This window comes from Streptomyces sp. CBMA123 (assembly GCF_014596465.1).
GTDB lineage: Bacteria > Actinomycetota > Actinomycetes > Streptomycetales > Streptomycetaceae > Kitasatospora.
The window spans coordinates 1-43,864 of sequence record NZ_MECK01000545.1 but is presented as its reverse complement, the minus strand read 5'-3'; the positions used below and the strand labels follow the sequence as shown (position 1 = coordinate 43,864).

General features: G+C 73.1%; 40 protein-coding genes and 2 pseudogenes. 23 read left to right on the top strand and 19 right to left on the bottom strand.

What is annotated here, in order from left to right:
• Positions 1 to 347 precede the first annotated feature (347 nt).
• Positions 348 to 611, top strand: a complete 264-nt coding sequence (locus BG452_RS36400) for a hypothetical protein (RefSeq protein WP_188308614.1) — start codon at positions 348 to 350, stop codon at positions 609 to 611.
• Positions 612 to 656: 45 nt separating this feature from the next.
• Positions 657 to 2,471, top strand: a complete 1,815-nt coding sequence (locus tag BG452_RS36395) for a DUF1003 domain-containing protein (protein WP_188308613.1) — start codon at positions 657 to 659, stop codon at positions 2,469 to 2,471.
• 73 nt (positions 2,472 to 2,544) lie between these two features.
• Here BG452_RS36395 and BG452_RS36390 read toward each other — a convergent pair whose 3' ends face one another.
• The 5 genes from BG452_RS36390 to BG452_RS36370 all read right to left on the bottom strand — a co-directional run bounded on the left by BG452_RS36390 (position 2,545) and on the right by BG452_RS36370 (position 8,304).
• Positions 2,545 to 3,885 carry a hypothetical protein gene (locus tag BG452_RS36390; RefSeq protein WP_188308612.1) on the bottom strand — a complete coding sequence of 447 codons (1,341 nt, stop codon included), beginning with the start codon at positions 3,883 to 3,885 and terminating at the stop codon, positions 2,545 to 2,547.
• Between the two features lie 176 nt (positions 3,886 to 4,061).
• Positions 4,062 to 4,955, bottom strand: coding sequence for a carbohydrate ABC transporter permease (locus BG452_RS36385; protein ID WP_317621395.1), 894 nt, complete (start codon positions 4,953 to 4,955; stop codon positions 4,062 to 4,064).
• A complete protein-coding gene (locus BG452_RS36380; protein WP_223243242.1) occupies positions 4,942 to 6,012 on the bottom strand; it encodes a carbohydrate ABC transporter permease in 1,071 nt (356 codons plus the stop codon). The genes BG452_RS36385 and BG452_RS36380 overlap by 14 nt, the downstream gene beginning before the upstream one ends.
• Positions 6,002 to 7,255: an extracellular solute-binding protein gene (locus BG452_RS36375; protein ID WP_188308611.1), complete on the bottom strand. Its 1,254-nt coding sequence runs from the start codon at positions 7,253 to 7,255 to the stop codon at positions 6,002 to 6,004. Before BG452_RS36375 ends, BG452_RS36380 begins: the two co-directional genes overlap by 11 nt.
• A 56-nt stretch (positions 7,256 to 7,311) precedes the next feature.
• Positions 7,312 to 8,304: a LacI family DNA-binding transcriptional regulator gene (locus tag BG452_RS36370; protein ID WP_317621394.1), complete on the bottom strand. Its 993-nt coding sequence runs from the start codon at positions 8,302 to 8,304 to the stop codon at positions 7,312 to 7,314.
• Between the two features lie 166 nt (positions 8,305 to 8,470).
• On the opposite strand from BG452_RS36370, the gene BG452_RS36365 reads away from it, so the two are divergent.
• From BG452_RS36365 to BG452_RS36350, 4 genes and pseudogenes are all read left to right on the top strand, one after another.
• Positions 8,471 to 10,564: a glycogen debranching N-terminal domain-containing protein gene (locus BG452_RS36365; protein ID WP_317621393.1), complete on the top strand. Its 2,094-nt coding sequence runs from the start codon at positions 8,471 to 8,473 to the stop codon at positions 10,562 to 10,564.
• Between the two features lie 211 nt (positions 10,565 to 10,775).
• On the top strand, positions 10,776 to 11,585 hold the full coding sequence (locus BG452_RS36360) for a hypothetical protein (protein WP_188308609.1): 810 nt from the start codon (positions 10,776 to 10,778) through the stop codon (positions 11,583 to 11,585).
• A gap of 182 nt (positions 11,586 to 11,767) precedes the next feature.
• Positions 11,768 to 12,478 (top strand): hypothetical protein, encoded by a 711-nt coding sequence (locus BG452_RS36355; RefSeq protein WP_188308608.1) that lies wholly within the window; start codon positions 11,768 to 11,770, stop codon positions 12,476 to 12,478.
• Positions 12,479 to 12,530: 52 nt separating this feature from the next.
• Positions 12,531 to 12,725: pseudogene (locus BG452_RS36350) on the top strand (hypothetical protein); the annotation flags it as partial.
• A 144-nt stretch (positions 12,726 to 12,869) separates the two neighbouring features.
• Here BG452_RS36350 and BG452_RS36345 read toward each other — a convergent pair.
• Positions 12,870 to 14,144 carry an MFS transporter gene (locus BG452_RS36345; protein WP_188308607.1) on the bottom strand — a complete coding sequence of 425 codons (1,275 nt, stop codon included), beginning with the start codon at positions 14,142 to 14,144 and terminating at the stop codon, positions 12,870 to 12,872.
• Between the two features lie 72 nt (positions 14,145 to 14,216).
• Between BG452_RS36345 and BG452_RS36340 the strand changes: the two genes are divergently transcribed.
• A complete protein-coding gene (locus BG452_RS36340; protein WP_188308606.1) occupies positions 14,217 to 15,098 on the top strand; it encodes a winged helix-turn-helix transcriptional regulator in 882 nt (293 codons plus the stop codon).
• A 79-nt stretch (positions 15,099 to 15,177) separates the two neighbouring features.
• Here the strand turns inward: BG452_RS36340 and BG452_RS36335 are convergent, their stop codons facing one another.
• Both BG452_RS36335 and BG452_RS36330 read right to left on the bottom strand, forming a co-directional pair.
• Positions 15,178 to 15,762: a hypothetical protein gene (locus tag BG452_RS36335; protein WP_188308605.1), complete on the bottom strand. Its 585-nt coding sequence runs from the start codon at positions 15,760 to 15,762 to the stop codon at positions 15,178 to 15,180.
• A 100-nt stretch (positions 15,763 to 15,862) separates the two neighbouring features.
• Entirely contained in the window at positions 15,863 to 16,588 is a 726-nt protein-coding gene (locus BG452_RS36330) for a hypothetical protein (RefSeq protein WP_188308604.1), read from the bottom strand.
• A 142-nt stretch (positions 16,589 to 16,730) separates the two neighbouring features.
• On the opposite strand from BG452_RS36330, the gene BG452_RS36325 reads away from it, so the two are divergent.
• Positions 16,731 to 17,168, top strand: a complete 438-nt coding sequence (locus tag BG452_RS36325; protein WP_188308603.1) for a DUF3592 domain-containing protein — start codon at positions 16,731 to 16,733, stop codon at positions 17,166 to 17,168.
• A gap of 42 nt (positions 17,169 to 17,210) precedes the next feature.
• On the opposite strand, the gene BG452_RS36320 is transcribed toward BG452_RS36325, so the two are convergent.
• Complete coding sequence (locus BG452_RS36320; RefSeq protein WP_188308602.1) at positions 17,211 to 18,758, bottom strand: Na+/H+ antiporter; 1,548 nt, start codon at positions 18,756 to 18,758, stop codon at positions 17,211 to 17,213.
• Positions 18,759 to 19,323: 565 nt separating this feature from the next.
• On the opposite strand from BG452_RS36320, the gene BG452_RS36315 reads away from it, so the two are divergent.
• Positions 19,324 to 20,148: a thioesterase family protein gene (locus tag BG452_RS36315; RefSeq protein ID WP_188308601.1), complete on the top strand. Its 825-nt coding sequence runs from the start codon at positions 19,324 to 19,326 to the stop codon at positions 20,146 to 20,148.
• A gap of 70 nt (positions 20,149 to 20,218) precedes the next feature.
• Here the strand turns inward: BG452_RS36315 and BG452_RS36310 are convergent, their stop codons facing one another.
• Complete coding sequence (locus tag BG452_RS36310; protein ID WP_188308600.1) at positions 20,219 to 21,544, bottom strand: radical SAM protein; 1,326 nt, start codon at positions 21,542 to 21,544, stop codon at positions 20,219 to 20,221.
• A gap of 742 nt (positions 21,545 to 22,286) precedes the next feature.
• Here BG452_RS36310 and BG452_RS36305 point away from each other — a divergent pair.
• On the top strand, positions 22,287 to 23,618 hold the full coding sequence (locus BG452_RS36305; RefSeq protein ID WP_223243240.1) for a family 2 encapsulin nanocompartment cargo protein terpene cyclase: 1,332 nt from the start codon (positions 22,287 to 22,289) through the stop codon (positions 23,616 to 23,618).
• Positions 23,619 to 23,683: 65 nt separating this feature from the next.
• A complete protein-coding gene (locus tag BG452_RS36300) occupies positions 23,684 to 24,562 on the top strand; it encodes a geranyl diphosphate 2-C-methyltransferase (RefSeq protein WP_188308599.1) in 879 nt (292 codons plus the stop codon).
• 93 nt (positions 24,563 to 24,655) lie between these two features.
• Here the strand turns inward: BG452_RS36300 and BG452_RS36295 are convergent, their stop codons facing one another.
• Positions 24,656 to 25,309, bottom strand: a complete 654-nt coding sequence (locus BG452_RS36295; RefSeq protein ID WP_188308598.1) for a dihydrofolate reductase family protein — start codon at positions 25,307 to 25,309, stop codon at positions 24,656 to 24,658.
• Positions 25,310 to 25,588: 279 nt separating this feature from the next.
• Between BG452_RS36295 and BG452_RS36290 the strand changes: the two genes are divergently transcribed.
• Positions 25,589 to 26,659, top strand: coding sequence for a phosphatidylinositol-specific phospholipase C domain-containing protein (locus tag BG452_RS36290; protein WP_188308597.1), 1,071 nt, complete (start codon positions 25,589 to 25,591; stop codon positions 26,657 to 26,659).
• 77 nt (positions 26,660 to 26,736) lie between these two features.
• On the opposite strand, the gene BG452_RS36285 is transcribed toward BG452_RS36290, so the two are convergent.
• Positions 26,737 to 27,960 carry a glycosyltransferase gene (locus tag BG452_RS36285; RefSeq protein ID WP_188308596.1) on the bottom strand — a complete coding sequence of 408 codons (1,224 nt, stop codon included), beginning with the start codon at positions 27,958 to 27,960 and terminating at the stop codon, positions 26,737 to 26,739.
• A gap of 253 nt (positions 27,961 to 28,213) precedes the next feature.
• Here BG452_RS36285 and BG452_RS36280 point away from each other — a divergent pair, with 253 nt between their 5' ends.
• From BG452_RS36280 to BG452_RS36255, 6 genes are all read left to right on the top strand, one after another.
• On the top strand, positions 28,214 to 28,606 hold the full coding sequence (locus tag BG452_RS36280) for a ribonuclease (protein ID WP_188308595.1): 393 nt from the start codon (positions 28,214 to 28,216) through the stop codon (positions 28,604 to 28,606).
• Positions 28,607 to 28,728: 122 nt separating this feature from the next.
• Positions 28,729 to 29,088, top strand: a complete 360-nt coding sequence (locus BG452_RS36275) for a 5-carboxymethyl-2-hydroxymuconate Delta-isomerase (protein ID WP_188308594.1) — start codon at positions 28,729 to 28,731, stop codon at positions 29,086 to 29,088.
• Between the two features lie 97 nt (positions 29,089 to 29,185).
• The gene (locus BG452_RS36270) at positions 29,186 to 29,782 is read left to right on the top strand and encodes a hypothetical protein (RefSeq protein ID WP_188308593.1); all 597 of its coding nucleotides are present in this window, start codon (positions 29,186 to 29,188) and stop codon (positions 29,780 to 29,782) included.
• A 62-nt stretch (positions 29,783 to 29,844) separates the two neighbouring features.
• Positions 29,845 to 30,366: a hypothetical protein gene (locus BG452_RS36265; protein ID WP_188308592.1), complete on the top strand. Its 522-nt coding sequence runs from the start codon at positions 29,845 to 29,847 to the stop codon at positions 30,364 to 30,366.
• Complete coding sequence (locus BG452_RS36260; protein WP_188308591.1) at positions 30,366 to 31,598, top strand: MAB_1171c family putative transporter; 1,233 nt, start codon at positions 30,366 to 30,368, stop codon at positions 31,596 to 31,598. The genes BG452_RS36265 and BG452_RS36260 overlap by 1 nt, the downstream gene beginning before the upstream one ends.
• Before the next feature lie 462 nt (positions 31,599 to 32,060).
• Positions 32,061 to 33,662: a multicopper oxidase family protein gene (locus BG452_RS36255; protein ID WP_223243239.1), complete on the top strand. Its 1,602-nt coding sequence runs from the start codon at positions 32,061 to 32,063 to the stop codon at positions 33,660 to 33,662.
• A gap of 42 nt (positions 33,663 to 33,704) precedes the next feature.
• Here the strand turns inward: BG452_RS36255 and BG452_RS36250 are convergent, their stop codons facing one another.
• Genes BG452_RS36250 through BG452_RS36240 form a run of 3 tightly spaced genes read right to left on the bottom strand, consistent with a single transcriptional unit; the run spans position 33,705 to position 35,705 of the window.
• Positions 33,705 to 34,577 carry a haloalkane dehalogenase gene (locus BG452_RS36250; protein WP_188308590.1) on the bottom strand — a complete coding sequence of 291 codons (873 nt, stop codon included), beginning with the start codon at positions 34,575 to 34,577 and terminating at the stop codon, positions 33,705 to 33,707.
• Positions 34,578 to 34,611: 34 nt separating this feature from the next.
• Positions 34,612 to 35,016: a pyridoxamine 5'-phosphate oxidase family protein gene (locus BG452_RS36245; protein ID WP_188308589.1), complete on the bottom strand. Its 405-nt coding sequence runs from the start codon at positions 35,014 to 35,016 to the stop codon at positions 34,612 to 34,614.
• A complete protein-coding gene (locus BG452_RS36240) occupies positions 35,013 to 35,705 on the bottom strand; it encodes an NAD(P)-dependent oxidoreductase (protein WP_188308588.1) in 693 nt (230 codons plus the stop codon). The genes BG452_RS36245 and BG452_RS36240 overlap by 4 nt, the downstream gene beginning before the upstream one ends.
• A gap of 77 nt (positions 35,706 to 35,782) precedes the next feature.
• Here BG452_RS36240 and BG452_RS36235 point away from each other — a divergent pair, with 77 nt between their 5' ends.
• A complete protein-coding gene (locus BG452_RS36235; RefSeq protein ID WP_188308587.1) occupies positions 35,783 to 36,409 on the top strand; it encodes a TetR/AcrR family transcriptional regulator in 627 nt (208 codons plus the stop codon).
• 108 nt (positions 36,410 to 36,517) lie between these two features.
• Positions 36,518 to 37,147, top strand: coding sequence for a hypothetical protein (locus tag BG452_RS36230; protein ID WP_188308586.1), 630 nt, complete (start codon positions 36,518 to 36,520; stop codon positions 37,145 to 37,147).
• A gap of 159 nt (positions 37,148 to 37,306) precedes the next feature.
• Here the strand turns inward: BG452_RS36230 and BG452_RS36225 are convergent, their stop codons facing one another.
• Positions 37,307 to 37,579 (bottom strand): hypothetical protein, encoded by a 273-nt coding sequence (locus BG452_RS36225; RefSeq protein WP_188308585.1) that lies wholly within the window; start codon positions 37,577 to 37,579, stop codon positions 37,307 to 37,309.
• A gap of 220 nt (positions 37,580 to 37,799) precedes the next feature.
• On the opposite strand from BG452_RS36225, the gene BG452_RS36220 reads away from it, so the two are divergent.
• The 3 genes and pseudogenes from BG452_RS36220 (at position 37,800) to BG452_RS36210 (ending at position 39,610) form a co-directional block, all read left to right on the top strand.
• Entirely contained in the window at positions 37,800 to 38,507 is a 708-nt protein-coding gene (locus BG452_RS36220) for a hypothetical protein (protein WP_188308584.1), read from the top strand.
• A gap of 160 nt (positions 38,508 to 38,667) precedes the next feature.
• Positions 38,668 to 38,925 (top strand): annotated as a pseudogene (locus tag BG452_RS48250) (hypothetical protein); the annotation flags it as partial.
• Between the two features lie 226 nt (positions 38,926 to 39,151).
• Positions 39,152 to 39,610 carry a DUF4279 domain-containing protein gene (locus BG452_RS36210; RefSeq protein ID WP_188308582.1) on the top strand — a complete coding sequence of 153 codons (459 nt, stop codon included), beginning with the start codon at positions 39,152 to 39,154 and terminating at the stop codon, positions 39,608 to 39,610.
• 711 nt (positions 39,611 to 40,321) lie between these two features.
• On the opposite strand, the gene BG452_RS36205 is transcribed toward BG452_RS36210, so the two are convergent.
• From BG452_RS36205 to BG452_RS36195, 3 genes are all read right to left on the bottom strand, one after another.
• On the bottom strand, positions 40,322 to 41,590 hold the full coding sequence (locus BG452_RS36205; protein WP_188308581.1) for an APC family permease: 1,269 nt from the start codon (positions 41,588 to 41,590) through the stop codon (positions 40,322 to 40,324).
• 286 nt (positions 41,591 to 41,876) lie between these two features.
• Positions 41,877 to 42,410, bottom strand: a complete 534-nt coding sequence (locus BG452_RS36200) for a flavodoxin family protein (RefSeq protein ID WP_188308580.1) — start codon at positions 42,408 to 42,410, stop codon at positions 41,877 to 41,879.
• 90 nt (positions 42,411 to 42,500) lie between these two features.
• A complete protein-coding gene (locus BG452_RS36195) occupies positions 42,501 to 43,379 on the bottom strand; it encodes a universal stress protein (protein ID WP_188308579.1) in 879 nt (292 codons plus the stop codon).
• Between the last annotated feature and the right edge of the window lie 485 nt (positions 43,380 to 43,864).

The following is a 43,864-nucleotide window of genomic DNA, read 5'->3' as shown; positions in this document are numbered from 1 at the left end:
ACCCGGAGTGCGCCGCCGCCCACGCCTGACCCGGGGACCTGTCCGCCGCCGCCCGAGCACCGGTACCCGGGCGGCGGCCCGGCGCGGCGGTGGACGGCTCCGCGCCCGTCCCCAGCCCGCCGCCGCCCGTCACCCGCCACGGCCCGGGATCCCACGCCGAGTCCGCCGCCGTCGGCTGCGGTCCGGTGGACCACCCCCGCACCGTCCGCGCGAGCAGTGTGTTCTCCCGCCTCACCGACGCCCCCCGGACCGGCCGGTCGGCCCCAGCGCCTCCGAGCGACCGCGCGGCCACTGAGCGTTCCACCGCTCGCATCCGTACAGACCGGTGAGAGAGGAGGTGGGGCACGGTGATCGTCTCCGAGACGCCGGAGTTCCACATCGGCGACCAGGTGTGGGTCTACCGCGAGTCCTCCTACGGCACGGTCGAGAGCGCCGTCGTCGTGGACGCCCCCGCCGACCACAGCCTGCGGCTGGAGTTCGCCGACGGCCACCGCAACCACCTGCGCCACGGCCGGGTCGAACTCCACGCGCCCGCCGCCCGAACCGCGTTGACGCGGCGTCAAGATCGGAGTCCAACGGCCGACCGGCCCGTGCGACCGCTGTCATCATGAACACGGCTCCGGCGACGGCGCCGGACTCGATGGTGAGGAGCGGGCGTGACGGAAGCCGGTACGGGGATCGACCAGCTACGGCAGCAGCCGGTGGCGATGGCGGACGAACAGGTCGGCCTGAACGGCGCGTTCGCGGCCGCGCTGACCCGGGCGGTGGGTTCGATGCCCGCCCTGTACGTCACCCTGGTGCTGGTCGGCGGCTGGATGGCGCTGGCGACCTGGGGGCCGCTGCACGCGATCGACCCGTACCCCTTCGGTTTCCTGCTGTTCCTCGACAACGTGGTCCAACTGGTGCTCTGCCTGGCGATCCTGGTCGGCCAGCGGGTGCTGGGCCAGGCCGCCGACCGCCGGGCGGTGCAGACCTACGAGAACGCCGAGGCGATCTTCGCCGGCGTCGCCGACCTCCAGGCGCACCTGGACCGGCACGACCGGGCGCTCGGCCGCGGGGTGAGCCTGCTGGAGACCAGCGCGCACCCGTGGATCCAGCGGCACCGGGTGCAGCAGCCGCCGCAGGCACTGGACCAGGTCACCGGGACCAACGGGCGGATCGCCGCCTGGCTGACCGGGCGGCTGGGCAGCATGTGGGCCTTCTACCTGGCGGCCGTGACCCAGGTGGTCTGGATCGGCCTGTCCCGGTGGGGGCTGCAGACCTTCGACCCGTACCCGTTCGCCTTCATGAGCTTCCTGTCGACGCTGGCCCAGCTGATCTTCATGATCGTCATCATGGTCGGCCAGGACGTGCTGGGAAAGGCCGGTGACCGCCGCGCCGAGCAGACCCTGCTGGACGCCGAGGCCGTGCTGCACGAATGCGGCCGGATGAAGGCCCGGCTGGAGGCGCAGGGCCGGGTGATCGAGAGCCTGGCCGACTACACCAACGCCCAGGTCACCCGGCACCTGGCCCGGGCCATCCACCAGAGCCGGGTGGCGGCGGCGGTCGAGGACGGCGAGGCGGCGGGCAGCCGGCCCGCCCTGCTGCCCTGGGAGGAACTGCCCGAGGAACTGCGGACGGCCAACCGGCGCCAGGCCCACCAGCTCGGGGAGCGCCTCGCCGCGGTCGGCTGCCTGATGGTGCCCACCTCCGAGCAGGCCGCCCCCGACGCCGTCGGCGGCTTCGAGGACTTCACCGAGGAGGAGGCCGAGGTGCTGGCCCGGCTGGAGCACGAACACGAGCACCGCTACGGGACGGGCACCGGACCCGGGGTGCTCGTCCCCGGCCAGCGGGACGGCCGGGCGACGTTCCTGCCCTGGGAGGAGCTGTCCGACCGGGCCCGCGCCCGCACGGTGGAGTCGGTGCGGCTGATCCCCGCCGTGCTCGCCGGCGTCGGCTTCCAGGTGGTGCGGATCGGCCGGGTCGCCGACGGGCCGGGGGAGTTGGACTTCGACCCGGCGGACTGGGCCACGCTCGGCCGGGCGCTGATGGCCGCCGGCGTGCTGGTCGCCCTCGCCGAGGGCGCCGCCGACCCCGAGGAGGTCATCGCGATCGTCAAGCTGCTGCGCGGGGCGAGCACCACCCACCCGCGCCGCTTCGTCCGGGAACTCGCGGCCGCCTCGACCTTCGACACCGGGCTGCGCCCCGACACCCGCTACGCCGAGTACCGCGGGCCCGCGCTGGAGACCGTCCGGGTGGCGGCCCGGATCGTCGCGGAGCAGGCGCCGGACGAACTGGCCGAGTTCCGGGCCTTCCTGCTGGAGATCGCCACCGTGGTCGCCGACGCCAACGAGGAGGGCGGCTTCCTCGGCCTGGGCGCGCGCACCCGGGTGCCGAACGAACTCGCGGCGATGGAGGCCGTCCGGCTGGCGAGCGACCCGGAGGCCCCGATGCCCGGGCCGGCCAAGGTGAGCCTGCGCAAGCGGGGTTGATCCGCCGGTGAGCAGCACACGACCGGCCGACCGCTTCCGCGGTCGGCCGGTCGGTCGGTGCGTCAGGAGGGGGTCACTTCTCCTCGGTCATGGCCTTGATGTCCTCGAAGCCGAGGCCCATCTTGTTGAACGCCCGGGCCTGGGCCTCCGGCACGCCGAGCGCGGTCAGCTGCTTGAGCTGGGCGTCGGTCAGCGGCGCGGCGTCGGTGGTGAACGGCGGGACGCCGGAGGCCGCGTGGTCCGCGGCGCTCGGGTCCTCGCCGCCGGCGGCCAGTGCGAGGAAGGTCTTCACCACGTCCTCGCTGGTCATCTTGGTGGCGTCGGCCGGGGCCTCGACCTTCGGTGCCTCCTGCTTGAAGGCCAGCTTCACCGGGAAGTTGACGCCCGGCTCGATCTTCTCGGCCAGCTGCGCCAGGTCGAAGGTGGCCGAGTCGAACGCGCCGTCCTTGAGGTAGAGGTCGACGCCGACCTTGCGGTCCGGGACGTCGGTCGGGGCCTCGGCCGGGAACTTCTTGAACTGCTGCGGGAACTTGGCGGAGAGCGGCTTGACGGCCTTGTACAGCTCGTCCACGGCCTGGCGGGCCGGGGCGCTCATCCAGAGGTGCTCGGTGCCGTCCTGCTTGCCCTTGTCCTCGAAGGTGACGGTCCGGTTGAACACGTCCTTCAGCGAGTCGAAGAGCTCCTGGCCGGCCTGCGGGTCGACCGAGGGCACCGCCTCCGGCTTGCCGCCCTTGGCGCCGTCGTCCTTCTTGGCCTCGTCGGCCAGCTCCTGGAGGTCGAGCGAGACCCACTTGCCGTTCAGCACGGCCTTGGCGGGGGCCATGTCGGCGGGGAGGTCCTTGGCGACGGTGTCGACCTCAGAGGCGTCCTGGCCGGTGAGCTTGAGCACGCTCTTCATGTCGACGTGCAGGTACCCCTTGGCATCGACCTGGCGGTATTCCAGGAGCGGGGTGCCCTTCTTGTCGGCGATCCGGTAGGAGATCCGCACCGACTTGTCGAGCGTGACGTCCTTCTGATCCTTCGCGCCCGCGTTCTTGAAGGCGTCGACGTCCTTGAGCGGCTTGTCGGCCGAGACCGCGACGGATATGGAGAGGCCGGACGTCCCCTTGGCGCTCTGCTCGTCGACGGCCTCGTCGCCGGTGGCCTTGGTGAAGGCGACGATCTGCTCGGGGGTGGCGTCCACGGAGAGCGTGAAGGTGGCCGACGTGCCGTCACCGACCTTGCCGAAGGCCTTCGACACCTTCTGGCCGGCCGAGAGCTGCTCGGCGGTCCCGCAGGCGGCGAGGCCGGCGGCGAGGACGGAGGCGGTGACGGCGACGGGCAGCGTGCCGCGCGCGGCCTTGCGGATGGCGGTGTTGATGGTGGAACTCCTGTGACAGGGCCTGATCGAAACAGGGTCAGGCCGATCCCTCACCTGCGGCGAAGAGCACCGCAGCGCCTACACATGTCAGCACAGTATCAGCAAGGATGCACACGATTATTTGACCCCGACTTTAATGGATCAGGCCGAAATCAGGACCTTTTGACCGGATTTCGCCCCTCCCGGCCCGCACGGTGTCACCCACCTCGCCCCGGCCGCGCTGCCTCCCGTCAGCCCTTGGACGAGCCGGAGTTGGCGCCGCGCACGAAGTGCCGCTGGAAGCAGAAGAACAGCACCGCCACCGGCACGGTGGAGAGCAGCGCCGCCGCCAGCTTGAGCGGGTACTGCGTCCCGGAGCCGAGGCCGCCGGAGACGAAGTGCGCCAGACCGGTCGTCAGGGTGTCGTGCTCGCTGGACTGGGTGGAGACCAGGAAGTGGGTGAATTCGTTCCAGGAGCCCTGGAAGGAGAGCACGGTGAGGGTGATCAGCGAGGGCCGGGACATCGGCAGCACGACCGACCAGAAGATCCGGAACGTCCCGGCGCCGTCGATCCGGGCCGCCTCCTCGATCTCGCGCGGCACCGACTCGAAGAACTGCTTCATGATGAAGATCCCGGCGGCGTCGACCAGCAGCGGCAGGACCATCCCGCCGTAGGTGTCGAACATGCCGAAGCTCTTCAGCACCAGGAACTTGGGGATCAGCAGCACCACGCCGGGCACCGCCATCACCGCCAGCACGAAGCCGAACAGCAGCCGGCGGCCCGGGAACCGGAGCCGGGCCAGGGCGTAGCCGGCCATCGAGTCGAAGAGCACCCGCCCGGCCGTGACCAGGACGGTCACCAGCGCGCTGTTGCCCAGCCAGCTGAGGAACGGGACGTTCTCCACGCCCCGCGCCTGCCCGGTCAGCCGACGGTAGGAGGCCAGGGTGCCGCCGTCCGGGAGCAGCGTCATCGGGTGGGCGGCCGCGTCCGGGTCGGTCTTGAAGCTGTTGGCCAGTTGCAGCAGGAACGGCAGCAGGTAGAGCAGGGCGAAGCCCAGCAGGGCGGTGTAGCCGAGGAGGCGCAGCGGCCGGGGGAAGCGGCCGAGGACCGGCCGCTCCTGGGCGGCCTGGTCAGCGGGGAGCACGGCGTGCTCCCTTCGGGCCGCGTCGCGCACGGCCGTCCCGCTCCCGCAGGGCCCACCGCTGGACGGCGGTGAACAGCAGGACCAGGCCGAGCAGGACGAACGCGATGGCGGCGCCCTGCCCGTAGTCGGCGTTGTCGAAGCCGGACGAGTAGGACAGGTAGGCGGGGGTGAGGGTGGTGTTGCCGGGGGCGCCCTTGCCCATCACGTACACCTGGTCGAAGACCTGCCAGGTGGAGATCAGGCCGAGGGTGAGCACCAGGAACAGGACGGGCCGCAGCGCGGGCAGGGTGACGTGGCGCAGCAGTTGGCGCCGGTCGGCGCCGTCCAGGGCGGCGGCCTCCTCCAGTTCGCGCGGGACGTCCTGGAGTGCGGCCAGGAAGATCAGCATGAAGGTGCCGGAGGTGGTCCAGACGGCCATCAGGATCAGGGTGCACATCGCGACCGAGGGCCCGGCGAACCACTCCGACCAGGAGAGGCCGAGCGGGCCGCCGGCCGCGGGCGCGGGCTGGTCCACGCCGAACCGGCCGAGCACCAGCCAGACCAGTCCGCGCGGATCGGCGAACCAGTTCGGGCCCTTGACCCCGATCCAGCCCAGCATCCGGTTGACGGCGCCGCTGCCCTGGAACAGGAACAGGAAGACGGTGGAGACGGCGATCGAGCTGGTGACGGAGGGGAAGAAGAACACGGTGCGCAGAGTTCCCCGGCCGCGCAGCATCCGCTGGTTGAGGGCGATGGCGAGGAAGAGCGCCAGCAGGGTCTGCAGCGGCACCGTCAGCAGCACGTAGTAGAGGGTGTTGCGCAGCGAGGTGGCGAACAGGGTGCGGTCCAGGCCGTCGTCGGCGAACAGCCGGCGGTAGTTGTCCAGGCCGACGAAGTCCGCGTCGCCGCCGAAGGGGTTGGACTGGCCGTCCCAGTGCAGCAGGCTGACCCAGAGCGCCATCGCGATCGGCAGCACCATGAAGAGGCCGAGGACCAGGACCATGGGGCCGGTGAACAGCCAGCCCCACGCTCCCTCGCGCAGGCGGCGCCCGAGCCTGGCTCCGGTGTCACTTCGCATGCTTGACGGCCTGCTCGCCGTTGCGCTGGAGGGTGCCCAGGATGGTCGCCGGGTCGCCCGACTTCAGTGACTGGAGGTCGGTGTTGAACTGGCCGAGCACCTGGTTGAACCCGGCTATGGTGACGGGCGCCTGGGAGTGGGCGACGCCGTCGACCCAGGCCTTGGACTCGGGGTACTGCTGGGCGTAGGTGGCCAGCGCGCTGGTGCGCGAGGGCATCACGCCGAAGGCCTTGGCGAACTCCAGCTGCTGGGCGCCGGAGGTGAGGTGCTTGACCAGGTCGACGCCGGCCGCCTGGTGGCGGCTCTTGGCGGCGATGCCCCAGCAGTTGCTGAAGGCGAGGGTGCCGGGGCCGGCCGGGCCGGCGGGCAGCGGGAGGACCTGGTACCGGACGTCCGGGTAGTCCTTGGCCATCGCGCCCTTGAGCCAGTTGCCCTCGATGGTCATCGCGGCCTTGCCCTTGCCGAGGGCCTCGCCGCCCCAGCCGGCGTCCACGTCGGCCACGTACGCGGCGGAGCCGGACTTCAGCAGGCCCTGGAGGTACTCCAGCGCCTGCCGGTTGGCCGGGCTGTCGGCGGTCATCGCGGTCTGCTCGGGGTTGGTGAGCCAGCCGCCGGCCTCCTTGAGCAGGGCGCCGAGCCGCTGGTAGTCGGGGGCGGTGACCAGGCCGGTCACGCCGTTCCTGGTGAGTTTGGCGGCGTCGTCGGCGAGTTGCTGCCAGGTGGTGGGGTAGTCGGCCTCGGTGAGGCCGGCCTGCTGCCACAGGGTGGTGTTGACGGCCAGGGCCAGGGTGGAGCTGTCCTTGGGCAGGCAGGTGAGCGTTCCGTCGTGGCTGAAGGCCGTGCGCAGCTGCTCGGAGAAGTCGGCGGCGTCCGGGATCTGGTCGCCGTAGGCGTACAGCGAGCCGCCCTTGGCGTAGTTGGCGAACTGGTCGGAGTTGACGTAGAAGAGGTCCGGCGGGTTGCCGCCGGCCAGGGCCTGGCCGAGCTGCTGGTTCATGTTGCCGGCGATCTGCACGGTGACGGTGTTGCCGGTCTTCTTCGCCCAGTCGGCGGTGGCGGCCTTGACGGCCGCGGTCTCGGCCTCGCCGGAGGTGGCGATCAGGACGGTCAGGCTCTGGTTCGCGCCGGAGGACTGCTTGGCCGGTGCGTCGCCGAAACCGCCCGAGGAGGAGCAGCCGGTGACGGCGCCGAGGGCGACGGCCGCGCAGACGGCGGCCGCGGCGAGGGTGCGGGAGGTGGCCATGCGGGATCTCCTTGCGAGGGTGGGAGGGGTGGTGGCGAACCTTCGGGGGAGGGGCGTCAGGCGCTTTCGCGGAGGACCAACTCCGGTTCCAGCAGGACGTGTTCGATGGGGCGGTCGGGGTCGCCGAGGCGTTCCAGCAGCAGCCGCATGCAGGCGTGGCCGACGGCGTCGAGCGGCTGGGCGAGGGTGGAGAGCGAGGGGGACAGCAGGGGGGCGATCGGGGAGTCGTCGAAGCCGATGACGGCGGCCTCCGGGCCGGGGGTGCGGCCGGCCCGGCGCAGTGCCTGGTACCAGCCGACGGCCAGGGTGTCGCTGGCGGTCACCACGGCGGTGGCGCCGCCGGCGAGCAGCTTGCCGGCGGCCTCGGTGGCGCGTTCCGGGTCGTCCGGGCTCTCCACCCGGCGGCCGCGGGTGGACAGGCCGAGTTCGCGCATCGCGCTCTGCCAGCCGCGGGCGCGGTCGTCGCCGACGCCGGAGCCCTTGGGCCAGCCGAGGAATCCGATCCGGCGGTGGCCGAGCCCGGCCAGGTGGCGGACGGCCGCCGAGGTGCCGGCGGCGCCGTCCACGTCGACCCAGTCGCCGACGTCCTTGCCGGACCAGGTGCGGCCGAACGCGACGTACGGGACGCCGCGTTCGTGCAGCCAGCCCTGGCGGCGGTCGCCGCGGTCGGTGCCGCTGAGCACGAAGCCGTCGGCGCCGTGTTCGTCCAGCAGCTGCTGGTAGCTGGTGAGTTCGTCGTCCCCGGGGGCGACGGCGAACAGCACCACCCGGTAGCCGGCCCGGTCGGCGGCCTCGGAGAGCGAGTGCAGGAACTGGTCCAGGACGGGCGTGGGGACGCCGGTGCTGCTGGAGCGGATGCCGTAGCCGATCAGCCGGCTGGCCCTGGTCTTGAGCGCCTGGGCGGCCCGGTGCGGGCGGTAGCCGAGTTCGTCGATGGCGTGCCGGACCCGTTCCAGCGTCTGGGGGCGCAGCAGCTCGGGGGAGTTGATCGCGTTGGACACCGTCTGACGGCCCACGCCGGCCCGGGCGGCGACCATTTCGAGGGTCACGGCGGGCCCCGTCCGGGGCCGGGGCGAAGAGTGTGCATGCATGACGGTGATCCTAGGTTCTGGCGCCATCGAGCTGAGCTTGGAGCGTTCCAAGCGGGGGTTCCATCAATCCCACCAGGGGAGTTAATGTCTTGGAACGCTCCAATGGCAGAAAGGTTGCGCCCGGGTGGAAGCAACTGTCAAGACCCCGACCGAGAACGAGGAGACCATGTCAGCGATCGAGCTGCAGCCGTTCCTGCACGACGCCCGGCTCTCCGTGGCCGCCCCCAGCTTCTGCGCCGCCCGCCCCGACGGCCGGATCACCGAGGGCGCGGACGGCTTCTACCACGGCGACCGCCGCATCCTCTCCCGGCTGGAGGTCGGCGCCCCCGGCGTCCCCAACGCCCCGGTCGCCACCGTCGACGCCCCGGACGGCCACACCGCCTTCGTCACCGTGCTGCGTGGCCTCGCCGAACGGACCGCCGACCCGGCCACCACCCTGGAACGCCGCCGCGACCTCCACCCCGGCCGCCTGGTCGAGCGCTACACTCTCCACAACGCCGGCGCCCTCCCCGCCCGGCTGCGCCTGGAGATCCGCGCCGAGAGCGACTTCGCCACCATGGACACCGTCAAGGCCGGCCGCACCGCCACCCCGCTCACGCCCACGGGCGAGGACGACGGGCTGCGCTGGACCGACGGCCCGCTCACCGCCGCCCTCACCCTCACCCCCGCCCCCCACCACCGCGACGCCGCCACCGGCACCCTCGGCTACGACCTCGAACTCGCCCCCGGCCAGAGCTGGCAGGCCGTCCTCCAGTGCACCGCCGAACACCGCGACGGCGACCTCTTCCCCGCCGCCGCCACCACCCCCTGGAGCACTCCCGAGGTCACCGGCCGCGACCACCACCTCGCCCACTGGCTCACCCGCTCCCACCACGACCTGCGCGGCCTGCTGCTCACCGACCCGCTGCGCCCCGCCGACACCTTCCTCGGCGCCGGAGCACCCTGGTTCCTCACCCTGTTCGGCCGCGACTCGCTCTGGGCGGCCCGGATGATGCTCCCGCTCGGCACCGAACTCGCCGCCGGCACCCTGCGCACCCTGGCCCGCCGTCAGGGCCGCCGCGTCGACCCGGCCACCGAGGAGCAGCCCGGCAAGATCCTGCACGAGGTGCGCCGCGCCGAACAGCACCTGGACACCGGCTCCCACCTGCCGCCCAGCTACTACGGCACCGCCGACGCCACCCCGCTCTGGCTCGTCCTGCTGCACGACGCCTGGCGCTGGGGCCTGCCCGCCGAGCAGGTCGAGGAACTGCTGCCGAACGCCGAAGCCGCCCTCGGCTGGCTGGAGCGGTACGCCGACCCGGACGGCGACGGCTTCCTTGAGTACGTCGACAGCACCGGCCGCGGCCTCTCCAACCAGGGCTGGAAGGACTCCTCGGACGGCATCCGCTTCCGCGACGGCCGGATCGCCGCCGCCCCGATCGCACTCAGCGAGGTCCAGGCCTACGCCCACGAGGCCGCCGTCAAGAGCGCCGACCTGCTGGAGGCCTTCGGCCGCCCCGGCGCCGAGCGGTGGCGGCAGTGGGCCGAGCGGCTGCGCGAGCGCTTCCGCGACCGCTTCTGGGCGCAGGACGAGGACGGCCGGTACCCGGTGGTCGCCCTCGACCGCGACAAGCGCCCGGTCGACTCGATCGCCTCCAACCTGGGCCACCTGCTCGGCACCGGCCTGCTGGACGCCGAGGAGAGCGCGCTGGTGGCACGGCGGCTCACCGCCCCCGGCCTGGACGGCGGCTTCGGCCTGCGCACCCTGGACGCCGCCACCGCCGGCTTCAACCCGCTGGGCTACCACACCGGTTCGGTCTGGCCGCACGACAGCGCCATCGCCGTGTACGGCCTGGCCCGCGCCGGACTGCACCAGGCCGCCGCCCCGCTGGCCGCCGGACTGGTGCGCGCCGCCGCCGCGTTCGACCACCGGCTGCCCGAGCTGTACGCGGGCTACCCGCGCGCCCAGTACGCCCGCCCCGTCCCGTACCCAGCCTCCTGCCGCCCCCAGGCCTGGGCCGCCGCGGCGGCCGTTCTGGTCCTGCAGGCGCTGCTCGGCCTGGCGGCGGACGCCCCCAATCGCCGGCTCTGGGTGCGGGAGCGGGTCCCGGCGGGCTACGAGTCGCTGCGGATCGGCGGGCTGACGGTGGCCGGGCTGCCGGTGGAGGCGGAGACCGATCACACCGGCGCCGTCCGGCTGCGCGCCCCGGAGGGCTTCACCGTCACCACCGTGCGCTGATCCGCTCCGCCGCGCCCGGGGCTGACCTCCGCGACCCAAGCAGTCGTCGGATGCTCCGTATGCCGACGTGGCCCCGCCGGTCCCCGGCCCGGCGGGGTGCCGCCCGGCCCGGCGGCGCTGGTGTTCGAAGTGTCATCACCACCTGCTAACCTCAGCCGATTTCCCGCCGCACCGAGCCGGCGGACACGACGGGGTAAGAGGTACAGAAGACATGGCATTCCTCCGGGCCAAGCAGAAGGCCCAGGTCATCGAGAAGCTCACGCAGGTCGCGCCCCCCGGGGAGACCTTCATCGCCTGCGTGCACGCGGAGAGCGGTCCCAGCCCGTGGCTCGCCGCCGCGCTCGGTGAGATTCCGCTCGTCGGCCTGATCATCGTGCTGACCCGCAGGTACTACTTCCTGACACTCACCAACAGCCACGTGGTGGTCAACTCGGCCAACCGCTGGAACAACCGCCCCGGCGACGTGGTCGCGGCCTACCCGCGGCACGCGTTCCCGGTCAGCCGGGTCAAGCGGGCGAGCATCTGGAGCTCGATGTACCTCCAGATGCCGGGCGACTCCAGCCCGGTGCGCCTGAACATCCACCGCATCTGGCGGGCCGAGATGGACCAGCTGAGCGCCGCCTTCCCGCCCGGGTCGATCGACGCCGGCTCGCAGCCCTTCGACACCCCGCAGAACCAGGGCTACCCGATGCCGGGCTACCAGACGCCCGGTCAGCCGATGGCCCAGCCGGCGCCCGGCCAGCAGATGATCCCGCAGCAGCCGCAGGGCTTCGGCGGGCCGCAGGGCCAGCCCTACCCGCCGCAGCAGGCGCAGCCGTACCCGCCGCAGCAGGGCCAGCCCTACCCGCCGCAGCAGCAGGCGCAGCCCTACCCGGCGCCGCAGGCCTACCCGCCGGCCCAGCCGTACCCGCCGCAGCCGGGTGCCCAGGTGCCGCCGCAGGCCCAGCCGTACCCGCCGCAGGTCCCGAACGTGCCCTACCCGGGCCAGCCGGGGCAGCAGGGCTACCCGGGCCAGCGCTGACCGCGCGCCTCGGCCCCGGCTCCCTTCGTGGGGAGCCGGGGCCGAGGCCGTTCCGGGCGCGCCGCCACCCGCGGTGGCCGCCCGGCCACCGGGCGCGTCCGGCGTCCGGCTCACCGCGCTCGGCGGGGCGGACTCTGCGAGGCTGAAGGGACGAACCGCCTCGAGCGAGGAGGCCGGCAGCCATGTCAGCGCAGAACCCGGGGCCCTCCGGCCGGAAGGCCCGTGTCGCGGCGCTCCGGGCCGCAGAGGTCCGGCACGCCCGGTCCCGGCGATGGCTGGTGGGCGGAGCCATCGTCCTGCTGGTGCTCGTCGTGATCGGCGGGATCGCCGTCGTGATCGCCACCAACCAGGGCTCCTCCAGCCCCAGCGGCGTCCCGGCCCACCCCCGGACGACCGCCGAGGGCCGCACCACCCCGCCGCCCTGGGACGCGCCCGCCGACGTCGCGGCGGCCGTGAAGGCGGCCGGCCTGCCGATGCTCGGCGCCGAGGGCACCGCCCTGCACATCCACGCGCACCTCGACGTCTACGCCGACGGACAGCCCGTGACGGTGCCCGCGCTGGTCGGCATCGACGAGAGCGCCCAACGGATCAGCCCGCTGCACACCCATGACACCAGCGGCGTCATCCACGTCGAGTCGCCGGTGAGCGCCGACTTCACCCTGGGCCAGTTCCTGACCGAGTGGCAGGTCTCCGCCTCCGCCGACCACCTCGGCGGGCTGCGCACCGACGCCACCCACACGCTGACCGCGTACGTCGACGGCAAGCCGGTGGGCGGCGACCCGGCGGCCGTCCGGTTGCACGCCCACGACGAGATCGCCCTGGTGTACGGCACAGCCGAGGAGAACGCCTCGGTCACCGTGCCGAGCGGGTACAACTGGCCGAGCGGGCTCTAGGGTCCGCGAGCAGGCCGCCGCACATGCCCCAACCGGCCGCTTCACCTCTCCCGAGGAAGTCGCCGACCTGGTGCTGCTGCCGGCCGGCGACCGGGCCGGAAACGTCAACGGCGCCGACTTCGTCATCGACGGCGGCCTCGTCAGCACGCTCCGCCCCCTGCCGCTCCTGCCCCTCGCAGCCCCTGCCCCCGCGGCACTGACTGCTGCGCCCCTGACCACCTGCGCCCATGTGTCCGGCGCACCGTAGCGCAGCACCCCCGCACCATGGGGAGCCACTCTTCCAGGCCGTGGTCCGGAAGGCGTCGAAGGTGCGCCCGGCCGGCCGCCGGTGGAGACCGTCGGACGGCAGGACCACCACCAGTGACGCCTCGGCGCTGTCGCCGGCCCGGCCTCAGGCCAGCTCGCGCATCCGGCGGATCGGGCTGGCCAGCAGGATCAGCGGGCTCGCCACGCTGACGACCGCGACCAGCAGCAGCGCGGTGCGCGGGCCCCAGGCGGTCGCGGCGGCGCCGGCGGCGAGGGCGCCGACCGGGATCGCGCCCCAGGAGACGAAGCGGACCGTGGCCATCACCCGGGACAGCAGCTCCGGCGGCGTCTCGGTCTGCCGGTGGGTGCGGGTGACGATGCTGGTGACCACGACCCCCGCCGAGAACCCGGCGTTGCCGAGGGCGAAGACCAGGGCGGCCCAGCCGGACCCGGCGAGCGGGAGCAGCAGTGCGAAGGCGGTGGCGACCGCGGCCGCCCAGCGCAGCGCCCGGGCGCCGCCGAACCGGGCCACCAGCCGGGGGGTGGCGGCGGCGCCGAGCAGGCTGCCGAGGCCGCCGGTGGCCATCAGGGCGCCGACGGCGGCGGCCGGGGCGTCGAGGGTGCGGACCAGGAACACCGGGGTGAGCGTCATCAGCCCGCCGCAGACGAAGTTCACCGCGGTGGCGTCGGCGACGCAGGGCCGGATCACCGGGTGCCGGGCGACGAACCGCCAGCCCTCGCGGATCTGTTCGCGCATCCCGGCGCCGCCGGCCGGCCGGGTGGCGGGTCGGTCGATCGGCGGCAGGCTGCCGAGCAGCGCGGCCGAGGCGAGGTAGCTGACGGCGTCCAGCAGCATCGAGGCCGCGCCGCCGACCAGTTGCACCAGCACGCCGCCGAGCGAGGGCCCGGCCAGGTCGGTGGCCGCGATGCTGCCGGAGACGAGGCTGTTGCGGGCGGTCAGTTGCTCCTTGGGGACGACGGCGGGCAGGAAGGTGGAGTTGCCCACGTCGAACATCACGCCGGCGAAGCCGACCAGCAGGGCCACCACGACCAGCTGGGGCAGCCCCAGTACCCCCAGGGCAGCCGCAAGTGGCACCGAGGCGACGGCGGCGGCGCGGATCAGGTCCATCGTGACCTGGGTGCCGCGCAGCGGGAGTCGCTGGACGAGCACGCCGGCCGGCAGGCCGATCAGCAGCCAGGCGACGTAGGCGGCGCCGGTGATCAGTCCGACCTCGAAGGCCGAGGCGTGCAGGGTGACCACCGCGATCAGCGGCAGGGCGACCGCCGTCACCTGGTCGCCGAGCCGGCTGACCGTCGAGGCGCTCCAGTAGCGCCAGAACGCCCCGGCCCCGCCCCGGCCCTGGCCCCCGCTCGTCTCCGGGTCCAGCGTTCTCGCCGTGTCCGCCGTCTTCGTCGTCATGTCCGCCCCTTCGCCGGCACCGGTCGCACGACCGAGTGAGTTCCTTTTGGGAACTCACTATAATGGGTGATCATGCGGCACACGGAAGCGGCTGACCCCGACTGCGCGATCTCCCAGGCCCTGACCGTGGTCGGGGACACCTGGACCCTGCTCCTGATCAGGGACGTCGCCGGCGGCATCCACCAGTTCGACGCCCTGCAGAACGCGCTCGGCATCAGCCGCAAGGTGCTCACCGAGCGCCTCAAGGCCCTGGTCGCCGACGGCGTCCTGGAGAAACGGCTCTACCACCCGCACCCGCCGCGCTACGAGTACCACCTGACGGAGCGCGGCCGCGGGCTGCTGCCGGTGCTGGTCGCCCTCCAGGACTGGGGTGGGCGCTACGTCCTGGGCGACGGCACGCTCTCCGCCACCAGCACCCCCGACTCCGCCGAGACCCGGCGGGTCATGGCCCTCACCGGCCACCGGCTGCCCGCCCTGGAACTCACCGCCGCCACCGGTGCGGCCGTCGACCCGGTCGCCGCCGACCACGCCTGGACGGTGCTGTACTGCTACCCCGGCGCCTACGCGCCCGGCGGGGTGGACCACCCGCCCGGCTGGGGCGACATCCCGGGGGCGCCCGGCTGCACCCTGGAGTCCTGCACCTACCGCGACCGGATGGGCGAGTTCGCCGCCCGCGACACCGCCGTCTACGGCGTCAGCACCCAACGCCCGGACCAGCTGGCCGCGTTCGCCGAACACGCCCGGATCCCGTTCCCACTGCTCTCCGACGCCGGACTGGAACTGGCCGCCGGGCTACGGCTGCCCACCTTCCGTGCCGCCGGCGTCGAGCGCCTCAAGCGGCTCACCCTGATCCTCGACGCCGGCCGCACCGTCCGGGGCGTGCTCTACCCCGTCACCGACCCGGCCGGCTCGGTCGAGGACGCCCTCGCGCTGCTGGACGGCCTGCGGGGCTGACGGCGCGGCGAACGACGACGGGTGCGCCCCCGGCCCGGCCGGGGACGCACCCGCTCGACTGCGTTGCGGCGGAAGGCGGTCAGTACCGCGAGGCGATCACGAACCAGCCGACCACCGCGATCAGGACGAGGGCGACGATCGCCACCGTCGTCGGCGTGAGCCGGTCCCGGAACTGCTTGGCCGGCCGGACGCGCTGCGCCTCCTCGGTGCTCGACTCCCACCAGTCGCGCAGCCGCCGGACGTTCACGTCGAAGTCCCGGGCCGGGTACATCGGGCTCCAGGCCAGGCCCGGCAGCGAGCGCCGGCGCCCGGTCGTGGTGAAGATCCGCGCCGCCCGGGCCGTGCCCCCGCCGCCGGTGACGCCGTTGATCGGGGTCTCGCGGACGTCGACCCAGCGGATCTCCTGCCAGGAGTACGTCCGGCCGGCCCCGAACCCCCAGCAGATGGTGACCCCGTCGGGCCCGACCCGGCTCCAGCCCCGCCACGAGCTGTAGAAGACCGGAGCGAACAGCACCAGGACGGCGGCGAGCGACCAGGCCGCGAACACCGGGCCGGAGCGCAGGAGGCCGGCGGACACCGCGAGGAGGAAGAAGCAGGCCGCGCCGATGAGGTGCGGCTTGGAGGGGCGGAAGAGGTCCTTGCCCCGGAACACCAGTTCGTTCACGGCGTCACGCTAGCCTTGCGGGCCACCCGGGGCCAGGCAGTTGTACGCGATCTTGACGTCCGGAAGCGGTCGGCGGGCCGAGGACGGCCCCGACGCCCGGTCATGCCGCCGCCCCTTTGCTCCGGCCGCCCTTGCCGCCGCGCCCACCCCGCCCGCGCAGGGTGCGGCGGGCCGCGCCGAAGGTGAGCCCGGCCCAGAGGACGGCCACCGCGCCCGCGACCCAGACTCCGGCGGCGCGGAAGGAGAGGTCGTCGTCCAGGGTGGCGGGCGGTGCCCAGCCGTCCGGGTCGGCCAGCGCCGTGGTGGTTCCGCCGACGGAGGAGCCGGAGCAGCCGAAGCCCCCGATGGTGCCGTGCGGCAGCGGGCGGCCGTCCTCGCGGCGGATGCCGCAGGTCCAGCTGACCTTGCCCGTCTTGTCCTTGCCGCTGTGGGCCGAGGTGATGACGACCCGGGTGTCCACCCCGCGGTGGGAGATCAGCTGGGCGCGCAGCGCGGCCGTGGGGAGCGCCAGGAGCAGCACGCCGAGCAGCACGGCGGGCCAGAGCACCCAGCCGCTGGTGCGGATCATCATCACCCCGATGACGGCCGCCATCAGCACCAGGACGGCGATGATCGTGCAGGGCGCCTGGTAGTCGGGGTTGGTGGCCACCGCGAGCAGTCCGAGGATCAGCAGCGGGGCGACCAGCCCGGCCAGCAGCGCGGTGCGGCGCACCGTGCGGGGGGAGAGCGGCACGTCCTTGCGGGGGCGCCGCCGGGCGGTCCCGGCCGGCCGGCTGACCCCGGCCGCGAGTGGTCTCTTCTGCTTCTTGTTCGGACGCTTGGCCATGCTGACCCCGTTCGGTGGTTCCTCCGTGCTCGCGACAGTGTGCCGTCAGCGCCGGACGGCCGGGAGGCCGGGGTGCCGCCGGACCTGCGGAGCCGGTCCGCTGTCTTCCCAACTCCGTTGCGTGCTAGGTACATTGATCGGCGTGGGAGCGATAGTCGATCTCTTCCTGCTGGTCGGGGCGGCCGTCCTGGCCGGGCTCGCCGTGGGCTTCGCCGCGGCGGGCCGGGCGACCCGGGCACTGCGTCGGGACGGGGTCTGCACGGTCGGCCGGGTGCGGAAGGTGCGCTGGCAGACCACCTCCGAGGGCTATGAGCGACGGCGGGTCACGATCGTGTACGGCCTGCCGGACGGGCGGACCGTCGAGCTGTTGCGGCGCGACGACCGCCCGGAGGGCGGCCGGTACCAGGAGGGGGACGAGGTGACGGTGCTGTACCACCCGTCCCGCCCCGGCCGGGGCCTGGCCGTCCATCCGGTGCGCCGGTTGCCGCCGCCCCCGGGGGAGTTCGGGCTGGCCCTGCTCTCGCTGGCCTGCGCGCTGGGCGCGGCGGGCCTGCTCGTACTGATGTTCCGACCCCGGTGATCCGACTTCCGGTGACCTGACCCCCCGGCCTGCTGGAGGCGGTCAGCTCCGCCCCAGGGCCGCCTGCTCCAGGTCGAGGTCGCGCTGGAGCACCCGCAGCGTGGTGTCGCTGATCCGGTGCTCCTCGTAGAGGCGGTGCAGCCGGTCGTTCTGGACGGCGATGACCTCGTGCCGGAGCTGCCGGTAGGCGTCGTCGGCGGTGGTGCCGTCGGGGGCCTCGGGGGTGCGGTCGAGCCGGGCGGTGAGGGCGCGGCGCACCCGGTCGACGGCGGTCTCCGGGACGGCCTCCAGCTCGGCCAGGCCGTCCACGTGGTCCAGGGCGGCGCGGTTGAGCTCGTCACGGGCGTCCGCCTCCTCGCGCGCGGTGTGCTCGGGTTCGAGGGCGAGGCCGGAGCGGTTGACCACGGCGGCGAGGGTCAGGCCCTGGACGACCAGGGTGAGCACGACGTTGGAGACGGTGAGCACCAGGACCAGCGGCCGGCTGTCGAGCGGGCCGCCGGCCTCGGTGAGCAGCGGGATGGACAGCGCGGCGGCCAGCGGCATGACGCCCCGGGTGCCGGCCCAGGTGACCACCCCGGCGACCCGCCAGGACAGCCGCCCCCGGCTGGGTTTGACGGCGCGGGTGAGCGGTAGCGTCCACAGCACCCGGACGGCGATCAGCACCGCCGCGATCGCCGCCGACTGCAGCGGCCACCAGCCGGCGCCGACCGGCAGCTCCCGGACCAGGGTGGGCAGTTCCAGGCCGACGATCGAGAAGACGACGCTCTCCAGCAGGAACACCACCACCGCGTACACGGCGTGCAGTTGCAGCCGGATCCGGGCGTCGGTCAGCCGGTGGCCGGAGCGGCCGAGCAGCACCCCGGCGACCACCACCGAGGTGACGCCCGAGGTGTGCGCTGACTCCGCCAGCACGTACGCCGCGTACGGGGTGACCAGGGCTATCACCGTCTCCAGCACCGGGTCGGTGGTGCGGCGGCGCAGCAGCCAGACCAGCCCGGCGACGGCCGCGCCGACCAGGCTGCCGCCCCCGCCGAGCAATGCCAGTTCGCCGCCCGCGGCGGGCAGGTCGACGGTGCCGCCGGCCGCCACGGCGACGCCGACGGCGACCTTGAACAGCACCAGTGAGGTGGCGTCGTTGAACAGGCTCTCGGCCTGGACCAGCACCTGGACCCGCCCGGGCAGGGCGAGCCGGCGCCCGAGCGCGGTGACCGCCACCGGGTCGGTGCTGGAGAGCACGGCGCCGAGCACGAAGGCCATCGCGGGCGGCAGCCCGGCGACGGCGACGGCCACGAAGCCGACGGCCGCGGCGGAGGCGAAGACCAGGCCGAAGGAGAGGATGGTGACCGGCCGCCACACCGTCCGCAGGTCGCGCAGCGACAGTTCTTCGGCGGAGGCGTAGAGCAGCGGCGGCAGCACCACCGCGCCGATGATCTGCGGCGGTACGTGCAGTGCGGGCACCCCGGGGACGAGCGCGACGCCGAGCCCGGCCAGCACCAGCAGGGAGGGCGCGGGCACCCGCCATCGGCGGGCGAAGGTGGCCACGCTGGTGGCCAGGACGACCAGGACGAGAACGATCCCCACGGCGTGCATCTGCAGAAACGACCCATCGCAACCTTCGGGGTCGCCGAGGCCCGATCGCCGCAGTCGTCCCCCGAGCCGACCAGACTTCCCGGCACACCGTCGGTCATCTTATCGGTCCTTTGGCGGTGTTCGAGAAGGTGTCCGGTGCGGTCGTCGTCCAGTCCCGGGCCGGGCGCGAGCAGGGTCACGCCCGCGCCGATCTCGTTGCCGACACTGGGAATCAGCTTGGCGACGCCACGACCGACCGCCTCCGCCGGCCGCGACAGCGGCAGCCCGTTGTCGACCGTGGCGACCAGGTGCTCGGCCGAGAGCCGGGGCCGCAGCACCCCGAGGACGTCGGGAAGATGCCCGTTGCGCACGCCACCACGGCCAACCTCCCTCGTCACAGCCCCAGCACCCGGAGATCACACGCCATCCGACGCCGGCCGACGAGCCGCCGGGAGCGGGTGGGTGTGGGGCGCATCACAGATCCGGTGGAGGTTCGGGCTCCTACGATCGTGATCGCGACGCCGGTCACGCCGAGGCCGGCGGCCGTACGGCACCACCCGCGAACCGGCCCGAGGAGAAGCGCACCGTGACCAGCCCCACCGCCGCGCCCGACAGCTACTACCAGCGCACCGGCGAGCACCACTACAAGCCGACCGCCCACGCGCAGGGCGCCTGGCACCCCGACGAGCAGCACTTCAGTCCGGTGGGCGGGTTGATCGCCCATGCGATCGACCGGTACCGCGCCGACCAGCACCCGGCCGACCGCCCCGCCGACGGGCTGGCGCTGGCCCGGATCAGCTTCGACATACTCGGCCTGATCGCCCTGGACGAGCTGGAGGTCACGGTGGAGACCCTCCGCCCCGGCCGGACCATCGAGCTGGTGGAGGCGGTGGCCTCGATCGCCGGCCGGGCCGTGGTGCGGGCCCGGGCCTGGTACCTGGCCGAGCAGGACACCGCCGCCGTGGCCGGCACCCACGACGAACGGCTGCCCGCGCCGGAGGAGTTCGAGCCCTGGCCGATGAGCGAGCAGTGGGCCGGCGGCTACATCGCCTCGGTGGAGGTCCGCCGCCGCTCCGCCGCTCCCGGCCGGGCCGCCGCCTGGCTGTCGACCCCGCTGGAGCTGGTCGCGGGGGAGCCCGCCGGCCCGCACGCCGCGTTCATCGCCCTGGTGGACACCGCCAACGGCATCGCCGTCCGGGAGCAGCCGACGGCCTGGATGTTCCCCAACACCGATCTGACCATCCACTTCCACCGCCGCCCCGGCGGCCGCTGGACCGGCCTGGACACCGGCGTCAGCTTCGGTCCGGCCGGGCACGGCGTCACCAGCACCGTGCTGCACGACGTCCACGGGCCGGTGGGCCGGGCCGAGCAGATCCTCACCGTCCGGCCGATGCCGGGAGCTGAGCACTGACGGCAGCGGCCCGCCGGCTCCGGTCCCCGGCCGACGGCGGGGGAACGGAGCACCGCCGGTGGGCGCGGGCTCAGCCCGGCAGCGAGTCCATGAAGGAGCTGACCGAGAACACCGCCTTGCCGGGTCCGGCCGGCCCGTAGCCGGGCGGGGAGGAGAGGCCGAACTCCTCCAGGGTGGCCCGGTAGGTCCGCAGCAGCCGGATGTGGTACTCCAGCGGCGCGCCCTGCGGGTTGGCCTTGCCCAGCGGGGTGGTGGGCTCGGGGCACCAGGTGGTGAAGCGCGGCACCACGCCGTGGGACATGAAGAAGCGCAGCCCCTCCCGGGTGGAGGCGATCGCCTCGTCGACGGTGGTGAAGCCGAAGGGCTCGGCCATCTCCACGCCCGCCACGAAGTTGGGGATCACGTTCTCCGCGCCGAACACCTCGGTGGAGTCGAGGATCCGACGGTGCCACTCGTCCCGGCCGACGTAGCGCTCCTTGCCGGGGCAGTAGAGCTCGAACAGCCGCTTGTCCCACACCTCGAAGTTGGGGTGGTAGATCTTCACGCCGTAGTCGTGGAAGCGCTGGATGTCGTCGCGCGGCAGTGCCTGGGCGACCACCTTGCCGATCCAGCGGTCGGGGAAGCGCTCCTCGATGGCCTTGGCGTACTGCCCGTAGAAGTCCGCCTCGTCCCGGCCGCCGACCTGCGAGGTGATCGCGCCGCCGGTGAGGGTGTACGCCCGGGAGGCGCGGGCGGTGTCGTGGCGGTCGATGATCTCCAGCGCCTCCAGCACCTCCTCGACCGGCTTGACCCCGGTGTACGGGCGGCCGGCGGCCTTGTGCTGGCGCCAGTTGTGGTTGATGTCGCAGTACTGGCACTCCTCCTTGGCGCCGAAGTACTGGCAGACCCGGAACACCGTGAGGTAGATCAGGTAGCCCCACTGGATGGTCGGGGCGACCTCCATCACCGACTTCCCGTTGGCCAGGGTGTGCCGGTAGTAGTCGGGCATCGGCGGCAGGCCGACGTCGGCGATCCGCGCGCCGTCGAGGTAGAGGCCGAGCGTGCCGTCCTCACCCGCGCCGACCCGGTACGGCGAGTCCGGGTTGACCCGCACCGACACGACCGTGCGGCGCAGCCCGTACGGTCCGCCGGTCAGCACCACCTCCTCCGGCGGCCGGTTCAGCGCGGCCGCGCCCAGCTCGGGCAGGGTGCGGTGGTCGAAGGAGAAGATGAAGTACGACTTCGGCTTGACCTCGCCGCTCCCGTCGGCGCCGGTGCTGCCGCTGAGGGCGGACTCGTCGAAGGCCATGCCGCCGCGCAGCAGGTCCTCCTTGATCACCGCCTCCCGGGGCACGTCGGGGAAGCGCTCCATGAGGTCCTCGACGAGGGCGGTGCGGCTGCGGGCCTGGCTCTCCATGCGCTGGTCTTCCTTCCTGGCCGCGTTCCTCGCACGGCGCCCGGCCCATTCTTCTCCTCCTTACGCGTCCGGCCCGACACCGGCCCGACACCGGCCGGACGCCGTGCGAGCGCGAAGTCCATCGCGGTGAAGCACTCCTCGTCCCGGTCGGGTTCGAGCACCCCGGTCTCGCGGGCCCGGAGCAGGTTCCGGGCCCGCGGTCTCCGGGTGGGGATGAGGCGGGCCGGCCACGGCATGGAGCAGTCCGGCATCGAGATCGCTGCCACTGGCCGTTCCGTCCAGGAGGTTCGTGTGGGCGACCAACTCGTGGCACGCGAAGGCCGATTGGTCATCCGCGTTCGAACAGCCCCCGCCACAACCGGCACAACGCGGTCGGCCACCCCGGGGCACGCCCGAAGTTCACCGGGTTGACATGGCGCGGGGGAGGGTGGGGGCGGCTGGGTCGGGTGCGGAGCGCCAAGGTGAGGGGCGGACCGATGCATGACAGGGGTACGACCGAACGCCGTCAGCATGAACGTTCACTCTATCGGGTGTAGAAGATCGTCCGTTGCGATCCGGAACGGGCTTTCGCGCCTACGGTTGGTCAGCGAGCGAGACGGGGCCCGCGGCGTGGAGTTCCCCATCGCGACGGGCGGGATGACGACCCGTCACCTCATGCGATCCCTCTCAGAGGAGGCTCCATGCCCCAGCGCATCAGAACGGTCACACCACCCCGGCCCGCTCCCGCCCCGGCGGTGGGCTCATGAGCTCCCCGGCGATCGAGCGGATCCTCCGCGGACCCACCGGACTGGGCACCGCCGGGCTGCAGTTGAGGCCGCCGGCCCCGGCTGCGGAGGTGGCGGCGCCCGCGGTCCATGCGCCTGATGTCGCGGCTCCCGAGGCCCCGACGGCCGCGCTCCCGACGGTGGAGGCCTCGCTGGTCGAGGCCGTCGCGGCGGAGGCGGTGGCGGCCGCGGCCTCGGTGCTGGAGGCCGTGCTGCCCGACCTCCAACTGCCGTCCGTCGCCACGCCGCCCTCGGCTCCGACGCTGCCGTCCGCCCCTGCCCTGCTCTTCGGCGCCCCGGCCGCGGCGCCGAGCGGTGGCAAGCCCAAGCTGGGCGACCCCATCCCGGGCCTCTACCACCACCCGATCGCCGAGCCCGACCCGGTCCGGGTGGAGGCGCTCAGCCTCAAGATCAAGGCCTGGGCCATCGACGAGATCGAGCTCTACCCGCCGGAGTGGGAGAAGGACTTCGACGGATTCTCCACCGGCCGCTACATGGTGGCCTGCCACCCCGACGCGCCGAGCGTCGACCACCTGATGCTCGCGGCCCGGCTGATGGTCGCCGAGAACGCGGTGGACGACTGCTACTGCGAGGACCTCGGCGGCTCGCCGATCGGCCTCGGCAGCCGGCTGCTGCTGGCGCACACGGCGCTGGACCCGCTGCACACCACCGCGGAGTACCACCCGGCCTGGGAGGCCTCGCTCTCCGAGGACGCGCCCCGGCGCTCGTACCGCTCGGCGATGGACTACTTCGTCCGGGCCGCCACGCCCTCCCAGGCGGACCGCTTCCGGCACGACATGGCGCGGCTGCACCTGGGGTACCTGGCCGAGGCCGCCTGGTCCGAATCCGACCACGTCCCGGAGGTGTGGGAGTACCTGGCGATGCGCCAGTTCAACAACTTCCGCCCCTGCCCGACCATCACCGACACCGTCGGCGGCTACGAGCTGCCCGCCGAGCTGCACGCGCTGCCGGCCATGCAGCGGGTGATCTCGCTGGCCGGCAACGCCACCACGATCGTCAACGACCTGTACTCGTACACCAAGGAGCTGGCCGGTCCGGGGCTCCATCTGAACCTGCCGGTGGTGATCTCCGAGCGCGAGGGCGTCTCGCGCCAGGAGGGCTACCTGAAGGCCGTCGAGGTCCACAACGAGCTGATGCACGCCTTCGAGGCCGAGTCCGCGGCGCTGGCGGTCGCCTGCCCGGTGCCGACCCTGGTGCGGTTCCTGCGCGGGGTGGCCGCGTGGCTCGACGGCAACCACCACTGGCACCAGACCAACACCCACCGGTACAGCCTGCCTGACTTCTGGTAATGCGCCGGTCGGCAGTCGCCCGTTTTCCGATAACCATCCCTGAAGAACCCTGGAGTTGACCCCTCATGTCCCTGACCGACGACATCACCACCCCCGGCAGCGCCATCCCCGGCCCGGCGACTCCGTACCAGAGCGACATCGCGCGCTACTGGAACAACGAGGCCCGCCCGGTGAACCTGCGCCTGGGCGACGTCGACGGCCTGTACCACCACCACTACGGCATCGGCGAGATCGACCAGGCGGCGATCGGCGACCCGGCGGACAGCGAGCGCGAGAAGAAGGTCATCGCCGAGCTGCACCGCCTGGAGTCCGCCCAGACCGACGTCCTGCTCGACAACCTCGGCGACATCAAGGCCGGGCACACCCTGCTGGACGCCGGCTGCGGCCGCGGCGGCTCGATGGTCATGGCCCACCAGCGCTTCGGCTGCCGGGTCGAGGGCCTGACCCTCTCCACCCAGCAGGCGGACTTCGGCAACAAGCGCGCCGCCGAGCTGGGCATCGGCGGGTTCGTCCGCTCCCGGGTCGCCAACATGCTGGACATGCCGCTGGAGAACGGCTCGGTCGCGGGCTCCTGGAACAACGAGTCCAGCATGTACGTCGACCTGCACGACCTGTTCGCCGAGCACTCCCGGGTGCTGGCGGTCGGCGGCCGGTACGTGACCATCACCGGCTGCTGGAACCCGAAGTACGGCCAGCCGTCGAAGTGGGTCTCGCAGATCAACGCCCACTTCGAGTGCAACATCCACTCCCGCCGCGAGTACCTGCGGGCGATGGCCGACAACCGCCTGGTGCCCCAGGCCGTCATCGACCTCACCCCGGACACCCTGCCGTACTGGGAGCTGCGGAACACCACCTCGCTGGTCACCGGCATCGAGGAGGCCTTCATCGAGTCCTACAAGGACGGTTCCTTCCAGTACGTGCTGATCGCGGCCGACCGGGTCTGACCCGGCCCAAGGCCGACGGGCGGCCTCCCCGCGCTGGTGCGGGGAGGCCGCCCGTCGGCCTTGCGGCTACGTGGTGCGCGCGATCTCACCCGGTCACGCGGTGCCGGGTCGGGTGAAGGTGAGGTGGGTGACCCCACTCGGGCTGGTCACCGCCTCGGTGTCGAAGCGCTGCTCCAGCCCCTCCAGCCCGGCCCAGAGCGACTCGCCCCGCCCGAGCACGACCGGCACCACGACCACGTGCAGGTGGTCGACCAGGTCGGCCTCCAGGAAGGCCCGGACGGTGCTCGGGCCGCCGCCGATCCGCACGTCCTGCCCGTCGGCCGCCTCCTTGGCCTGCCGCAGCGCCTCCTCGGGGGTGGCGTCGATGAAGTGGAAGGCCGTCCCGCCCTCCATCTCCACGCTGGGGCGCGGGTGGTGGGTGAGCACGAAGACCGGGGTGTGGAACGGCGGGTTCGGCCCCCACCAGCCCTGCCAGTCCTCGTTCTCCCACGGGCCGCGCTGCGGGCCGAACTTGTTGCGGCCCATGATCTCCACGCCGATGCCGTCGCCCCAGGCGCTGGCCATCGCGTCGTCCACCCCGGTGCTGCCGCCCTCCTTGCCCTGCATCCGGCGGAAGGTGCGGGTGCCGAAGAACCAGCGGTGCAGCCGGTCGGTGGCATGGCCGAAGGGGAGTTCCAGGCTCTGGCCCTCGCCGGTGCCGTAGCCGTCGAGGGAGATCGAGAAGTTGTGGACCCGGACCAGGGACATGGTGCTGCCTCCACTGCTCGGTGGGTTGTTCGCGGCGGCCGGCGGCCGTCCGCTCGCGGGCCACGCTAGCGCCCGGGTCCGACAATCCTGACGCTCCGTCACGACCGGGGCGTGGCGTGCCGTCGGGCGGGGCGGTGAAGGGGAGGCCGGGGCAGGGGTGGGGAAACCGTCACGCTATTGTCGTGCCTTCTTCACGAGGTGCACGCCCCGTCCGGCGATGCTGCCTCCGGCGGCCCGCACCGGCGGGCGCCACGACCGACCCCGGGGGGGACGATTCCGATGACCGTACGCCGTACCCTGGCGGGCCTGCTGGCCGCCGGCCTGCTCGCCACCGCCGCATCCCTGCTGCCCACGGCGACCCTCGCCGTCGCCGACACCGGCACCGGCGCCCTGCCGTTCGGCTCGGCCACCACCGTCGGCCTGCACAACACCTACGACCCGGCCGCCTACCAGTACCTCGCCCAGAGCCTGGACACCGGCACCGGCATGATCGAACTCGACCTCTGGACCGACGTCGTCACCCAGGAGTGGAAGGTCAGCCACTCCAACCCGCTCGGCAACTCCAACAACTGCACCGCCGCCGACACCCCGGCCCAGCTCTACGGCGGCGGCACCAACAAGAACCTGGAGCACTGCCTCGACGACGTCCGGGTCTGGCTCGGCGCCCACCCGGCAGCCGGGCCGCTGGTGGTCAAGCTGGAGGTGAAGGGCGGCTTCGCCGCGAACCTCGGGATGGGCCCCGACCAGCTCGACGCGCTGATCGCGGCCCACCTCGGCAACGCGGTGCTGCGCCCGGCCGACGTCCTGGCCAAGCCCGGCGGCGGCACCTACGCCAGCGTCGACGAGGCGGTGCGGGCGGGCAACTGGCCGAGCCGCTCCGCGCTCGCCGGGCGGGTGCTGCTCTACGCGATCCCGGGGACGGTCGAGGAGCACAACCCCTTCGACACCCTGCACACCGACGTCGAGTACGGCCGGCACCTGCGCGACCTGGCCGCGGCCGGCCGGATCGGCCAGGCCCAGCTGTTCCCGGCCGTGCACGGTGCGGCGGGCGGCGACCCGCGGAGCAAGTACACCGGCGCGGACGCCGGCATCCGCCCCTGGTTCGTGGTCTTCGACGGCGACGCGGCCACCTACCTGAACGGCATCGACAACGCCTGGTACGACCGCTCCCACTACCTGCTGGTGATGACCGACGCCCAGGCGGTCGCACCGCAGATCAGCGCCACCGACCCGAGCGTCGACCAGGCCCGCGCCCGCACCGAGCAGCTGGCCCGGGCGCACGCCAGCATCGTCTCCAGCGACTGGCGCAAGCTCCCGGCGGTGCAGTCCCTGGTGCTGACCCGGGGCTGACGCTCCGCGGTGATCCGGGGCTGACGCTGTGCGCCGGCCCGGGGCTGACGCTCCGCGGTGACCCGGGGCGGCAGGGCTCAGCGGCGAGGGCCCTCGGTGAGCCGGTCGATGTGGGCGAGGACGGCCCCGGCCCCGTCCTCGCCCGCGATGAGCCCGGCGAGGTCGGCCGCGCGGCGGCGGACCGGCTCGGCCGAGGCGGCCGTGATCGCGGCGGCGAGGCGTTCGGCGGTGAGTTCCGCGAACGGCACCGGCTCCGGGGCGACTCCCAGCCGGTGCAGCCGCGCCGCCCAGAACGGCTGGTCGGCCATCACGGGCACCGGTACGGCGGGGACCCCGGCGCGCAGCGCGGCGCCGGTGGTGCCGGCTCCGGCGTGGTGGACGACGGCGGCCGTGCGGGGGAACAGCCAGTCATGGGGCAGATCGCCGACGGAGAGGACGCCGTCGCCCACCGCCGCCAGGCCGGCCCAGCCCGCCTGGACCACCGCGCGCACCCCCGCCCGCCGCACCGCCGCCGTCACCAGCTCACCGAGCCGCTCGCCCTCCTCCGGCGCCATGCTGCCGAAACCGATGAACACCGGGGCCGGACCGGCCTGGAGGAAGTCGACCAGGTCGGCCGGGGGCTGCCAGTCCAGCGGCCGGGCGGGCCACCAGAAGCCCGCCACCTCGACCTGGGCCGGCCAGTCCGCCGGGCGCGGCGCCAGCAGCGGGCTGTAGCCGTGGACGACCGGACGGGAGTGCCCGAGCGGCTCCGGGGAGGTCGTGCCGGGCAGGCCGAGGCGCTCGCGCATCCGGGCCACGGCGCCCGAGAACAGCCGCTCCGCGCGGCGGAGCCGCTCCCGGCCGGCGGCGAGATTGCCCTTCGCCCCCAGGTCCTCGGCGCTGCCGGGGCCGGGCAGCGGGAACTCCCCGGTGGCGAAGGCGGGCGTGAGGTACGTGCCGAGGACGGGCACGCCGAAGGCCTCTCCCGCCGTCAGGCTGAGCGGTGACGGGGCGAAGGCGGTGAGCAGCAGGTCGGCTCCGCTCGCCACGGCGTCCGCCACGCCGTCGGCGAGCCCGTTCACGAACGCGGTCATCACCGCCCGGGTCTCCTCGGGGGACGTCGCCCGGGCCCTGGCGAGGATCAGCTCCTTGGGATCCCCCGGCAGCGGTCGGTACTCCAGGCCACAGGACTCGATCAGCGGCGCGAAGGTCGGGTGGGCGACCACCGAGACCCGGTGCCCGGCGTCCACCAGGCGTCGGCCCAGGCCGGTGAACGGTGCGACGTCCCCGCGGGAGCCGGTGGTGACGATCAGGATGCGCATGGGGGCGATTCTGCCCGGCGGTCCGGTCGGCCGGCACCGGACTTGACGAGCCCGCCCGACTCGCCCACGATCCCGCCTGCCCTGCCCTGCCCTGCCCTGCCCTGCCCTGCCCTGCCCACGGCGTCGGCTGCCACGGTCTGCCACGGCGGCTGGCCTGCCGGTTCAAGTCATCGACGGGTACAGCGAGTTGACCGGAGATGAAGACTCCGAACGTGCCTTCCGGCGAGCCCGGGGGCTCGCCATCCTGTGGGGCATGACCCGAACTCTACGCGCGTGGAAGACCCGTGCCGTCGCCGTCGCCGTCCTCTCCCTGGCCACCCTGGCGCCCGTCGCCGTCGCCACCGAGGCGCACGCCGCGGTGAGCGGCACGGTGTGCGTGTCCGCCCTGCCGTCCCAGGCCCGGACCACCCTCAACCTGATCGCCAAGGGCGGGCCGTTCCCGTACCGCCAGGACGGCGTGGTGTTCACCAACAAGGAGGGCGTGCTGCCCTCCCAGCGGTCCGGCTACTACCACGAGTACACCGTGGTCACGCCCGGTGCGCCGACCCGCGGCACCCGCCGGATCGTCACCGGCCAGCGCTCCCAGGAGGACTACTACACCGGCGACCACTACGCGACCTTCCGCCTGATCAACTTCGGCTGCTGACCGCGTCCATCGCTCTCCGGGCCCCGGCCGACCCTCGAGTTCCAGCGGCCGGGGCCCGCTGCCGTGCCCCGGGGGCGGGGTAGGGTCAGGCGCTGCCCACCCGCCCCGCCCCGGAGGACCCCGTGCCGCAGATCCTGGTCGACCACTCGGCCGAACTCGCCCTCGACCGCGCCGGTCTGGACGACCTGGCCGCCGCCCTGCACAAGGCCGTCACCGAGGTGATCGACACCACCGTGCCGGAGTGCAAGACCCTGTTCCGCCCGGCCCCGCACCACACCGTCGGTGACGGCACGAGCGGTGAGGCGGTGGTGCTGGCGGAGGTGAAGATCCTGGCCGGGCGGACGGCCGCGCAGCGCACCGAACTGACCGCCCGGGTGCTGGAGGTGCTGCGGGAGCACATCGCGGTGCCTGCCGCGATCGGCGTGCAGGTCACCGAACTCGACCGCGACACCTACCGCTTCGTCCACCACCCCGGCCGCTGACCGTCGCGGGCCGCCGCGGGCCGCGCCCCGGGTGCCTTCCGCTACCGTCCGGTCGAACACCGACGGTATCGTGACGAAGCCGCGGAGGGGGAAGCAGATGGTGAAGGCAGCAGCGCGCGACGCAGCGGGTGGGGCCGAGCAGCCGGGGGAGCGCGCCTCGGCCATCGCCCGCCGGGTGGACCGGCTGATGGCCCGTGAGGCGGTCAGATCCGGCGGACGCCCGCCCGCCTACCGCGAACTCGCCGACCGGATCAACCGCCTGGCCGGGCGGGACGTCATCTCCCGCGACACCGTGCGCAACCTCCACCTCGGCCTGAACCAGAAGGGCCAGGCCTGCAACCCCACGGTGGACACGCTCGACTGGCTGGGCCGGGGCTTCGGGATCGGCGCCGGCGCGAGCTACTTCCTGGACGACGCCAAGGCCGCCGTGGTCGACGAGCAACTCGACCAGCTGGAGCGGATCGCCGAGTTGACGCAGGCGCTCGGCAACGACGGGGTGGTCAGCCTGGTCAAGCGGGCCTCCGCGCTGTCGGACGGCAGCCTGCGGGTGCTGCTCTCGCTCGCCGACAACCTCCGCCGGCTGGAACAGAACGCCGGCGGCGACGCGGACACCGCCGACCGCGACACCGCCGACCGTGACACCGTCGGACGGGAGGCCGCCGACCGGAGTGCCGGCCCGCCCGACGGAAGATGAGCGGGAGCGTCGCCCCCGGGCCCGCTCCCGCCCCGCCCCCGCTCCGAAGGAACACCCTCGCCTTGGCCTTCCCCCGTGGCCTGCGCCGCCGCTGCGAGCGGCGACTCTCCGGCCTGAGCCTGCCCACCCCCTTCACCGTCGAGGGCTTCCGCGCCGCGCTGGAGCGCGAGCGGGGCCGGCGCATCGTCATGGAGCCGCTGCCCGCGCTCGGCCCCGATCTGCCCTGCGGCCTGTGGATCGCGCTGCCCAGCATCGACGTCGTCTACTACGAGGAACGCACCAGCCCGGCCCACCAGGACCTGATCAAGCTGCACGAGCTGGGCCACGTCCTGTGCGGCCACACCGGCACCCTCGAACTCTCCCGGCTGACGGCCCTGCTGCCCGATCTGACGCCCGAACTGATCGCCCAGCTGATGGGCGCGGGCCGGACGAGCTACCACACCGCCGACGAGCAGGAGGCCGAGATGCTCGCCCTGCTGCTCGCCGACCTGGTCGGCACCACCACCGACCCGGGCCCGGCCTCCGACCGCCTGGCCGCGAGCCTGCTGCACCCGATTCGCCGACCCCGGTGGAGGAAGTCCTGATGCGCCCGCTGTTCACGTGGCTGATGCCCTCGCTGATCTGGGGCGTCGTGCTCTGGCGGGCCCCCTCGGCCTTCACCACCCGGGCGAAGTGCGTGCTGTGGGCGGCCTTCGGCGCGATCGCCGTCGGGCTCAGCTGCCGGCCGGGGTTCATCGAGCGTGCGCTGGGCGAGCTCACCGGGATCCGGGACGTCACCCAGCTGCTGAAGCACCTGGCCGGGGTCGCCGCGGCGTACTTCCTGCTGGAGTACGTCCAGGAGGTCCGCCACCGCCCGGAGCGTCCCGGCGCCGCCCGTGCCCGGCTGCTGCTCACGGTGGTCGCGGGCGTCGCGCTGACCCTGCTGTTCGTCTTCGCCCTCCCGCACGACGCCGACGGCGCCTTCGGCATCGACGCCCACTTCGGCGACCCCGGGGTGAAGGCCTACCTGTACGTGTTCAACACCGTGTTCGCGCTGGCCAGTGCCCGGACGATGGTGCTGTTCTGGTCCAACCGGGCCGCCGTCCCGCCCGGGGCGCTGCGGGTCGGGGTCACCTGCCTGGCGGCGGCGGGCGCGACCGGCCTGACGTACACCCTGTACCGGTACTGGTTCACCTTCTCCCACGGGGACTCGACCCGGTTCGACGCCGACGGCAAGCCGGTGCCGCTCCAGGACACGCTGAGCGAGCTGCTGCCGGCGCTGATGCTGGTGCTGCTCGTCCTCGGCGTCACCATCCCGCCCGTCCGGGCGGTGAGCGGCTACCTGCGCGACCAGTACGCGCTGTGGCGGCTGCACCCGCTCTGGGCGGACGTGGTGGCCGCCGTCCCGCAGGTGGTGCTGGGCACCCCGAGCAGCCGGCTGCGCGACCTGCTGACCGTCCGCGACCGCTCGGTCGACCTCGCCCACCGGGCCTTCGCGATCCGGGACGCCGCGCTGGTGCTGCGCGAGGACACCCCGGCCGTCGCAGCGGGCGGGCCGGTGCTCGCCGCCGACGAGGACCTCGCCCAGGTCGAGGCCCGCTGGCTGCGCGAGGCCGTCCGCCACCGGGCCCGCGACCTCCCGGCCCCCGCTCCGCCCGCGGCCCTCGGGGCCACCACCGGGGGGCGTACTCCGCGCGAGGAGATCGCCTGGATGCTCGCCGTCGCCGCGGCCTACCGGCAGCAGGCCTGGGACCTGGACGCGGAACCCGGCGCGGATCGCGGCGGGAACCTCGGCGGAAGCTTCGCCGCGGACCTCGGCGCGGACGAAGGCGTCTAGTCCGTCAGCCCGTTGGCGGGACGAGGCCTGTCCGGCGACTTCTTTCGCCAGTCGGTGCCACCCGGGAGGTGCGGTTTCCACTCGCTGGCGATTATGATCGTCGCCTGTGCGGGGGAGCCCGCCGCTACCACCCAGGGGGCCGGGGGATGTTCAGCGCGGAGGGCAGCCGGGGCGGACCCGGTGGTGACGGTGGTTCGCCGGTGGACGCCGGAGGGGACTCCCAGTGGCACCGTCGTCCCCGTGACACGGGGTGGAGTTAGCGGGGTGCAGCCGCCCGGCCGGTACATGAGTGCCGGGGAGCCGGGCCGGCGTGCGGATCGCGCTCCCGTCCCACGGGGGTGGGCGGGAGTGCGATCCGCACGGCCGTGAATTGTTGAGGACTTGTCAAGAACCGGCGGAACGATCAGGCTGGTGCGTTCAGTCCCACCAACCCTCACGGACCACCCGAGCAACGGAGATCTGATGTCCCGCGACATCGAGGCTCCGGTCGACCCCGACCGGCAGCAGTTACGCCGTACCCGGCGGATCATCCACGCGATGACCGCCGTGGCCGTCCTCATCTCGGCCGCCCTCGGCGCCGAGGCGATGGCCGCCCCGCCGCCCGCCGTCCCACCACCGCCCTCGACGGCCGACCAGGAGCAGGGCATGCGGGCAGGCATGCCGTTCCAGGACCCGCCCGTCGCGGACGCGGGCAGCGCCGCCGACCCGAACGTGACCATCACCCTGGACGCCACCCGGAGCAGGTTCGACATCTCCGGGCGGGAGGCCTACGGAGCCGGCTACACCGGCTCGTTCGTCGCCCCCACCCTCCACGTGAACCCGGGCACGACCGTCACCGTCCACCTGGTCAACCACCTCCCGGTGGCCACCAACCTGCACTTCCACGGGCTGCACGTCTCACCCGAAGGGCAGTCCGACGACCCCTTCCTGTGCGTGGCGCCCGGCGCCGACACCACCTACCGGCTGGCGATCCCCGCCGACCACCCCCAGGGCACCTTCTGGTACCACAGCCACGCCATGGGCCCCACGTGCCCGGCACCGGGAGCCCCGGACATGGCGGGGATGTCCGGCATGGCCGGCGACGTGGAGAACCAGATCTTCGCCGGCCTGTCCGGCGCCCTGGTCGTCGGCGACGACCGCAGCCTGCTCCCGGCTGCCCTGCGCCACGTCACCGCGCACACCCTGGTGCTCAAGGACGTCCAACTCGACCCGACCGGGCACATCCTGCAGAACACCGACACCACGTCGATCGACTCGGGCAAGCCGACCGTGCGCCTGGTCAACGGCCGGCTGCGGCCGGTGCTGTCGATGCGGCCGAACGAGACCCAGCTGTGGCGCCTCGCCAACGCCGGGGCCGACATCTTCTACCAACTCCGGCTCGACGGATACCACTTCACCGTCGTCGGGGAGGACGGCGCCCCGGTCGCCCGGGTGGCCACCGCCGACACCCTGCTGCTGCCCCCTGGCAAGCGGTACGACGTCCTGGTCACCGCCGGCGCCCACCCCGCCAAGGCCGTCCTGCGCACCACCGCCTACAGCAACGGCCCCCAGGGCGACGCCTATCCGGACACCGAACTGGCCACGATCAAGATCGCCGGCGACCGGCTGCGCCGCCTGCCCGAGGTCACCGGCGCCGTCCCGACCGCCCCCGCCGACCTCGCCGCCGCCCCCGTCACCCGGCAGCGCACCGTCGACCTCTCCGAGAGCGCCGACGGCAACACCTTCTACATCAACGGCCGGCAGTTCGCGGCGGGCGAATCCGCCTTCACCACCCCGGCGAAGCTCGGCACCGTCGAGGAGTGGACCATCCTCAACCACTCCGGCGAGGACCACCCCTTCCACCTCCACACCACCGCCTTCCAGGTCCTCTCCGTCAACGGCACCCCGCAGCCCTACACCCACCGCCAGGACACCGTCCCGATACCCCACGCCGTCGACGGCACCCCCGGCGCCGTGGTGATCCGAATCGCCTTCGCCGACTACCCGGGCAAGTGGATGTTCCACTGCCACATCGCCGCCCACGAGGACCACGGCATGATGAGCTACCTCGACGTCGTCCCGTAGAAGGGTTCTGACCTGCGGAAACCCCGTCGTGGTCGACGACGCCTATTGGCGTGCCAGCCTGTGGCGGTCGGCCCAGGCGTTGATCGACGCGGCCAGCTCCTTGGGGCGGTCCTCCGGGGAGTGGTGTCCGGCCGGGCCGTGGCGGGAGACCTCCAGACCCGCGATGTTCTCCTCGCACCAGGCCACGGCACCCTGGTCGGTCATCGCGCCCGGGCCCGGCTCGAACGCGGCGAGCAGTTTGGGGACTTCGGGGCTGGCGGCCAGCCAGGCGTCGTAGCGCTCGACGCGGGCCACGACATCGGCGGGTTCGCCGTCCAGCGGCAGCATGCGCGTCCACGCCAGCACCGGGCGACGGCTCCGCGGGGTCGGAAAGGGACGGCGGTAGACCTCCAGGTCGGCAGGGTCGAGCAGCGTGGCCAGCGTCTCCGGAAGCCCCTCGATGAACAGGGACTTCTCAAGGATCATCTCCTCGCCCACCCCGGGGGTGCGCAGGAGGGTGAACAACTCCCGTCCTGCCGCCGGGAACTCGTCGCCAACCAGCGGCTTGATGATCGTCTCGGTGAAAGCGAGGCCGCGGACACGGTCCGGGAGACGGGCGGCTCGGTCGAAGGCGAGCGCGCCGCCCCAGTCGTGGCCGACGAGGACGGCCTCGGCAAGGTCCAAGGCGTCGAACCAGGCGTCGAGGTAGCGGGCGTGGTCGTCGAAGGTGTAGGCGATGTCCGGCTTGCCGGAGTCGCCCATGCCGATGAGGTCGGGGGCCAGGAGGCGGCGGCCGGGTGCGGCCACACCCGGCAGGACGTTCCGCCACAGGTGGGAGGAGGTGGGATTGCCGTGGAGGAAGACGAACGGCAGCCCGTCGGGGTCGCCGGACTCGCGGTAGTGGAGGGTGGAGTCAAGGACGGGGAGGGTGGGCATCGGGGGGTGTCACTTCGCTTTCGGTGCGGGGGATTCAGAGGTTGAGGCTCAGGACGCGGTCGACGGCGATCTCGACGACGACCAGGTCCGGCGGGGTCGGCGGGGCCGCGCGGTAACGGGCGGCGTAGCGGCGGATCGCCTCGGCCAGGCGCGCGGGATCGTCGGTGACGGCGGCCCGGCCTTCGAGGGTGACCCAGCGGAAGCCGTCCGCCTGACAGAGCGCGACACAGGCCGCCGGGCCGCCCTCCGCCACGTTTCGGGCCTTGCGGGCTCCCGCCCGGGTGGTCACCCGGGCCAGGCCGGTGGCCGCGTCGAAGGTGAAGCGGACCGGGGTGACGTGCGGGGTGCCGTCGGGGCGGACGGTGGTGAAGGTGGCCGTGTCGGGGAGAGTGAGGAACACCCGTGTGGCGGCGGGGAGTTCGACGGTCGCCCGGGTCACTTCTTCTTCACGCCCTCGTGCCAGATCAGCTTGGCGATGTTCGGCTTCACGGCCGTGGTGATGACGCCCATGTGCGCACGGACGTACCTCCGTTCCTCCAGCTCGCGCAGCATGCTCGCGGCGAGGTCGGCACGGGCGGTGAAGACGCCGTCGGCGCTGGTCTCGGCGGTGTGGAAGTCCGTGACGACGGGGTGTTCGAAGAGGCCCGAGGGCCGGACGAGAGTCCAGTCGAGGTCCGTCCGGCGGATCAGGACCTCCATGCGGCGCATGTCTTCGTGGAGGGTGCGGCCGAGACGCCGGTTCACCAGCGGGTCGAGCACGTGGTTGAAGAAGTGCGCGCCGGTGGGACGCCAGTTCGGGTCGGCGATGCTGGAGCTGACGGCGAGCAGCCGGTGGATGCCGTGCCGGGTCATGGCCCCGGTGATGGCAGCGGCGCTCGCCGAGTATGTGGTGACGGCCTCCTTGCTGAAGCGCGCGCCCAACGCGGACAGGACGGCGTCCGTCCCGGCGATCGCGGCGTCGACAGCCGCCGGATCGGTGGCGTCGGCGATCGCCACAGTGAGACCTGGCCGCTCAACGAGGGAGCCGGCGCGGCGGGTTACGGCAACGACCTCGTGGCCGGCCGAGAGAGCCTGGTCGGTGAGGTGGCGGCCGGTCGGTCCGGCGGCGCCGAAGACTGCGATACGCATGGTGTCGGGTCATCCCTTCGGGTGGGTCCTGGAACGCCCTTGACTGTGCCGATCACGAAGCGCAAGGCTCAACGCCGATGAATAACTCCGCCCCCACCCCAGCCCGCACCCGAGGCCGCCCCCGCGGCAACCCGCCGACCCGCGAGTCGATCGTCTCCGCGGCCCGCGCGTTGTTCCTGGAACGCGGCTACCGGCGCACCACCTTGCGCGCGGTGGCCGAGGCTGCCGGGGTCGACCCGGCGCTGATCTCGTACCACTTCGGTTCGAAAAAGGGCCTGTTCGCGGACGTGATGCAGTTCCAGTGCGCCAACGCGCTGGCGGTGGACGAGGTCCTCGGCGGCGATCCGGCCACCCTTCCCGACCGCCTGATCGACGCGGTGACGGACCTGTGGGAAGACGCCGACTTCCGTCAACTCACCACCCAGGGCGACGAGGCTGCGGAAGTGCTTCGCGAATACCTGGAACACGAGCTGCTGGCCCGGCTTGTTGAATTCCTCGGAGGCCGGGACGCCACCGCCCGCGCCACGGCCGTGGTGACGATCCTCGGAGGCCTCATCTACACCCGCTACCTCAACCCCCTGCCCGCCCTCGCCAACCTCACCCCGTCCGAGACCCGCCACCTCCTCACCCCGGCGCTGCGCACGGCGTTGGCCCCGAGGCCGCGCACCGCGGCGACCACCAGAGCGGGCGGGCGGATCTCTTAGCGGTGGTGCCGCGCCGGGAGCCCGCGCGGTCGAGCCTCTGCCCATCTCCGCTGCCTCGGTCTTGCGGGTGTCTGTCTGCGATGACGGCAACACGCCACGGGAGGCTTGGTGGCTGCCGACAGGAACGCGAAGGGCACGCGGGCACAGCAGGCTGTGTTCGTCGGCCCGCATCAGTTGTTGCGACCATTGGGCGAGGGCGGGATGGGGGAGGTGTACCTGGTCTCGCTGGGCGGCGAGCTCATTGGCACCCGCTCCTCCCGGCTGACTCCGGCCGATCTGCGCCAGCTCGTCATGCGCGGCGCCCGCATCGGCGGTGCCGAACCCGGCCTACCCTCCGCTGCCCAGGCCGGGCCGCGGCAGGTCATCGAGGTGGACCGGACCGTCAACCGGGACGGAGACATCCAGCTCGCCGGACAGCGGATCCTGCTGGCCGCCCACTTAGCGGGCCAGCAGATCACCCTGCGCTTCGAAGGCCGAGTCCTCCACGTGATCGCGGGCGGCTACCTCGTGAAGACCCTGGCCTGCCCGATCGAGGAAGGTCAAGCGATCCGCCATCGTCGGCGCCCGCGTGGCTGCGGCCCAGTTGCCCCCACCGCCACCCGGGCCGCAGCAAGCGGTCAGGAAGGTTCCGAAGGACGGTGTCACCATGGTCGCCAACCAGTGTCTACGTGTCGGGGCCTCCCACGCCGGCAAGACCGTCACCATCGTCATCGAGGACACTGCCTTCCGCGTCCTTGACGGAGACGTCGAACTGTCGGTTCACCCCCGCAGGACCACCGGTCCGGTCTCGCGCTTCCGTCCCATGCCCGAGCAACGGACCGGCGGTCACTGAGCTCGGTCAGGCGCGCATCGAAGATCGACCGTGACCATTCATGAAGAGCAGGCAAGACCTACGGCTCAAGCCTCCTCGACCAGTCCGCAGGCGGAGGGGAACGCCTCCAAGAACTCGCGCCGATCGGGATCGGTCTCGGCTTCGGCCAGATTCCCGATCACCGACAGGAGCCGGTCGAGTTGCTCGGGCGACAGGCCCTTGAGCACCGAGGCGGCGCTCTCCAGCACCCTCACCGCAGAGTCGGAATCCACCTCGTCCTCATCACAGCTGTCAAGGAACCAGAGGTTGTCAACGAGGAGTCCGGCAAGGACGGGAACCAGAGGATCGATATCGGTCACCCGGAGAATCTAGCCTGAGCCGAGCCGGGTGTTTCCAGCACCACCTTGACCTCGGTGAGACCCGGACAACCATGTCCTGGGACCGTCAACGATGTCCCAGTGCCGAACTGTCCAAGATCACCTGGGACCTCACACAGCGGGGAGTCTGCCGTGTCAGCTGACACTCCCTCGGCTGAACAATGGCATTGACCAGGGTGGGCGGGACAGGGATCGTATGCCCATGACGGACAGCACCTGGCTCAACCGCGATCACCAGCTCATCCCCGGCACGGAGCTCTTTCGCAGCGAGCGCAGGTTCCACCTCCTGGCCTACACGGCGAGCCACGGCCAGCTCCTGATGCGGAGCGTCGGCCGACCCGACGAACCTGGCGAGCCCGAGACAACGATTGACGTGCTGTTCAAGCCCGCCGCCGTGGTGAAGATCAGTGCCGACTACCGCGGCTTGGCGATCAGATGCGCGACCGAGGCCGAGAGCGAGCAGGTCAAGGCCAACCACGCCGGCATGTCCTTCGGCCGGGACGATCACGTTTTCGTTCTGGAGAGCCAGGGCGAGTCCGGCTACGTGGTCGCCATGGCCGTCGGCTGGACGGAAGGAGTCCTCGGCCGAACGCGCCAAAGCTTCTTCAACGAGTTCGACCCCGACAGGCCGATCTGGCCCAGCCGGCCTCTCTCCGGGGTCGACGCCGGCCTCGACATCGCCTCGCCCCAGGAACTCATCGACGCACTGTCGACGGAAGAGAGCGCCACGCTCCGCCGCGAGCGTCACCGCCGCGTCTACGTCGTCATGACGCGGGTGATCCGCCCCGACGGGCCCGACGTCACCGGAGCGGGCGTCTTCCTGACCAAAGCCGACGCCGAGGACGCCCAAGCCGTGATCACCGCGAAGTCGATCGACTGCTGGATCGAGGAGCTCCCGATAGCGCTCTGACCGGGATCCGCTCAGGAACCCTCGAAAGTGCAGAGAAGGATCACCGCCTCGTGCGGGCAGGAGGCCTTCCTCGACGGCCACGAGAAGGGCGGCGTCGAGGGCCAGGTCGGCTACTGGCGCCGCAACTACCTCACCCCCGTCCCTCGCCTCGACTCCCTTGATGAGCTCAACGACGCCTTCGCCGCGTCCGAACAGGCCGAGGAGAACCGGCGGATCGGCATGCGGATCCGGACCATCGGCCAGGACGTCGCCCAGGCGGCCCCGCTCCTGCTGCCCCTCCCCGGCGACGCGTTCGAGACCGGGCTCGCCTTCACCCCGCGCGTCGACCGAAACGGCATGGTCGCTGTCCGGGTCTTCGGTCCCGGCCCGCTGCATCGGCCGCACCGTTCACGTCCTGCTCTGCTCGAACGAGGTCGTCGTCTTCCACCGTCGCACCGAGATCGCCCGCCACTCGCGCCTGACCACGAAGGCCGCCGAGCGGGTGGTGCTGGAGCACTTCCTGGAGGTCCCGCCGGCCAAGCCGGGAGCCCTGGCCGGCTCCGAGGCACTCGACCAGGCCCGCCGCGCGGGCACCTTCACCCCCCCGCTCACGAGGCGTTCTGATCCGTCAGGCGGCCGTGCGGCTGCGTCGGTAGTCTCGGCGGGTGTCGTTGACTCAGTACGTCTACTTTGCGGTCTCCAGCGTGGGCACCAGTGCCGACGAGATCACCCAGCTGCTTGGCGTGGAACCGGACGAAGTCACGGTGCGGGGGAGTCTGACCGCCTCACCTCACACCATCCCGTTCTGTCACTGCTGGAAGCTTGTCTGCCGCGAGCCCGGCCTGCCGGTCGATGAGCAGATCGACCAGCTCCTCGGCAGGCTCCGGCCCCGCATGGAGGTGCTGACCAATCTGACGACCCGTCTCGCAGCCGAGGAGGGTCCTGGGGGCGCGATTCTGCAGGTCCACCGCTACTTCAACCGGCATGACGGGCGGCCCTCCGGCTCGCCGGACGACACGAACCTCTACGGCTGGCGCCTGGACGGCGCGGTGGTGGACTTCCTCGCCGCAACCGGCGCAGAACTGGATGTCGGCGAACACGACATGACGCCCGGCGACGACTGACACCCATGCGGGCCGGGTCAGGACTGCCGATCTCGAAGGTCGGTTGGGAGCCGACGTGCTCCACCAGGTGGTGGTTCCTGACCTCGGCGCGGTGCGCGGCCGCCTCCCGGACTGCCGACTGCCGAGTACTCGCCCGTGACACCGGGTACTGCCCGAACAGTGATCCGACCGCACCGAGTGCAACTCCCGCCAGGGACAGAACCGCCGGCCCCGGACTCCCCCAGGATCCCGTGCCTGGAGTCTCCCAGCAGCGCCCTGCCCCCACCCAGAGGCCCCGAGGTCCGGCCACGCTTCCGACTCCAGGCGGATCTTGCAGCCAGTAGTGACGGGACAGCCCTTGGACTCCAGCCGCCCTTCCCCAGCCTCGGCCGCGAGGCCGTCGTCCGGCTGCTTCCGTCGGCACCGCGGTCGCACCCGAACTGCCGCACCGGCCACGTCCGTTCGAACCGGTCATCATGTGTGTGATGGAGATGCTCGACAAGGCCACCTTCGCCCAGGTGCCGCTGGAGGAGACCGGTGACCCGGCACTGCCCGTACGCGTCTCGGCCGACGCCGGCGACCTCTGCCGCGTCGGCACGTCTCCGCGGGGGCTCACTCCCTGCCTCTGTCCACCCCACCCCCGGAAGCCGGTCCGACCGGTCGTGGGGGGAGGGCCGATCGGCCCTCCCCGGGGGAGGGAACCGAGTGGGACCGGTGCCGTGCCTCGGGACGTCAGGCGCGGTGGGTGAGGCTCGCGCGCACGCCGTAGGCGGCGGCGCCGAGGGCGAGCACCGCGGCGCCCCACAGCACCGAGGCCCAGGGGAGGGCGAAGGCCAGCACCACGCACCCGGCCAGCCCGAGCGCCGGAACCACCCGCGGCGGGCGGCCCTCGGCGGGGGTGAGGGTCCAGGCGGAGGCGTTGGCGACGGCGTAGTAGGCGAGCACTCCGAAGGAGGAGAAGCCGATCGCGCCGCGCAGGTCCGCGACGGAGGCCAGGACGGCGACGACGGCGCCGACGGTGAGTTCGGCGCGGTGCGGGACGGCGAAGCGGGGGTGGACGGCGGCGAGCCGGTGGGGCAGGTGCCGGTCGCGGGCCATCGCCAGGACGGTGCGCGAGACGCCGAGGATCAGCGCGAGCAGGGAGCCGAGGGCCGCCACCGCGGCGCCGACGCGCACCACCGGGGCCAGGCCGGGCACCCCGGCGGCCCGGACCGCCTCCGTCAGCGGCGCGGTGGTGTGGGCCAGCCGCTCGGGGCCGAGGACGGCCAGGACGGCGAGCGCGACCACGGCGTAGACCACCAGGGTGATGCCCAGCGCGAGCGGGATGGCGCGGGGGATGGTCCGGCGCGGGTCGCGGACCTCCTCACCGAGGGTGGCGATGCGCGCGTACCCGGCGAACGCGAAGAACAGGAACCCCGCCGCCTGGAGCACCCCGTGGAAGCCGGCGTCCGCTCCGACGGCCCAGCGGCCGGTGTCGGCGCCGGAGCCGCTGAGGCAGGCGGTGACGACGGCGGCGAGCACGGACAGGACGACGGCGACGATCACCCGCGTCAGCCAGGCGGCCTTCTGCACGCCGACGTAGTTCACCGCCGTCAGGGCCACCACCGCCGCGACCGCCACCGCGTGCGCCTGAGCAGGCCACAGGTACGACCCGACGGTGAGCGCCATCGCTGCGCAGGACGCGGTCTTGCCGACCACGAACCCCCACCCGGCCAGGTAGCCCCAGAAGTCCCCGAGCCGCTCGCGCCCGTACACGTACGTCCCGCCGGACTGCGGGTAGCGGGCGGCCAGGCGTGCGGAGGAGGTGGCGTTGCAGTAGGCGACCACGGCCGCCAGCGCCAGGCCGAGCAGCAGTCCGGAGCCGGCCGCCGCTGCCGCGGGGGCGAGCGCGGCGAAGATCCCGGCGCCGATCATCGACCCCAGCCCGATCACCACCGCGTCGAACACGCCCAGGTGCCGCCGCAGCTCCTCCGGGCCGGCCGTTGGTGCCGATGAACTCATGGATCCGTGCCTTCCGACGGTCTTCGGTGTCGGCGCGCACCCTACTGGACGGAGAACGCCGCCTCCGCGCGAGGTCGGCCACCGGGCTCCCGGGGCGACCGCCGTCGCGTCCGGCCGCCTTGCCGCTGCGCCGCCTTGCCGCCCTGGCCGGGATCGCCGCGGGCCGGCGAACTCTCGACCAGGGCGGGCAGGCGTGACGCCAGGACCTCGGGGTCGGTGAGGCGGGACGTGCGGGTCTGGACGACGTCGGCGCCGTGGGGCCCGGCGGGCCGGGGTACGTGCCCGCTCAGATCAGCCCCGCGCCCCAGGCGCGGGCGCGGTCGAGTTCGCCGGCGCGCAGCGGGCCGTCGTTCTTCTCCACGATGAAGCCCTCGGGCTCGGCGACCACGTCGTAGTGGTGGCGGGAGAGCCGGTGGGCGATGCCGTTGGCGGCGCCGCCGGCCCGGGGCATGTCGGCCCGGGTGTCGAACGCGGCGGCGTAGGTGCCGGACTCGGTCTGCGGCAGGGCGTGGAACCAGGCCCGCAGGCCCGGCCCCTCGGCGGTCTCCCGTGCCTCGGCGGTGGCCGCCTCACGGTCCTCCTGGTGGGCCTCGGCGGTGACGGCCATCCTCCGGCTGAGCCCGGAGGACATGCCGTGCATGTGGGTGGGTCCGCCGACCACCAGCAGGTCCGCGGACCGGGTGGTCTCCGGGTCCGCCTCGGCCACCGGGAGGCAGTCCACGGCCGCCCCGGGATCGGCCTGGTGAACGCCCTCGGCGATCGCCTCGGCGATCTCCCGGGTGTTGCCGTACATGCTCTCGTACACGATCACGGTGTGCATGGTCTCCACCTTTCGTCCTTCCCGGGCCGCTCCGGAGCAGGGTCCGGGCACGGGCTGTTCGGCCCGCATCGGGCCGTCGTACGGTGTGGCTCAGCCCGGGGCGGCGGGCACCGTGATGACCGGGCAGTCGGCGCGGTGCAGCAGGCCGTGCGGGACGGAGCCGAGGCGCATGCCGGTGAAGCCGCCGTTGCCGCGACGGCCGACGATGACGGCGAGGGCGTGCTCGGAGGCGATGCCGAGTTCCTCGACCGGGTGGCCGTGCACCAGCTCGTGGGTGACCTTCACGTCGGGGTGGCGGTCCTGCCGGCCGGAGGTGGATTCGAAGAGCAGCCGCCGGAGGAGCTGTACGGTGGCGTGTTCGTCGAGGTTGCCGACCGGTGGGCGGTGCCAGACCCACAGGATGCGCAGGGCGGCCCGCCGCTCGTCGGCGAGGTCGAAGGCGAAATCGACGGCGGCGTCCGAGGAGGGGCTGCCGTCCACGCCGAGCACGAGGTAGGGCGGGTCCTGGGTGGTGTGCTCGGGGCCGCGGACGACGGCCACCGGGCAGTGGGCCTGGGCGCTGACCGGTACGGCCACCGAGTAGGCACTCAGTGCCTCCGCCGTGCGGCCCAGCCGCCGGGAGCCCAGGACCACCAGCGCGGCATCGCGGGACTCCCGGCACAGGGCCGGGGCCGGGACGTCCTCACTGAGGTCCGTCGTCAGCGCCAGACCGGGGTGGCGGGCCCAGGCCACGGCGGCAGCCCGGTCCAGCGCCTGTTCGGCGCGCTCGACCAGGGCCTTGTGGTAGCGGCCCTGGTCGAAGGGGCGGAACTCGCGGAACACCGACGGGACGGCGTGCACCAGCCGCAGCGGCAGGTTGCGGCGGTCGGCCTCGTCGGCGGCCCAGGCGGCGGTCATGCTGCCGGTGTCACGCGCGTCGACGCCGAGGACGACGGATCGGAGGCCGTCGTGGGGGCTTGCGGATGTCATGGCTCCTCCTCGGTCCTGCTGCGGCCGGATCCTGATCCCACGCTAGGCGGGCCCGGCACCGGCCACGAGGGCCGACCGGCCCAGGGCCCGGGGCCCGGCGTACCCACCTGCGCCGCCCGGTCGCGATCTGGCTCGCCCGCAGCGGCAGTGCCAGGCCGAACAGCGGGCCGGCCGGCATCACCAGGATCTCGGCCGCTCCGCCGGCCGGCCCGTACACCAGGAAGCGGCGGATGGTGCGGATGGTGTCGTAGACCCGGCGGCCCTCCGCCGCTGATGTCGAGCTTCTGCCGGGCGTGGATCCGGCAGGGGCCGGACGGACCCGGGGCCCCGGTCCTGGTGGCCCCGGCGCCGGGGTCCCGAGTGGTGGATCCGGTCACGGAAGGCCGGGCCGGGACCAGCCGGGACCAGGGGCCCGGAACGGGTGGACCCTCGGGACCCGGCGGCGGGGCCGTCAGGCCCTCGGGGGAGCGGGGGCGGATCGGAAG

Bases quoted from the DNA above. Each gene is read 5' to 3' on its own strand.
- BG452_RS36380 (WP_223243242.1), bottom strand. From the start codon at position 6,012: ATGCGAAGTGACACCGGAGCCAGGCTCGGGCGCCGCCTGCGCGAGGGA.
- BG452_RS36375 (WP_188308611.1), bottom strand. From the start codon at position 7,255: ATGGCCACCTCCCGCACCCTCGCCGCGGCCGCCGTCTGCGCGGCCGTC.
- BG452_RS36360 (WP_188308609.1), top strand. From the start codon at position 10,776: ATGGCATTCCTCCGGGCCAAGCAGAAGGCCCAGGTCATCGAGAAGCTC.
- BG452_RS36355 (WP_188308608.1), top strand. From the start codon at position 11,768: ATGTCAGCGCAGAACCCGGGGCCCTCCGGCCGGAAGGCCCGTGTCGCG.
- BG452_RS36345 (WP_188308607.1), bottom strand. From the start codon at position 14,144: ATGACGACGAAGACGGCGGACACGGCGAGAACGCTGGACCCGGAGACG.
- BG452_RS36340 (WP_188308606.1), top strand. From the start codon at position 14,217: ATGCGGCACACGGAAGCGGCTGACCCCGACTGCGCGATCTCCCAGGCC.
- BG452_RS36330 (WP_188308604.1), bottom strand. From the start codon at position 16,588: ATGGCCAAGCGTCCGAACAAGAAGCAGAAGAGACCACTCGCGGCCGGG.
- BG452_RS36320 (WP_188308602.1), bottom strand. From the start codon at position 18,758: ATGCACGCCGTGGGGATCGTTCTCGTCCTGGTCGTCCTGGCCACCAGC.
- BG452_RS36310 (WP_188308600.1), bottom strand. From the start codon at position 21,544: ATGGAGAGCCAGGCCCGCAGCCGCACCGCCCTCGTCGAGGACCTCATG.
- BG452_RS36305 (WP_223243240.1), top strand. From the start codon at position 22,287: ATGAGCTCCCCGGCGATCGAGCGGATCCTCCGCGGACCCACCGGACTG.
- BG452_RS36300 (WP_188308599.1), top strand. From the start codon at position 23,684: ATGTCCCTGACCGACGACATCACCACCCCCGGCAGCGCCATCCCCGGC.
- BG452_RS36295 (WP_188308598.1), bottom strand. From the start codon at position 25,309: ATGTCCCTGGTCCGGGTCCACAACTTCTCGATCTCCCTCGACGGCTAC.
- BG452_RS36290 (WP_188308597.1), top strand. From the start codon at position 25,589: ATGACCGTACGCCGTACCCTGGCGGGCCTGCTGGCCGCCGGCCTGCTC.
- BG452_RS36285 (WP_188308596.1), bottom strand. From the start codon at position 27,960: ATGCGCATCCTGATCGTCACCACCGGCTCCCGCGGGGACGTCGCACCG.
- BG452_RS36280 (WP_188308595.1), top strand. From the start codon at position 28,214: ATGACCCGAACTCTACGCGCGTGGAAGACCCGTGCCGTCGCCGTCGCC.
- BG452_RS36270 (WP_188308593.1), top strand. From the start codon at position 29,186: ATGGTGAAGGCAGCAGCGCGCGACGCAGCGGGTGGGGCCGAGCAGCCG.
- BG452_RS36260 (WP_188308591.1), top strand. From the start codon at position 30,366: ATGCGCCCGCTGTTCACGTGGCTGATGCCCTCGCTGATCTGGGGCGTC.
- BG452_RS36255 (WP_223243239.1), top strand. From the start codon at position 32,061: ATGTCCCGCGACATCGAGGCTCCGGTCGACCCCGACCGGCAGCAGTTA.
- BG452_RS36250 (WP_188308590.1), bottom strand. From the start codon at position 34,577: ATGCCCACCCTCCCCGTCCTTGACTCCACCCTCCACTACCGCGAGTCC.
- BG452_RS36240 (WP_188308588.1), bottom strand. From the start codon at position 35,705: ATGCGTATCGCAGTCTTCGGCGCCGCCGGACCGACCGGCCGCCACCTC.
- BG452_RS36235 (WP_188308587.1), top strand. From the start codon at position 35,783: ATGAATAACTCCGCCCCCACCCCAGCCCGCACCCGAGGCCGCCCCCGC.
- BG452_RS36220 (WP_188308584.1), top strand. From the start codon at position 37,800: ATGACGGACAGCACCTGGCTCAACCGCGATCACCAGCTCATCCCCGGC.
- BG452_RS36205 (WP_188308581.1), bottom strand. From the start codon at position 41,590: ATGAGTTCATCGGCACCAACGGCCGGCCCGGAGGAGCTGCGGCGGCAC.
- BG452_RS36200 (WP_188308580.1), bottom strand. From the start codon at position 42,410: ATGCACACCGTGATCGTGTACGAGAGCATGTACGGCAACACCCGGGAG.
- BG452_RS36195 (WP_188308579.1), bottom strand. From the start codon at position 43,379: ATGACATCCGCAAGCCCCCACGACGGCCTCCGATCCGTCGTCCTCGGC.